This is a genomic window from Alloalcanivorax marinus, assembly GCF_016906305.1.
Lineage (GTDB): Bacteria > Pseudomonadota > Gammaproteobacteria > Pseudomonadales > Alcanivoracaceae > Alloalcanivorax > Alloalcanivorax marinus.
Genome location: NZ_JADDOL010000016.1, coordinates 55345 through 96181 on the forward strand (window position 1 = coordinate 55345; position 40837 = coordinate 96181).

The 40837-nt window shown below is 67.3% G+C and carries 38 protein-coding genes and 1 tRNA gene (1 of these 39 cut by a window edge); 21 read left to right on the top strand and 18 right to left on the bottom strand.

Features of this window, described 5'->3' with window-relative positions:
• Together IM760_RS13640 and IM760_RS13645 are read right to left on the bottom strand one after the other, a co-directional pair.
• Window positions 1-151, bottom strand: the start of a protein-coding gene (locus IM760_RS13640; RefSeq protein WP_204430255.1) for a flavin-containing monooxygenase. It extends 1304 nt beyond the left edge of the window; only the first 151 of its 1455 coding nucleotides appear in the window; the start codon lies at window positions 149-151; its stop codon lies off the left edge, out of view.
• 182 nt (window positions 152-333) lie between these two features.
• Window positions 334-804, bottom strand: coding sequence for an LEA/WHy family protein (locus tag IM760_RS13645; protein ID WP_204430257.1), 471 nt, complete (start codon window positions 802-804; stop codon window positions 334-336).
• 85 nt (window positions 805-889) lie between these two features.
• On the opposite strand from IM760_RS13645, the gene IM760_RS13650 reads away from it, so the two are divergent.
• Window positions 890-1411 carry a macro domain-containing protein gene (locus IM760_RS13650; protein WP_204430259.1) on the top strand — a complete coding sequence of 174 codons (522 nt, stop codon included), beginning with the start codon at window positions 890-892 and terminating at the stop codon, window positions 1409-1411.
• A gap of 82 nt (window positions 1412-1493) precedes the next feature.
• On the top strand, window positions 1494-2834 hold the full coding sequence (locus tag IM760_RS13655) for a nicotinate phosphoribosyltransferase (protein ID WP_204430261.1): 1341 nt from the start codon (window positions 1494-1496) through the stop codon (window positions 2832-2834).
• Between the two features lie 9 nt (window positions 2835-2843).
• On the opposite strand, the gene IM760_RS13660 is transcribed toward IM760_RS13655, so the two are convergent.
• The 3 genes from IM760_RS13660 to IM760_RS13670 are packed head-to-tail and all read right to left on the bottom strand — an operon-like array spanning window position 2844 to window position 5043.
• Window positions 2844-4172 carry a DASH family cryptochrome gene (locus IM760_RS13660; RefSeq protein WP_204430268.1) on the bottom strand — a complete coding sequence of 443 codons (1329 nt, stop codon included), beginning with the start codon at window positions 4170-4172 and terminating at the stop codon, window positions 2844-2846.
• Window positions 4169-4306, bottom strand: a complete 138-nt coding sequence (locus IM760_RS13665; RefSeq protein ID WP_204430269.1) for a DUF2256 domain-containing protein — start codon at window positions 4304-4306, stop codon at window positions 4169-4171. The genes IM760_RS13660 and IM760_RS13665 overlap by 4 nt, the downstream gene beginning before the upstream one ends.
• Window positions 4303-5043 (bottom strand): SDR family NAD(P)-dependent oxidoreductase, encoded by a 741-nt coding sequence (locus tag IM760_RS13670; RefSeq protein WP_204430272.1) that lies wholly within the window; start codon window positions 5041-5043, stop codon window positions 4303-4305. The genes IM760_RS13665 and IM760_RS13670 overlap by 4 nt, the downstream gene beginning before the upstream one ends.
• A gap of 186 nt (window positions 5044-5229) precedes the next feature.
• On the opposite strand from IM760_RS13670, the gene IM760_RS13675 reads away from it, so the two are divergent.
• From IM760_RS13675 to pdeM, 4 genes are read left to right on the top strand one after another with little or no spacing between them, the layout of a single operon-like run.
• The gene (locus tag IM760_RS13675) at window positions 5230-6240 is read left to right on the top strand and encodes a ligase-associated DNA damage response exonuclease (protein ID WP_204430273.1); all 1011 of its coding nucleotides are present in this window, start codon (window positions 5230-5232) and stop codon (window positions 6238-6240) included.
• Complete coding sequence (locus tag IM760_RS13680; protein ID WP_204430278.1) at window positions 6240-7850, top strand: ATP-dependent DNA ligase; 1611 nt, start codon at window positions 6240-6242, stop codon at window positions 7848-7850. The genes IM760_RS13675 and IM760_RS13680 overlap by 1 nt, the downstream gene beginning before the upstream one ends.
• Window positions 7834-10299, top strand: coding sequence for a ligase-associated DNA damage response DEXH box helicase (locus IM760_RS13685; protein ID WP_204430280.1), 2466 nt, complete (start codon window positions 7834-7836; stop codon window positions 10297-10299). Before IM760_RS13680 ends, IM760_RS13685 begins: the two co-directional genes overlap by 17 nt.
• Window positions 10296-10952, top strand: coding sequence for a ligase-associated DNA damage response endonuclease PdeM (gene pdeM / locus IM760_RS13690; protein WP_204430282.1), 657 nt, complete (start codon window positions 10296-10298; stop codon window positions 10950-10952). The genes IM760_RS13685 and pdeM overlap by 4 nt, the downstream gene beginning before the upstream one ends.
• On the opposite strand, the gene IM760_RS13695 is transcribed toward pdeM, so the two are convergent.
• Entirely contained in the window at window positions 10947-11978 is a 1032-nt protein-coding gene (locus IM760_RS13695; protein WP_204430284.1) for a phospholipase A, read from the bottom strand. The genes pdeM and IM760_RS13695 overlap by 6 nt on opposite strands.
• Before the next feature lie 23 nt (window positions 11979-12001).
• Entirely contained in the window at window positions 12002-12190 is a 189-nt protein-coding gene (locus IM760_RS13700) for a Trm112 family protein (RefSeq protein ID WP_204430286.1), read from the bottom strand.
• 252 nt (window positions 12191-12442) lie between these two features.
• On the opposite strand from IM760_RS13700, the gene IM760_RS13705 reads away from it, so the two are divergent.
• The 5 genes from IM760_RS13705 to IM760_RS13725 all read left to right on the top strand — a co-directional run bounded on the left by IM760_RS13705 (window position 12443) and on the right by IM760_RS13725 (window position 22013).
• On the top strand, window positions 12443-14239 hold the full coding sequence (locus tag IM760_RS13705) for an acyl-CoA dehydrogenase C-terminal domain-containing protein (RefSeq protein WP_204430288.1): 1797 nt from the start codon (window positions 12443-12445) through the stop codon (window positions 14237-14239).
• Window positions 14240-14311: 72 nt separating this feature from the next.
• The gene (locus IM760_RS13710) at window positions 14312-14728 is read left to right on the top strand and encodes a YbaN family protein (protein ID WP_204430290.1); all 417 of its coding nucleotides are present in this window, start codon (window positions 14312-14314) and stop codon (window positions 14726-14728) included.
• Window positions 14729-14767: 39 nt separating this feature from the next.
• Window positions 14768-16543 carry an acyl-CoA dehydrogenase C-terminal domain-containing protein gene (locus tag IM760_RS13715; protein WP_204430291.1) on the top strand — a complete coding sequence of 592 codons (1776 nt, stop codon included), beginning with the start codon at window positions 14768-14770 and terminating at the stop codon, window positions 16541-16543.
• Window positions 16544-16776: 233 nt separating this feature from the next.
• Window positions 16777-21264: a phosphodiester glycosidase family protein gene (locus IM760_RS13720; protein ID WP_204430295.1), complete on the top strand. Its 4488-nt coding sequence runs from the start codon at window positions 16777-16779 to the stop codon at window positions 21262-21264.
• An 11-nt stretch (window positions 21265-21275) separates the two neighbouring features.
• Entirely contained in the window at window positions 21276-22013 is a 738-nt protein-coding gene (locus IM760_RS13725; RefSeq protein ID WP_204430296.1) for a LamG domain-containing protein, read from the top strand.
• Between the two features lie 45 nt (window positions 22014-22058).
• Here IM760_RS13725 and IM760_RS13730 read toward each other — a convergent pair whose 3' ends face one another.
• Window positions 22059-22751: a 4'-phosphopantetheinyl transferase family protein gene (locus IM760_RS13730; protein ID WP_204430302.1), complete on the bottom strand. Its 693-nt coding sequence runs from the start codon at window positions 22749-22751 to the stop codon at window positions 22059-22061.
• 120 nt (window positions 22752-22871) lie between these two features.
• Here IM760_RS13730 and IM760_RS13735 point away from each other — a divergent pair, with 120 nt between their 5' ends.
• From IM760_RS13735 to IM760_RS13745, 3 genes are read left to right on the top strand one after another with little or no spacing between them, the layout of a single operon-like run.
• Entirely contained in the window at window positions 22872-23432 is a 561-nt protein-coding gene (locus IM760_RS13735; protein WP_204430303.1) for an NADPH-dependent FMN reductase, read from the top strand.
• A gap of 40 nt (window positions 23433-23472) precedes the next feature.
• A complete protein-coding gene (locus IM760_RS13740) occupies window positions 23473-24192 on the top strand; it encodes an SDR family oxidoreductase (protein WP_204430304.1) in 720 nt (239 codons plus the stop codon).
• A complete protein-coding gene (locus tag IM760_RS13745) occupies window positions 24189-25121 on the top strand; it encodes an acyl-CoA dehydrogenase family protein (protein ID WP_204430305.1) in 933 nt (310 codons plus the stop codon). Before IM760_RS13740 ends, IM760_RS13745 begins: the two co-directional genes overlap by 4 nt.
• A gap of 38 nt (window positions 25122-25159) precedes the next feature.
• On the opposite strand, the gene IM760_RS13750 is transcribed toward IM760_RS13745, so the two are convergent.
• Window positions 25160-26188, bottom strand: a complete 1029-nt coding sequence (locus tag IM760_RS13750) for a hypothetical protein (RefSeq protein ID WP_204430306.1) — start codon at window positions 26186-26188, stop codon at window positions 25160-25162.
• Window positions 26189-26328: 140 nt separating this feature from the next.
• Between IM760_RS13750 and IM760_RS13755 the strand changes: the two genes are divergently transcribed.
• The 4 genes from IM760_RS13755 to IM760_RS13770 all read left to right on the top strand — a co-directional run bounded on the left by IM760_RS13755 (window position 26329) and on the right by IM760_RS13770 (window position 29504).
• The gene (locus IM760_RS13755) at window positions 26329-26640 is read left to right on the top strand and encodes a DUF1330 domain-containing protein (RefSeq protein WP_204430307.1); all 312 of its coding nucleotides are present in this window, start codon (window positions 26329-26331) and stop codon (window positions 26638-26640) included.
• Window positions 26641-26697: 57 nt separating this feature from the next.
• On the top strand, window positions 26698-27453 hold the full coding sequence (locus IM760_RS13760) for a DUF4336 domain-containing protein (protein WP_204430308.1): 756 nt from the start codon (window positions 26698-26700) through the stop codon (window positions 27451-27453).
• 91 nt (window positions 27454-27544) lie between these two features.
• Window positions 27545-28897 (top strand): NADP-specific glutamate dehydrogenase, encoded by a 1353-nt coding sequence (gene gdhA / locus IM760_RS13765; RefSeq protein WP_204430310.1) that lies wholly within the window; start codon window positions 27545-27547, stop codon window positions 28895-28897.
• A gap of 361 nt (window positions 28898-29258) precedes the next feature.
• On the top strand, window positions 29259-29504 hold the full coding sequence (locus tag IM760_RS13770) for a GreA/GreB family elongation factor (protein ID WP_204430311.1): 246 nt from the start codon (window positions 29259-29261) through the stop codon (window positions 29502-29504).
• 111 nt (window positions 29505-29615) lie between these two features.
• Here IM760_RS13770 and IM760_RS13775 read toward each other — a convergent pair whose 3' ends face one another.
• From IM760_RS13775 to rpsU, 6 genes are all read right to left on the bottom strand, one after another.
• Window positions 29616-30722 (bottom strand): endonuclease NucS domain-containing protein, encoded by a 1107-nt coding sequence (locus IM760_RS13775; protein WP_204430314.1) that lies wholly within the window; start codon window positions 30720-30722, stop codon window positions 29616-29618.
• Window positions 30723-30784: 62 nt separating this feature from the next.
• Window positions 30785-30861: transfer RNA gene (locus tag IM760_RS13780), tRNA-Ile, on the bottom strand.
• Window positions 30862-31001: 140 nt separating this feature from the next.
• Window positions 31002-32906: an RNA polymerase sigma factor RpoD gene (gene rpoD / locus IM760_RS13785; RefSeq protein WP_204430315.1), complete on the bottom strand. Its 1905-nt coding sequence runs from the start codon at window positions 32904-32906 to the stop codon at window positions 31002-31004.
• Between the two features lie 133 nt (window positions 32907-33039).
• Entirely contained in the window at window positions 33040-34962 is a 1923-nt protein-coding gene (gene dnaG, locus IM760_RS13790; protein ID WP_204430316.1) for a DNA primase, read from the bottom strand.
• Window positions 34963-35018: 56 nt separating this feature from the next.
• On the bottom strand, window positions 35019-35465 hold the full coding sequence (locus tag IM760_RS13795) for a GatB/YqeY domain-containing protein (protein ID WP_204430352.1): 447 nt from the start codon (window positions 35463-35465) through the stop codon (window positions 35019-35021).
• Between the two features lie 42 nt (window positions 35466-35507).
• A complete protein-coding gene (rpsU, locus tag IM760_RS13800) occupies window positions 35508-35723 on the bottom strand; it encodes a 30S ribosomal protein S21 (protein WP_014993329.1) in 216 nt (71 codons plus the stop codon).
• Window positions 35724-35920: 197 nt separating this feature from the next.
• Between rpsU and tsaD the strand changes: the two genes are divergently transcribed.
• Window positions 35921-36952, top strand: coding sequence for a tRNA (adenosine(37)-N6)-threonylcarbamoyltransferase complex transferase subunit TsaD (tsaD, locus tag IM760_RS13805; RefSeq protein WP_204430318.1), 1032 nt, complete (start codon window positions 35921-35923; stop codon window positions 36950-36952).
• On the opposite strand, the gene plsY is transcribed toward tsaD, so the two are convergent.
• Entirely contained in the window at window positions 36936-37550 is a 615-nt protein-coding gene (gene plsY, locus IM760_RS13810; protein ID WP_204430321.1) for a glycerol-3-phosphate 1-O-acyltransferase PlsY, read from the bottom strand. The two genes, tsaD and plsY, sit on opposite strands and share 17 nt — an antisense overlap.
• A gap of 47 nt (window positions 37551-37597) precedes the next feature.
• On the opposite strand from plsY, the gene folB reads away from it, so the two are divergent.
• Both folB and folK read left to right on the top strand, forming a co-directional pair.
• On the top strand, window positions 37598-37954 hold the full coding sequence (folB, locus tag IM760_RS13815; protein WP_204430323.1) for a dihydroneopterin aldolase: 357 nt from the start codon (window positions 37598-37600) through the stop codon (window positions 37952-37954).
• A complete protein-coding gene (gene folK, locus IM760_RS13820; RefSeq protein ID WP_204430330.1) occupies window positions 37954-38445 on the top strand; it encodes a 2-amino-4-hydroxy-6-hydroxymethyldihydropteridine diphosphokinase in 492 nt (163 codons plus the stop codon). The genes folB and folK overlap by 1 nt, the downstream gene beginning before the upstream one ends.
• Before the next feature lie 19 nt (window positions 38446-38464).
• Here folK and IM760_RS13825 read toward each other — a convergent pair whose 3' ends face one another.
• Together IM760_RS13825 and IM760_RS13830 are read right to left on the bottom strand one after the other, a co-directional pair.
• On the bottom strand, window positions 38465-39397 hold the full coding sequence (locus tag IM760_RS13825; RefSeq protein ID WP_204430332.1) for a hypothetical protein: 933 nt from the start codon (window positions 39395-39397) through the stop codon (window positions 38465-38467).
• 81 nt (window positions 39398-39478) lie between these two features.
• Window positions 39479-40369, bottom strand: coding sequence for a hypothetical protein (locus IM760_RS13830; protein ID WP_204430335.1), 891 nt, complete (start codon window positions 40367-40369; stop codon window positions 39479-39481).
• Window positions 40370-40837 lie beyond the last annotated feature (468 nt).

Below are 40837 nucleotides of genomic sequence, written 5' to 3' on the forward strand. Positions count from 1 at the left end.
CGGGGTAGGTGTTGTCCCGCCAGGCGCCGCCCACGCCGTCGGCTTTTTCGAGAATCACCAGGGAATGGCGGCCGCGTTTTTTCAGTTCGATGGCCATGCCCAGCCCGCCAAAGCCGGCGCCGATGATGGCCACCTGAAAGTCCGGTTGCATAGAAAGGCCCCTGCCAGATAACCGGCTGCTGGAGAAACCTCACTGTAGCCCGCCCGCCGGCGCCGGGGCATGACCGGAACGCTCGGCGCGGGGGCCGCCCGGGTCAGGTTGGGTCGTTTGGGGTCAGCGCAGCGGCCCTGTATGCGCGCAGCGGCGTTATATCAGCGCAGCGGCCCTTTACCTCAGCGCAGCGGCACCGTGTCCGGCAGCCGGAATTCGCCGCGCTGATCGAAGTTCAGCGGAAAGGCCAGGCCCTTGACCCGGGCGGTGCCCTTGATGCGGTAGTCCAGCGGTGCGCCCGGCTCCTGCTGCAAGCCCTTCAGCTTGCCCAGGGTCTGCATCAGGCTGGTGGTGATGCGGGTGCTCACCAGGGCGTCGCCCATGGCCGGCAAGGTCACGTCGTCGCCGGTCAGGCCGCGGGCCAGCTTCTCACCGTTGACGAACAGCTCGTAATCCAGACTTTTTAGCGTCAGGTCGCGGTCGTTGGGGTTGCGCGCGCGCAGCACCACCTGCCACTGTTGCTCAAACACGCTGACCTGCTCCAGGCGGAGACTGGACAGGTTCACCTCCGGGGCTTCCAGCCCGGTGAGGGTCTGGCAGGCGCCGAGCAGGGCAAGCAGGCCCAGCACGCCGATTCGAGCCAGAGTTCGCATAGAGTTCTCCCATTCACGCTGTTTTAAACACACAGGCCCGCAGCGGATCATACCCGAGCCGGGCCGCGATGCCAGGAAGCCCGTCATGGCCCAGGTGAGCATAGAATGCCGGCAAGGCGACATTGCCGCGCAGACCGACATGGACGCGGTGGTCAACGCCGCCAACGCGCAATTGCGCACCGGCGGCGGCGTGGCCGGCGCCCTGCACCGGGCCGCCGGGCCGGGGCTGGCCGAGGAATGCGCGCCGATGGCGCCGATCCGCCCCGGCCAGGCCGTGATCAGCGGCGGCCATGGCCTGCCCAACCGTTATGTGATCCACTGCCTGGGGCCAGTGTACGGTCGGGACGAGCCCGCCGAGCGGTTGCTGGCGGACTGCTACCGCAACGCCCTGCGGCTGGCGGAGCGGGAGGGGCTGGAGAGCCTGGCCTTCCCGGCCCTGTCCACCGGTGCCTTCGGGTATCCGCTGGAGGACGCGGCGCGCTGCGCGGTGTCCACGGTGGTGGCGGAAAGCGCCGCCCTGACCCGGGTCAAACGGATCCGTTTCGTGCTGTTCGACGCCGCCGCCCTGGCGGCCCATCGTACCGTGCTCGATGCCCTGACCCGCTGAAACACGACGCCGGGCCTTGAAAAGCGCCCGCCGCAGTGCAATCCATAGCGGTGTTTGATACCACCAGCCGAAGGAAGCGCCGATGACCGCAGTCTGGCCCCGGGCGGACGAACTGGGTCTGCTCACCGATCTCTACGAACTGAACATGGCCCAGGCCTACCACCTGGACCACCGGCGGGGCGAGGCGGTGTTCAGCCTGTTCTACCGGGTGTTGCCCGGCCAGCGTAATTTCGCCGTGGCCTGTGGCCAGGAGCACGCCGCCCGGCTGATCAGCGAGTTGCGCTTTCCCGAGGAGCAGGTGCGCCGCCTGGCGCCGCTGGGTTTCCGCGATGAATTCCTGGACTGGCTGGCCGGCTTCCGCTTCAGCGGCGAGGTGCGCGCGCTGCCGGAGGGCTCCCTGGTGTTCCCCCAGGAGCCGCTGCTGGAACTGCGCGCCCCGGTGGCGGAAGGGCAGCTGCTGGAAAGCCTGCTGATGAATTACGTCAACCTGGAAACCCTGCTCGCCTCCAAGGCGGCGCGGGTGGTGCTGGCCGCCGGCGACGCCCCGGTGCTGGACTTCGGCATGCGCCGCATGCACGGCCTGGAGGCCGCCTGGCGCAGCGTGCGGGCTTACCGGGTGGCGGGCATCCAGGCCACCAGCAATGTGCTGGGCGGGCTCACCTTCGACCTGCCGCTGCGCGGCACCATGGCCCACTCCTACATCCAGTCGTTCGACGACGAGACCGAGGCGTTCCGGCGTTATGCCCGGGACTACCCGGGCACCACCCTGCTGATCGACACCTACGACGCCCTGGCCGCCACCGACAAGGTGATCGGGCTGGTGCGCGACGAGGGCCTGGACGTGGGCGCGCTGCGCATCGATTCCGGTGATCTGGCGGCGCTGGCCCGGGCGGTGCGCGACAAGCTGGACGGCGCCGGCCTGTCGCGTATCCGCGTGGTGGTCAGCGGCGGCCTGGACGAATGGAAGGTGGCCGATCTGGTGGCCGGCGGCGCCCCCATCGACGGCTTCGGCGTGGGCACCGAAATGGGTTCGGTGGCGGACGCGCCGTCCCTGGATTTCGCCTACAAACTCACCGAGTACGACGGCCGGCCGCGCCTCAAGGCGTCGCCGGGCAAGCCGGTCTATCCTGGCGCCAAGCAGGTCTGGCGGCAGTACGACGGCGAGGGTCGGCTGGTGGGTGACGAGATCACCGCCGCCGACGAGGAACGCCACGGCGAGCCGCTGCTGCGCACCGTGGTGGCCGACGGCGCGCCGGTGGTGCCGCCGCCGGACCCGGACGCCGCCCGCGAGCGCCTGCGCCGGGAACTGGCCTCCCTGCCGGCGGCGCTGCGCGGCACCGCCCGCGCCGACGCGCCCTACCCGGTGAGTTTCAGCGACGCCCTGGAAGACCTGCGCAAGCGCACCCTGGACCGGCTGCCCTGAGCGGCGCCCTCAGGGCCGCGTCCAGGGCGCCACCAGAGGGCGCTCCGGGCGGTGCCGCCGGTCCGCCGGCAGCGCCGCCCGCTCCGGCAGCCAGCGCGCCACGTAGTCACCGTGAGGGTCGTAGCGCTCCGCCTGGCTCAGCACATTGAACCAGCGGTGGCCGCGGGGATCGTTGCCGACCCCGGCCAGATAGGCCCAGTTGCCCCAATTGCTGGCCGGGTCGTAATCGATCAGGCAGGCCTCGAACCAGGCGGCGCCCAGCCGCCAGTCCTGGGCCAGTTCATGGACCAGAAAGCTGGCCAGATTCTGGCGCAGCCGGTTGGAGACGAAGCCGGTGGCGCTCAGCTCCCGCAGGCCGGCGTCGATCAGCGGCACCCCGGTACGGCCGTCGCGCCAGGCCCGCCAGCGCGCGTCGTCGGGCCGGCAGGCCGGCGGCTGGTCGCGCAGACCCCGCCGCCGGAACAGGGCCCCGCCGTGGCGGTACAGCACCCAGCGAAAATACTCCCGCCAGAGCAGCTCGAAGCGCAGCCAGTAGGTATTGTCGTCGCCGCCGTGCAGGGCCTCGAAGCGCAGGGTCTCGTGATAGACCCGGCGGGCGGACAGGGCGCCGCTGGCCAGCCACGGCGACAGCTTGCTGGAGTCGTCGGCGCGCAGCAGGCCGTTGCGGGTGGCTTTGTAGTGGCGCAGGGCGCGCCAGCGCCACAGATAGGTGTGCAGGTGGCGCTGGCCGGCGGCCTCGCCGCCACGGAACACCATCACCGCCCGGGGATCGTGCCCGGCGGGTCCCGGCGCCACCGCCGTGCCGCGCGCGCCGGCGGGCACCGGCGGCAGCCGTGACGGCGCCGGCCGGGGCGGCTCCACCCGGGCGTGGCTCTCCACCTGCCGGCGGAAGGCGCTGAAGGTGTCCGGCAGGGCGTCCACCGCGAACGGCAACGCCGCCGCGTCCAGCAGGCCGCCCTCCTCGATCTCCCGCAGCGGGCACGGCAGCAAGGTGGCCAGCCGCGCCACCTGGTCGCTTTCCTCGCTGCCCGGTTCCCGGCCCACCACCACCCGGTCCACCGCGAAGCACCGGCAAAGGTCCGGCAGCGCCTGCTCCGGCGCCGCCTCCACCACCAGCAGATCGCTGCCCCGGGCGCGCAGGGCGTCGCCCAGGGCGCGCAGGGTTTCGCGCAGAAACCGGTCCCGGTGCGGGCCCCGACGCGGCAGGCCCCCCGGACCGTCGGCCGGGTCCGGCGCCAGGCAGAACACCGGCAGCAGTCGCGGATCCCGGGCCGCCTCCGCCAGGGTGCGCTGATCGTCCAGACGCAGATCCCGGCGCAGCCACAGCAGCGTGGTCATCGGCGGCGCCTCCGGCAGCGTTCTGAGCAGTACACCACCCGGTCCCAGTCGCGGGCCCACTTGCGCCGCCAGCGGAACGGCCGGCCGCACACCGGGCAGGTCTTCTCGGGCAGGGTGGCTTTGTGGTGGCTCACCAGGGAATGTCCTTGCCGTCCCAGGCCAGGAAGCGGCCGCTGTCCGCCTCGCCGGCGCCGTCGATCAGGCCCAGCAGCCGCTCCGCGGCGAAGTCCGGGGTAAACAGCTTTCCCTCCGGCACATTGCGCTGAAACGGGCGTGACAGGGCGGTGTCCACGGTGCCCGGATGCAGCGCCAGCACGATCAGACCCGGCGCCCGGCGCCGCGCTTCCACCGCGAAGGTGCGGATAAACTGATTCTGGGCCGCCTTGGAGGCCCGGTAGGCGTACCAGCCGCCGAGCCGGTTGTCGGCGATGCTGCCGACCCGCGCGGACAGGGAGGCGAACACCGCCCGTTGGCCACCACGCAGCAGCGGCAGGCCGTGTTTGGCCAGCAGCATGGGCGCGCTGGCGTTGAGCGCGAAGGCGCGGGCCAGGGCGGCGCCGTCCAGATCCTCCAAACGCTTCTCCGGCGCCAGCCCGTGGGCCTCGTCGTGCAACACGCCGGCGCAGTGAATCAGACTGTCCAGCGGCTCGCCGGCCCCGGCCACCCGCTCCATCAACGCGGCGATGTCCTGTTCCCGGGTCAGATCCGCCGCCACCGGGATCAGCCGCTGCTCTCCATGAGCCACCGGCGCCCGGCCCTCGCCCGGCCGCCGGCTGACCGCGAACACGGTATCCCCGGCCTCCAGGCAGCGCCGCGTCAGCGCACCACCGATCCCGCCGCTGGCGCCGGTGATCAAACGGACTTTCCCCATACCGCCTTCCTCGCTCCATGGAAACCCGGCCAGCCTAACCACGCCCGCGCCCAGACCCCGTGAACACCCGCCCCACCCGCCCCAACCACGGAGCCGCGCGGCCTCTACCGAGGGTTCAACCTTTGTTTGCAAAGCACCCCCGAATTTTTCACGACGGAATCACCATTCTCCGGGCACACTGTCCCCATGACGAAGGACCAGTCCACGCCGCCGCTGATCGTGCCCACGGACCAGGGCCTGTACTGCGCCGCCGGCGACTTCCACATTGATCCCTGGCGCCCGGTCCCCCGGGCGGTGCTCACCCACGCCCACGCCGACCACGCGCGCACCGGCAGCCAGCGCTACTTCGCCCAGGCCGACGGCGTGCCCCTGCTGCGCCACCGGCTCGGCAACCAGGATTTCGAACCCCTCGACTACGGCGAGCGGCGCCGCTTCGGCGCGGTACGCGTCAGTCTGCATTCCGCCGGCCACGTGCTGGGTTCCTCCCAGGTGCGGGTGGAGCACGACGACGGCCGGGTCTGGGTGTTCACCGGCGACTTCAAACGGGACGCCGACCCCACCTGCGCGCCCTTCGAGGTGGTGCCCTGCGACACCCTGATCACCGAAGCCACCTTCGCGCTGCCCTGCTACCGCTGGCCGCCGGTGGAGCGGGTCGGCGAGCGCATCCACCACTGGTGGTCGGCGCACCCGGACCGGCCCTGCGTTCTGTTCACCTACGCCCTGGGCAAGGCCCAGCGGGTGCTGGCGGCGCTGACCGCGCACACCGATCGCACCGTCCACCTGCACGGCGCCATGGTGCCGTTGACCGAACTGTACCGGCGGGCCGGGGTGACCATGCTGCCCACCGAGCCGGTGTCCGCGCTGCCGCGCGGCCACGACTTCAGCGGCGCGCTGATCCTGGCGCCACCCTCCGCCGCCGGCAGCCCCTGGATGCGCCGCTTCAAGAATGCCAGCACCGGCTTCGCCTCCGGCTGGATGCGCATTCGCGGCAACCGTCGCCGGCGCGGCTACGATTACGGCTTCGAACTGAGCGACCATGCCGACTGGCCGGCGCTGCTGCGAACCGTCCGCGACTGCGGCGCGCGCACCGTGCTCACCACCCACGGCCGCAGCGACGAGCTGGTGCGTTACCTCCGCGAAGTGGAGGGCGTGGATGCCCGCGCCCTGAGCACCCTGTACGGCGGGGAGGACGACTGATGCAGGCCTTCGCCGCCCTGTTCGCCGAGCTGGACGCCACCACTCGCACCCGCGTCAAGCTGGACGCAATGAAAGACTACTTCGAGCAGGTCGGGCCCACGGACGGCGCCTGGGCGGTGTACGTGCTCACCGGCCGGCGCATGAAGCGCCTGATCGGCGCGCGCAAGCTGCGCGACTGGCTCGGCGAGGCCAGCGGCCTGCCGGACTGGCTGGTGGAGGAGACCTACCAGCACGTGGGCGATCTGGCGGAAACCGTCAGCCTGCTCATGGACGACGGCGAGGACCGCCCGGCGGTGGAAGGCAGTCTGGCCGAGTGGGTGGAAGAGGGCGTGCTGGCCCTGCGCGGCCTGGACGAGCAGGACCAGAAGGCCCGGGTGCTGGCCCATTGGCGGCGGCTGCCCCGGTCCGCCTGTTTTCTCTACAACAAGCTGCTCACCGGCAGCCTGCGGGTGGGCGTGTCCCGGGGTCTGGTGGAGCGCGCCCTGGCGGAGCTGAGCGACCGGCCCCGGGCGCTGATCGCCCGCCGGCTGATGGGCGAGTTCGAACCGTCCGCCGATTTCTACCGCCACCTGCTCAGCGAGGAACGGCGCGAGGAGCGTGACGGCCAGCCCTACCCGTTCTTCCTCGCCTCGCCGCTGGAAAGTGAGCCGCCCAGCCTGGGACCGCTCACCGACTGGCAGGCGGAATGGAAGTGGGACGGCATCCGCGCCCAGCTGATCGCCCGGCCGGCGGACGCCGAGCCCAATCAGGTGTGGCTGTGGTCGCGGGGCGAGGAACCCATGGCCGGGCGTTTCCCGGAGGTGGAGGCCGCCGCCGGGGCGCTGCCGGAGGTGGTGCTGGACGGCGAACTGGTGGCCTGGAAGGACGGCGTGCTGCCGTTCTCCGAGATGCAACGGCGTATCCAGCGCAAGAAGGTCGGCGACAAACTGCTGCGCGAGGTGCCGGTGGCGTTTCTGGCCTACGATCTGCTTGAGTACCAGGGCCGCGACTGGCGGGCACGGCCGCTCAGCGAACGGCGCGCCGCCCTGGAAACGCTGATCGCGGACACCGACGCGCCGGCCCTGAAGCTCAGCCCCACGGTAAGGGCGGACGACTGGGCGGCGCTGGCGGCCCTGCGCGAGAACAGCCGCGCACACCGCGTCGAGGGCCTGATGCTGAAGCGCGCCGACAGCCCCTACCGCAGCGGCCGGGTGCGCGGCGACTGGTGGAAGTGGAAGCTCGATCCGCTGACCCTGGACGCGGTGCTGCTCTATGCCCAGCCCGGCCACGGCCGCCGCGCCAACCTGTACACCGACTACACCCTGGCGGTGCCGGACGGCGACAGCTATGTACCCATCGCCAAGGCCTACTCCGGCCTCACCGACCAGGAAATCGGCCAGTTGGACCGCTGGATCCGCCGCAACACGGTGGAGAAGTTCGGCCCGGTGCGCTCCCTGCGCCCGCACCAGGTGTTCGAGATCGCCTTCGAGGGCATTCAGCCGTCGTCGCGGCACAAGTCCGGCATTGCCCTGCGCTTCCCGCGCATCGCCCGCTGGCGCCAGGATCTGACCCCGGACCAGGCGGACAGCCTGACCCAGGTGAAGGAGCTGCTGAATGCCTTCGGCAGCTGACGGCCTGGCCCGCGTCGACGCCTGGTTCGCGGAACAGGGCTGGACGCCGGCGCCGTTTCAGCGCCGCGCCTGGGCGGCGTTCCGTCAGGGCCGCTCCGGGCTGATCCACTCGCCCACCGGCTCCGGCAAATCCCTGGCCGCCTGGCTGGGACCGGTGTCCCGGGCGCTGGAGAGTGACGACGGCCAGGCCGGCCTGCGGGTGCTGTGGATCACGCCGCTGCGCGCCCTGGCCGCCGACACCGCCGAGAATCTGCGCGCCGCCTTGGACGGTGTGGGCCTGGACTGGAAAGTGGAAACCCGCACCGGCGACACCGGCGCCGCCGCCCGCGCCCGCCAGCGCAAACGCCTGCCGGAGGCGCTGATCACCACCCCGGAAAGCCTGTCGCTGCTGCTCTCCTACAAACAGGCGGCGGACCGCTTTCGTCACCTGGACGCGGTGATCGTGGACGAATGGCACGAACTGCTGGGCAGCAAGCGCGGTGTGCAGCTGGAGCTGTGCCTGGCCTGGCTGCGCGCCCGCCGGCCCGGCCTGCCGGTGTGGGGGCTGTCAGCCACCCTGGGCAATCTGGACGAAGCCCTGGCGGTGTTGCTGGGCCCGCACGCGGACGCCGGCGAACGCATCGCCGGCGACAGCGCCAAGACCCTCACCGTGCGTGGCCTGTGCCCGGAGCGGCTGGACCGCTTTCCCTGGGCCGGCCATTTGGGCCTGTCGCAGCTCCAGCCGGTGATTGACTATCTGGAGCAGGGGCGGAGCGCGCTGCTGTTCACCAACACCCGCTCCCAGGCGGAACTGTGGTTCGAGGCGCTGGCGAAAAACAAGCTGGAGTGGATCACCGAAATCGGCCTGCACCACGGCTCCATCGACCGGCCCCTGCGGCAGAAGCTGGAGCAGGGCCTGCGCGAGGGCGCCTTCCGCTGCGTGGTGTGCACCTCCAGCCTGGATCTGGGTGTGGATTTCTCGCCGGTGGACCGGGTGGTGCAGGTGGGCAGCCCCAAGGGCGTGGCGCGGCTGATGCAGCGCGCCGGCCGCTCCGGCCACAGGCCCGGGGCCGACAGCGAAATCCTCTGTGTGCCCAGCCACGCCTTTGAGCTGGTGGAAATCGCCGCCGCCCGCCGCGCCTGGGCCGCCGGCCGGGTGGAGGCGCGCCGCCCGCTGACCCTGTGTCTGGACGTGCTGGTCCAGCATCTGGTGACCCTGGCGGTGGGCGACGGCTTCGAGCCCGGCGCCGCCCTGGCCGAGGCCCGCGCCACCCACGCCTTCGCCGCGCTCACCGATGAACAGTTCCAGTGGTGCCTGGACTTCATCACCCGGGGCGGCCCGGTGCTGGAACATTACCCTCAGTTCCAGCGGGTGGTGGAAGAGGGCGGCCGCTACCGGGTCACCGACCAGGGGCTGGCCCGTCGCCACCGCATGTCCGTGGGCACCATCACCAGCGACTATCAGATGCGGGTGAAATTCCTGCGCGGCCCGGGCCTGGGCACCATCGAGGAAAGCTTTATCGCCCGCCTCAAACCCGGCGACGCCTTCCTGTTTTCCGGGCGCGCCCTGGAGCTGGTGAAAGTGCGCGACATGATCGCCTATGTGCGCGCCGCCAAGGGCCGCCGGTCCCTGGTGCCGCGCTGGCAGGGCGGGCGGCTGCCGCTGTCCACGGAGCTGGCGGACACGGTGCTGGAGATCCTCGAGGAGGTGGCCGGCGGTGACTACCGGGACCCGGAGGTGCAGGCGATCCGGTCGATCCTGGAAACCCAGCTGGACCAGTCGGCGCTGCCGTCCCGGCACCGGCTGCTGATCGAGCGCAGCCGCTCCCGGGAGGGCACCCACCTGTTCCTGTTTCCGTTCGCCGGGCGCCTGGCCCACGAGGGGCTGGCGGCGCTGCTGGCCTGGCGCCTCGGCCAGCGGCTGCCGGCCACCTTCTCGATCTCGGTGAACGATTACGGGCTGGAACTGCTCACCGCCAGCGCCCTGCCGGCGCTGACCGACGCGGACTGGCGCGCCCTGCTGTCGCCGGAGCGGCTGGTGGAGGACGTGCTGGCCGCGCTCAACGCCAGCGAACTGGCCCGGCGCCGGTTCCGCGATATCGCCCGCATCAGCGGCCTGGTGTTCCAGGGCTACCCGGGCAAGGGCAAAACCGGCAAGCAGCTGCAGGCCTCCAGCGGCCTGCTCTACGACACCCTGGACCGCTACGACCCGGGCCACCGTCTGCTCGATCAGGCGCGCCGGGAAGTGCTGGAAAGCCAGCTGGAACTGGGCCGCCTGCGCGCCGTGCTGGAGCGGGTGGCGGACCAGGCTCTGTGCCTCACCGAGCCGGAGCGCTTCACGCCGCTGGCGTTTCCACTGTGGGTGGAGCGCCTGCGCAACCGGCTCAGCACGGAAAGCTGGCGGGACCGGGTGGCGCGCATGACCGAGCGCTTGGAGAAACACGCCGACCGGCGCGCGGGGGGCGGATGAGCGACGTTCTGACGCTGCCCCTGGCCGGCGAAACCGTGCTGCTGCATGGCGACCGGGCACTGTATTACCCGGCGGAGCGGGCGCTGCTGGTGGCCGACACTCACTTCGGCAAGGGCGCTTTTCTGCGCCGCCAGGGGCTGGCGGTGCCCGGCGGCGGCAGCGCCGCCGATCTGGACCGGCTGAGCGCCCTGATCGGCCATTTCCGGCCAGAGCGGCTGATCGTGCTGGGGGATTTCTTCCATCACCGGCCGCGGCCCGGCGAACCGTTTCTGGCGGCCTGGCCGCGCTGGCGGGCGGCGCACCCGACGCTGACGCCGGAGGTGGTGATCGGCAACCACGACCGGCACGCGGAGGGGTTGGACCTGGATTTGATCTGGCATGACGAGCTGGATCTGGGGCCGTTCCGATTGCGCCACGACCCGGAGCCGGTGGCCGGCCGTCACGTGCTGGGCGGCCACCTGCACCCGGCCTACCGGCTGCGCGGCGCCGGCGACGGGGTGCGCGCGCCGGTGTTCTGGCTGCGCGAGGCGGTCACCGTGCTGCCCGCCTTCGGCGGCCTCACCGGCGGCTGGGCGGTGCGCCCCGGCCGGGGTGAGCGGGTGGTGCTGGCCCTGGACGGCGGGCTCTACCCGCTGCCCGCCGCGCCCCTATAGGGTGTCGGTAAGCAGAATGCCCAGGCTGAAGCGGGTCTCGTAGTCGTCGTAGTTGATCAGGGAGTCGCCGTAGCCGGTGAACACCTGCACCAGCCCCTTGAAGCGCTCGTTGATGGGGAAGGAGTAATTGACGCGGCCGGCGCCCTTGTTGTCCGAGCGCAGGTTGTTACGCACCATCAGCTCGACCACATGGTTGCCGAAGGCCCGCGCCACTTCCAGCTCGAAGTGCCCCATGTACTTTTCGATGTCCGGGTTGTTGTCGCCGCGTGGGTCCAGCGGATAGTCCTTGTCGTCCTCGGGAATCCGGTACCAGGGCATCAGCGACACATAGTACGGGCCGATCTGGGAGATATGCCGCAGGTAGAGCCGGTTCCAGCTGCGCGAGGTGGGCTCGTCCTCACCGTTGGAATCGTGGCGGAAGCCGAACGCCAGCAGTTCGCTCTGCACCGGGCCCAGTTTCCAGTCCACCGGTTTGGCCAGGAAGATTTCCGGGGTGAAATTGATTTCCCGGAACGGGCTCGACTCGCTCTTGTTGTAGGCCTGCCAGAAGAACACCCCGGTAAACGCCATGTACAGGGTGCTGCCGTCCCAGAAATCGCTGTACAGAGGTGCCTTCAGGGAAATCTGGAATTTGACCTCCTTGGAATCCAGCTCCTGGCCCCGGCGGTCCGGGTCGTTCCACTTGGGGTTGGACCAGTGGCTGTAGGGCAGCAGGTAATTGCGCCGGTGCGGCGTGATCACGAAGGGGTTGTCCTGGCTGGAGCGTTCCAGGGCCAGCCGGGTGCGCAGGGCGTCCTCGTGGGGCGAGCGTTGCTCGGGCCGGGGCGCGTCATCCAGGCACCAGGCGCGCAATTGTTCGGCGGTGACGTCGTCGCCCACGGTGCGCGCGGCGCGCAGCAGGCATTCGTTCTGTTCCTGCAGGCGGGCGGTGGCCGGATCCTCCGCCGGGGAGACCGGGGCGCTGCTCTCGGCGGCGAAGGCCGGCGCCGCCAGGCAACACAGCAAAGCGAGAAGCGGGCGGGGCATAGGGGGCATCCTTGGCAAGGGGGTCAGAGCGCGCGCAGTTCGTCGTCGTCCAGGGGGCGCGCTTCTTCTTCCAGCATCACCGGAATGCCGTCGCGCACCGGGTAGGCCAGCCCGCTGGCCTTGCATTTCAATTCGGCGCGTTGCTCGTCGTAGATCAACGGCGCCTTGCTCACCGGACAGACCAGAATGTCCAGCAGATTGGGGTCGATCATGGGGCGGTACTCCTGTCGGGAGCCCGAGAATAACGGGGCTCTGGGGGCGGACTATACCAGTGTTGTCGGACAAAAGTGATTTCAAACGCTTGTTTGACTTACGGGTCACAAATAGTTGTGGGCAGCGGCTCGGGGGCACGGCTAACATTTCCGTCCTGACGATGGACCCGCCCCCGCCCGCTGCCTCTGTCACAGCCCGTTCCGGGGCCGGTTTTCCCACTTAACGACGACTCATTCCCGGGAGACCAGATCATGCCCGAGTACAAAGCTCCCCTGCGCGATATGCGCTTCGTGCTCAACGAAGTGCTGGACCTGGATGGCCATTACGCCAAGCTGGGTCTGGAAGAGGTGAACAGCGAACTGCTCAATGCCTTTCTCGAGGAAGGCGCCAAATTCTCCGAGAACGAACTGGCTCCCCTGAACCGGTCCGGCGACGAGGAAGGCTGCCACTTCGAGGACGGCGTGGTGACCACGCCGAAGGGCTTCAAGGAGGCCTACGCCAAGTACGTGGAAGGCGGCTGGCCGGCCATCAACGGCGATCCGGAATTCGGCGGCCAGGGCCTGCCGGGCTCCGCCAGCATCGCCATTTCCGAAATGACCGGCACCGCCAACTGGTCCTGGAGCATGTATCCGGGCCTGTCCCACGGCGCCGTGGCCACCATCGAGGAGCACGGCACCGACGAGCAGAAGAACGCCTATCTGCCCAAGCTGACCAGCGGTGAATGGACCGGCACCATGTGTCTGACCGAGCCGCACTGCGGTTCCGACCTGGGCATCCTGAAAACCAAGGCCGAGCCCAACGCCGACGGCAGCTACAGCATCACCGGCACCAAGATCTTCATCTCCGCCGGCGAGCACGACATGGCCGAGAACATCGTGCACATCGTGCTGGCGCGTCTTCCCGATGCGCCCAAAGGCACCAAGGGCATTTCCCTGTTCATCGTGCCCAAGTTCCTCACCGACGGCAGCGGCGCCGTGGGCGAGCGCAACGCCGTGGCCTGCGGCTCCATCGAGCACAAGATGGGCATCAAGGCCTCCGCCACCTGCGTGATGAACTTCGACGGCGCCACCGGTTACCTGATCGGCCCGGAAAATAAAGGCCTGAACTGCATGTTCACCTTTATGAACTTCGCCCGCCTGGGCACCGCCATCCAGGGCGTGGCCCACGCCGAGCTGGGCTTCCAGGGCGGTCTGGCCTACGCGAAGGAGCGGCTCGCCATGCGCAGCCTGTCCGGCCCGAAAAACCCGGACGGCCCGGCGGACCCGATCATCGTGCATCCGGACGTGCGCCGCATGCTGCTCACCTCCAAGGCCTTCGCCGAAGGCGGCCGCGCGCTGGTCTACCTGTGCGCCCAGCTCGGTGACCAGGTGAAACTGGCCCGGGACGACGCCGAGCGTGAGCAGGCCCACGACCTGATGGCGCTGCTCACCCCGATCGCCAAGGCGTTCGTTACCGAGGTGGGCCTGGAAGCGGCCAACCATGGCGTGCAGATCTACGGCGGCCACGGTTTCATCCGCGAGTGGGGCATGGAGCAGAACGTGCGCGACGCGCGCATCTCCACCCTCTACGAAGGCACCACCGGCATCCAGGCGCTGGACCTGCTGGGCCGCAAGGTGATGATGACCCAGGGCCAGGCCCTGCGGAACTTCACCAAGATCGTGCACAAGTTCTGCGAAGCCCACGCCGACAACGGTGAGCTCAAGGAGCTGATCGACCCGGTGGCCCACTACAACCGCGAGTGGGGCGAGCTGACCCAGGCGATCGCCATGCAGGCCATGCAGAACCCGGACTACGTGGGCGCCGCCTCGGTGGACTACCTGATGTACTCCGGCTACGTGACCCTCGCCTACCTGTGGGCGCGGATGGCCGCCAAGGCCCAGGAGCAACTGGCCGCCGGTACCGGCGACGAGGACTTCTACAAGGCCAAGATCAGCACCGCCCGCTTCTACATGAAGCGCATCCTGCCGCGCGCGGCGGGTCACAAGGGCGCCATCGAAGGCGGTCTCGACTGCCTGATGGAACTGGACCAGGAACACTTCGCGTTCTGATCCGGCCTGCTTCGGCATGACCCTGAAAAAGCCCCGCTTCGGCGGGGCTTTTTTGTGGCTTATACTGCGTTCATGTTGCGTACTTTTCTCTGGCGCGGTCTGGCACTGCTTTGCGTGGCCCTGGGGCTGATCGGCGTGGTGGTGCCGGGCATGCCGACCACCGTGTTCATGTTGATCGCCGCCTGGGCGGGCACCCGGGGCTGGCCGCGTCTGGAACACTGGCTGCTCAATCACCCCCGCTTCGGCCCGCCCATCGTGCTGTGGCGGGAGCAGGGCGCCATGTCGCGCCGCGCCAAATGCGCCGCTTCCACGGTGATGCTGATCAGCGTGGTGCTGATCGCCCTTTCCGGCGCGCCGAACAGCGTGAAAATCGGCGTGCCGCTGTTTCTTTGCGGGCTGCTGCTGTGGATGTGGCGCCGCCCGGAACCCACCGTTGAGGATGAACGGCGGGTCACAAATAAACGTTTACGCCCCGTTCGCCGCGACTAAACTAGGCTCCCGCAACCGCCACGTTTCGGGAGATTGTTCATGGCTACCTACAAAGCGCCGTTGGAAGACATGCGTTTCATTTTGAACGATGTATTTCAGGCTGACCGTTTGTGGGCGTCCATGCCCGCCACCGCCGAGGTCACCCGCGATCTGTCCGACGCGATTCTGGATGAAGCGGGCAAAATGGTGGAAAACCTGCTCTTTCCGTTGAACCGCGACGGCGATGAAGAAGGCTGTCACTTCGACAACGGGCAGGTCACCACGCCGAAAGGTTTCAAGGAAGCGTTCAAAACCTACGCCGAAAACGGCTGGACCGCGTTCTCCGGCAATCCGGAATTCGGTGGCCAGGGCATGCCCAAATCCCTGGCGGTGCTGTTCGAGGAAATGATGCACAGCGCCAACTCCTCATTCGCGCTTTATCCGGCGCTGACCAACGGCGCCACCCTGTGTCTGGATGCCCACGCCAGCGACGAACTCAAACAGGCCTACCTGCCCAAGCTGTACAGCGGCGAGTGGAGCGGCACCATGTGCCTCACCGAACCGCACAGCGGCACCGACCTGGGCATCATGCGCACCAAGGCCGTGCCCAACGACGACGGCTCCTACAATATTTCCGGCACCAAGATTTTTATCACCGGCGGTGAACACGACCTGGTGGACAACATCATCCACCTGGTGCTCGCCAAACTGCCCGATGCCCCCGCCGGTTCCAAGGGCATTTCCCTGTTCCTGGTGCCCAAGTTCCTGCCCGACGCGGACGGCAACCCGGGTGAACGCAACGGCGTGGCCGCCGGCTCCATCGAACACAAGATGGGCATCAAGGGTTCCGCCACCTGCGTAATGAACTTCGACGACGCCAAAGGCTGGATCATCGGCGAGCCCAACCAGGGGCTGGCCGCCATGTTCACCATGATGAACTACGAGCGTCTGTCCATCGGCATTCAGGGCCTGGGCCTGGGCGAGGTGAGCTACCAGAGCGCCGCCGATTACGCCCGCGAGCGCCTGCAGGGCCGCGCCGCCACCGGTGTCCAGAACGAAGGCGGCAACGCCGACCCGATCATCGTGCACGGCGACGTGCGCCGCATGCTGCTGACCATGCGCGCCCTGAACGAGGGCGGCCGCGCCCTGTCCACCTACGTGGGCATGGAACTGGACAAGGCCAAGTTCTCCGAAAACGACGCCGAGCAGAAAGCGGCCCAGGACCGGGTGGCGCTGCTCACCCCCATCGCCAAGGCGTTTTTCACCGACCGCGGCTTCGACACCACGGTGATCGGCCAGCAGGTGTTCGGCGGCCACGGTTACGTGCGCGAGTGGGGCATGGAACAGTTCGTGCGCGACTGCCGCATCTCGCAAATCTACGAAGGCACCAACGGCATTCAGGCGCTGGATCTGGCGGGCCGCAAGGTGACCCGCAACGGCGGCAAGTACGTGGACGCCTTCCTGGCCGACGTGCGCGGCTGGATCGATGACAACGCCAACGAGCAGGGGCTGGACAGCATCCGCGAACGGCTGGTGGCCGCCGTGGACCTGCTGGAAAGCACCACCGCCGAACTGTTGCGCCAGGCCGGCGACGACCCGGACATGGTCAACGCCAGCGCGGTGGAGTATCTCGACCTGTTCGGCTATGTCACCTACGCCTGGCTGTGGGCGCGCATGATGGTCACCGCCGCGCAACGGGACGACGACTTCGGCCGCGCCAAGCTCACCGTGGGGCGTTTCTACTTCGAGCGTCTGCTGCCCCGCGCCGGCGCCCTGGCGGAACAGATCAAGGCCGGCCCGGCCACCCTGATGAGCCTGGACCAGGACCTGTTCTGAACCGACAACTCCGACCCTCTGAAGAAGCGGCCTCCGGGCCGCTTTTTTTGTTCTTTATCCCGCCCCATGGGACGAAATCACTGACATAAACCCTGTCATCCCCGGGTCACCGCTCTGCAACAGGCGGCCACTACCGTACCGGCTTCGTTTGGTCCCTTTACCGATAATGACCGGGAGAAAAAACGGTGAGCAGTCGTCCCAGGTGGCGCCACGCAGGCGTGGCCCCGTTAAGCTTGTTGGCCGTCGCCGCGCTGAGCGGCTGCGGCGGTGATACCGATACCGTCTATCGTGATCGGGCAGTGGATGTGCCCTATGTGGAGGATCTGTCCGGCGCGGAATCGTTCACCGCCAACGTGATCGCGCCACCGGAGGACGCCGAGGCGCAGTTCGCGCCGGCCACCCCGCCCACCGTGTCCGGCACCACCGCCCGGGAAACCGTGCCCACCGAGATCACCGACTTCCACCGCTACGCGGTGAACCGGGATCTGACGATCACCCGGGGCCGGCTCAACCACACCCGCGACGAAGCCATTATCAGCGCCGAGTTCAATCTCGGCGACAGCCTGTCGCTGGTGCCGGTGACCCGCTCGCGGGGGCAGTTCTCCTTCGAGCGCACCACCACCTCGGCCAATCACGCCATCGACAACGGCGACAACCTGATCCTGGCGGTGAACGCGGATCCCTACAGCATGACCCAGGGCTGGAACAGCGGCCTGATCAAGAAGGATGGGGTTACCTACACCGGCTTCTCCGATCGCAACGAAGATCTGATCGTGGTCTACCAGGACGGCCGCGCCGATATTCTGCGGGACGTACCCACCTTCACACTCAACCTCTATCAGGACGGCAGCGCCCTGGGTGAGCTGGGCACGGTGCACTACTTCGACAACGCCACCCAGGTGAACACCGGCTTCAGCCGGGGCAACGGCGAGGTGGAACTGTACCTGGCGGAAAGTTACCGGGGCACCGTGGACCTGACCGGTCGCTCCGCCGCGCTGGTGAAGGCGGAAGCCAACGGCATCAGCGTGGTGACCCTGGAACACGGCGGCATCAGTGCCCAGCTGCCGCCGCTGAGTGGCACCGTGGTGGGCCGCGTCGAGGACCGCGACGGCTATGTGATCCCCGCCGGCCACGCCCTGCTGGTGGACGACGGCGCTCTGAACAGCGGCGCCCGGGTGGACATCCGCTATGAAACCGACGACCCGGACTGGGCCGAGGTGAAAAGCGCCCTGGGCGCCGGCTTTGGTCGGGGCCTGCTGGTGGAGAACGGCCAGCTTGGCGACAACCAGAACGAGAACGCGATCAGCGGCCGCACCGCCTTCGGCGTGCGCGCCGACGGCAGCTATTTCTTCCTGGTGGTGGACAAGCCGGTGGGCTCGCTCACCGACGGCATCACCGAAACCAAGCTGGGCCAGTTGATGATCGCCTACGGCGCCGACCGCGCCATCAATCTGGACGGCGGCGGCTCCACCACGCTGGCGGCGCGCCTGCCCGGCGAACGCTACACCTATCTGCTCAATACCCCGTCCGATGGCGGCGAGCGCGTCACCGCCACCAAGTGGGGGCTGGCGCTCAACACCGAGCGGGCCCGCGCGGCCAGCGACGCGGTGGCGGTCTACCCGCGCACCATTACCCTGATGGCCGGTTCCACCTACCGGCGCTTCAAGGGCGTGGGCTATGACGCCGGGTCCTGGGAGCGCGGCGGCGAGGTGCCGGAATACGGCATCAGCGACGCCGGCCTGGGTCTGATCGACGCCCGCACCGGTGCCTTCCGGGCCGGTGACGGTAACCACGAAGGCTATGTGGTGGTGCAAGTCGGGGACCGTAAAGGCGTGGCCCGGGTCCGCGTCACCGCGGAACTGGACGAGATCCGTTTCGCCAGCGCCGCCATCGCCGTGGACAGTGGCGCCACCGTGGCGCTGCAACCGCAACTGATCAGCCAGGGCGAGGCGGTGACCTTCTCCGCCGAGGCGCTGGCGTATCAGGTGGACGACGCCGCCCTGTGCCAGGTGAACGCCGACACCGGCGAGGTCACCACCGCCCCGGTGCAGGGCCGCCAGTGCACGGTCACCGTCAGCGCCGCTGGCAAGAGCGCCGCGCTCACCATCAATATCGGCGTGGCGCCGGAGATCGTCGCCGATTTCGAGGGCGACGTGAGCATGTTCCAGGCCGCCGGCGCGCGCCATCGCCGGGTGGAGATCGAGCGCGTCCAGGACCAGGTGTTCGACGGCGCCCATTCCATGGCGTTGCGCTGGGAGGCCAACCCGGACCAGCCCGGCACCTTCGGTGCCTACCTCACCGACCCCGGCGGTGTCACCGAACTGCCGGGCTATCCGAAATACCTGGGCGTGAACGTGTACATTCCCGATGAACTGGCCGGCAAGGTCTGGTGGGTGCGGGGCAGCCTCAAGGACGCGGACGGCAAGACCGTCACCATCAACTACAACAACGACGGCGAGCAGCTGCCGGAGCGCGGCTGGCACTTTATGAAGGCCAGCATCGGCAGCGGCTACCGCGAGCCGCTGACCTTTTATCAGCCGTTCCGCTTCCTGGTGTTGAAAACCGCCGAGCGCATCGATTCCCAGGTGGTGCTCGATAACTTCACCGCCATCTACAGCGACGACACCGACCTGGCCGGCCCGGGCGTCACCGCCACGCCGGCGTCCGGCGATACCGTGGACAGCGCCGACCCGCTGATCGCCCTGCAGGTGAACGACGCGTCCGGCGTGGACTTCGCGGCCAGCCAACTGACCCTGGACGGTCGTGACGTGTCCGCCGACCTGACCAACAACGGCAGCGACCGGATCCGCTATCAGGCCGCCGGCCTGGATGACGGCTGGCACCGGGTGGACTACCGCCTGTTCGACATCAACGGCAACGTCACCGCCGGCAATTACCTGTTCAATGTGGTCACCGGCGCGCCCCGTCTCTATATCGACAGCGACAACGTCCAGCTCTACCCGGGCGGCACGTTCAGCATCCCGATCCGCGCGGTGGGTGCCGGGGCGTTCAATGACCTGTCCCTGACTCTGGACTACGACAGCACCAAAGCCACCATGACCGTGGAAGACGGGGACCTCACCGCCACCGGCGTCAGCGAGACCAGTGGCCGCTGGCAGGGCCGGTTCACCGGCTTCAGCGACGCCACCGGCGTGGTCGCCTACCTGAACCTGCGGGTACGCGATTACATTCAGAACACCTTCGTGTCGGTGGTGGTGAACGGCACCCTGGACGGTGACACCTTCCATCACCCGGTGGTGCGCAAGGAAGTGGGCAGCCGTTACCGCCTGCTCACCGACTGGGGCATCGAAGGGGAAAGCACGCGGATGCTGGTGGTGGATCAGGCCGGCAATCCGGCGCCCGGCGTGACCCTGGAAACCTTCCGCTATAACAGCGGCACCGATCAGATCAGCGATGTCACGGTGCTCGGCGACACCGATGCGGAGGGCCGGCTGAACGTCACCCTGCCGGCCGCCGCCGGCACCCAATCGCTGCTGTTCCGCGCCTACAACGGCCAGGGTTCCTCGCTGATGACCGACGTGCGGGCGCTGGTCGAGCGGCTCGGCGAGACGCCGCGCTACGTGTTCCTCACCCCCGGCCGGGACGCCACCGCCATGAACGTGGCCTGGTTCACCGCCAGCACCGTGACCGACTCCCGGGTGCGCTTCGGCGTTGGCGGCCTGGATCGCGAGATCACCGGCGAATCGCGCATCGTGCCGTTCTTCTACGGCAGCGAAGCCGGCGTGGTGCGCGTGCACCGGGCCACCCTGGACGGCTTGCGGGCCGGTACCGACTATCAGTATCGGGTGGGCGCCGACGGGGCCATGAGTGAGACTTTCCGGTTCGCCACTGACGACGGCGACGACCGGGTGCGCATCCATCTGTTCGGCGACACCCAGACGGTGTCCAACGACAACCTGTTCAACGGCAGTGGTCTGGTCACCGAGCTGTACCGGAAGATGCAGGCCCAGTTGCCGGACGGCGACCTGATTCTGCACGTGGGCGACTTCACCGAGGACCTGACCGACTACCGGCTGGTGCGGCTGTTCTTCGAGGCGCTGGAAGGCGACGACATGCTGGCCTCCCATCCGTTCGTGCCGGCCCAGGGCAACCACGAGGTCTACAACGAAGGCGCCGAGAAGTTCGCCGACCTGATCCCGCTACCGGGCAATGACAGCGGTCTGCCGGCGCCCTATGACGACGCGGTCTACAGCTTCGATCGCGGCCCGGCGCACATCGCCGTGATCACCTCGGAGCTGCAAAGCGAGGCGGACTGGCCGGTGATGATGGACTGGCTGCGCCGCGACATGAACGCCAGCGACGCCACCTGGAAGATCCTGATGGTGCACCGCCCGCCGTACAACGGCAACGCCGCCTCCGGCAACGGCCGTTCCCAGGCCTATATTCCGGCGGTGGTGGATGAAACCGGCATCGACCTGGTGCTCTCCGGCCACGACCACATGTACTCGCGCAGTCTGCCGCTGACCGCCGGCAAGCCGGCACCGGGCGGCGCCACCTATCTGATCGCCGGCTCCGACTCCGCCAAGTACTACGACAACAACGGCGGCGGCATCGCCCTGCTCGCCGACGTGCTGTTCGACGACAACGTCAATACCTACACCACCCTGGACATTCAGGGCGAGGCCATGCATGTGCTGACCCGCACCCTGGACGGCACCGTGGTGGACGACGTCACCCTGCACCCGCGCACCGACCGCTGAGGAGAGCCGCGATGAAACTGAGAAACGCTTTGCCGATCACGCTGCTCGCCGCCGCCCTGGCGGCCTGCGGTGGCGACGACGACACCCGCTATGTGGACCGGGACGACCCGACGCCGGTGGAGTACATGCCGGTGGACGGCTACGTGCTGGGCTTCTGGGTGATGGACGCCCAGGACGACTGCGACGGCCCCTGCATCAATGACCATTCGCCCTACGGCGATCCGCTGTACGGACTGGACGCCGACGATCAGCCGGCGGCGCCGACCCTGGCCGACGGCGGTGAGGTGGCGCGCGTGGCGGTGTTCGCCGACGACTACCGCCTGGCCACCCGCGACACCGGCTCGCTGAACAACAGCGTGATCGGCGAACGGTTCACCCTGCACCTGCGCGCCCGCACCGATCAGGCCGATGCGGTACCGGTGCTGGCGCTGGCCGGCGAGGGCGGCACCGCGCTGCGCATCAGCCTGGCCCGCGACCGCCTGCTGGTGGAGCTGCCGTCGCAGAACCGCCGGCTGCTCACCGCTCTGGACGCGGGCGACGGCTGGCGGGAAATCCAGCTGGCCGCCGACGGCCAGCGGGTGACGCTGGCGGTGGACTGCGACACCGTGGAAGGGTTCGACGTGGCGCCGGGCCAGCCGGTGCTGAGCAGTGGCACGCTGGGCGCCGTGGTCGGCGCGGGCTTTACCGGCGCGGTGGATCTGGTGCGGATCAGCCGGCGGGACGAGGGCAATCTGTTCTGCGCGGAATAATCGCCCGCCCCGGCAACAACAACGCGGCCTCCGGGCCGCGTTTTTTTATGCGGGCACGGTGATCCAGCTGAGCAGGCCCGCCGGGTCTTCTTCCACCCCGAACGCCAGGCTGTCACCGGCGCGCCAGTCCGCGGACAGTCCGGTGAGCAGCCGGATCCGGTCGCCTTCCAGGGCGGCGTCCTGAAAATAGAAACGCCGGCCGGTGAGCGGGTAGAGCGCCTTGAACAGGCTCTCCTTCACCGAAAACGTGAGGGTGACGCGGCGGGCCAGGTCCTGCCCGGACAGGCCGGTCAGGGTGTCGCGCTCCGCCGGGGTCAGCAGCTCGTCGCGCAGCCGCGCCGCCCGCGCCGGCGCCAGCCAGCGCTCCCGGTCCAGGCCCAGGCCCCGCCACTGGCGGGCGTCGCCGGTGAGCGCGGCGGCCTCGCCGTGGGAATGGGTGATGGCGCCCACCGCCCCGGCCGGCCAGCGCGGCGCCCGGTCATCGCCGGTGCCGGGCACCGCGTCCAGGCCCGGTGCCCGGCGCAGGGCGGCGCGGGCGCATACCCGGCCGGCCAGGTACTCGGCGCGGCGTTTGGCCACCGCCCGCCCCAGCCCGGCGGGCAGCGGAATGCCGGCCTGCTCGAAGGCCTGCTCGGCGAACGCCTCGGGGTGGTAGCGGCAGCGCGCCAGCACCAGGCCGGGGCCCCGGGCAAGGGTTTCCAGATCGTGCAGGCAAGGGGGCAGAGCGATGTCGGACATGGCGCCTAGAATAGTGCGCCCGTGGCGTGGCGGCCAGCGGCCCCCGTTGCGCCCGGTGCCTGGATAGTGCTAAACCCGGTGTTCCGTTTTTCTTCGCCGTTATCGCACAAGGAGTCCAACATGCTGCGCCTCAACGTGATCATCGCCAGTACCCGCCCCGGCCGGGTGGGGTCCGCCGTGGGCACCTGGTTCTATGAGCTGGCCCGCCACCACGGCAATTTCGACGCCCGCTGGGTGGACCTGGCGGACTTCAACCTGCCGGTGTTCGACGAGCCCTATCACCCCCGCCAGCAGAACTACCAGCACGAACACACCAAGCGCTGGGCGGCCAGTGTGGCCGAGGCGGACGCCTATGTGCTGGTGGTGCCGGAGTACAATTTCGGGCCCACCCCGGCGCTGCTGAACGCGCTCAACTACGTCTACCACGAGTGGAACTACAAGCCGGCGGCCTTCGTCAGCTACGGCGGCATCTCCGGCGGCATGCGTTCCGTGGAGGCCACCAAACCGACCCTGACGACCTTGAAAATGATGCCGCTGATCGAGCAGGTGGCGGTGCCCATGGTCCAGGAGCAGCTGGAGGACGGCACCTTCAAGGCCAAGGACGTCCAGGAGAAGTCCGCCATCGCCATGCTTGACGAGCTGAAGCGCTGGGCCGACGCCCTCAGGCCGATGCGCGGCTGAATCAACAACAGCTGAATCAATAAAAAAACGGGAGAGCTTCATGAAACGCACCTACCTGATTACCGGTGCCACCAAGGGCATCGGCCGCGCCACCGCCGAGCGGCTGGCCGCCGCCGGCCACGGCGTGGTGGGCATTGCCCGCCAGGGCGACGACCCGGACTTTCCGGGCACCCTGGTCAGCGCCGACCTGGGTGACCGGGACCAGGCCGAGGCGGTGTTCAGCGACCTGGCCGGTCGCTTCGACTTCGACGGCCTGGTCAACAACGTGGGCATGATCAAGCCCCAGGCCCTGGGCGAGATCGATCTGGACACCTTCGACGCCATCCACGCCCTGCATCTGCACCCGGCCATCCAGGCCAGCCAGGCGCTGCTGCCGGGCATGAAAGAACGGGGCTGGGGCCGCATCGTCAATGTCTCCAGCCTGACCATCTTCGGCCTGCCCGGGCGCACCGCCTACGGCAGCGCCAAGGCGGCCATGGTCAACTTCACCCGCACCTGGGCCCTGGAGCTGGCGCGCACCGGCATCACCGTCAACGCCATCGCCCCGGGCCCCATCGAGACCGAACTGTTCCGCGCCAACAACCCCGAGGGCAGCGACCGGGAAGCCGCCTACCTGGCCATGGTGCCCATGGACCGACTCGGCGAGCCCCGCGAAATCGCCGCCACCCTGGAATTCATGCTCGGCGAGGACAGCGGCTACATGACCGGCCAGACGATCTGCGTGGACGGCGGCGCTTCCGTCGGGCGGGCCGCGTTTTGAGCGGGCGTTGGGCGGCATTGCGTGACCTGCTGAGCGCGCCGGCCACGGTCACCGCGCCCCACGATCTGACGGCCTGGACCCGGGGCTGGGCGGCGCTGTCGGCGGAGCAGGACGACCCGGTGGCCCTGGCCCTGCACGGCGGCTTCGCCGCCGACCGGGTGGGCTGGGCGTTCGCCGCCGGCTACCAGGCGGCCCTGCGCCGGCTGCTGGCGAACTTCGGCCTGGCGCCCGACCACGGCGCCCGCCTGGCCCTGTGCGCCACCGAGGAGGGCGGCAACCGGCCCCGGGACATCGCCACCACCCTGCGCGCGGACGGCGACGGCTGGCGGCTGGACGGCGCCAAAAGCTGGATCACCCTGGGGCCGGTGTGCGATGAACTGCTGGTGGTGGCGCGGCTAGCGCGGGAGGACGACCGCCCGGCGTTGAAAGTGGCGCGGGTGCCCGCCGGCGCCGACGGCGTACGCCTGCAGGACAAACCGCCGCTGGCCTTCGTGCCGGAGATTCCCCACACCGCCGCCACCTTCGAGGCGGTGGCCGTGCCCGGGGACGCGCTGCTGGACGGTGACGGCTACGACACCGTGGTGAAACCCTTCCGCACCGTGGAGGACACCTTTATCGCCCTGGCGGTGCAGAGCTGGCTGCTGCGCGAAGCCCGGGCGCGCGGCTGGCCGGCGGACTTCGCGGAAGCGCTGACCGCCAGCCTGGTGACCCTGGCCACCCTCAGCGATCGGCCCGCCGACGACCCGATCACCCATCTGGCCCTGGCCGGTGCCCTGGCCCGCACCCAGAGTCTCTACCAGCAAGCGGACGGCCTCTGGGACGGCGAGACCGACGCCGCCGCCGACCGCTGGCGCCGCGACCGGCCCCTGTTCCAGGTGGCCGGCAAGGCTCGCGCGCTGCGCGCCCAACGGGCCTGGGAACGGCTCTGACCGCCAGGAACGGCGGTTCGACCGCGCGTGGGTGGGTGTTAGCGCAACGGCGTGGCTTGAAAGAAACCGGCGTTTTGAGGGGCGGTGATGTCCAGTACCCGGCCTTCCTGGTCCTGGTGGACCGCCTGGTCGGCGCCTACCGGCGTGCCATCATCTCGCCGCGCCGCGCGGTCCCCGACCGGGTTGAACCACCAGGACACCGGCCGGCCCGCCTTGAAGCGCACCCGCAGCCGGGTGCCTTCGGGATACGACAGCGTGCCCAGGGCAAAGGCTTCGTCCAGGGTGCCTTCGGCGCGCACCGGTCGATGTTCCGCATCCAGGTAGACGCGCCCCTGGAGCACGGCGCCGGCCACCGGCACCGCCTCGCCCTTGGGCATGTCCACCAGCCAACGATCCGGGTCCCGGTGGCCGTTGGCGTACATCGTGCCTTGCGAGGCCCGCAGGGCACTGGCCGCGGGTAATGGTGCGCCGTCCAGCCGGTTGCCGGCGGCCAGCACGCAACCGCTGACCCACTCCGGGGTGCCGTCACGATCCAGGTCCGCGGTCAGCGGTTGGTCGCCGGCGCAGTGCCAGCCACCCCACGCCTGATCACCGGCCAGCGTCATGCGTAGCCGTTGCGGGTAGTAGTGCCGGCCCTCCTCGCCCAGGTACAGAAAACGCCGCACCGCCGACGCCTGGAATCCGTAGGCCGACACCGGTGTAGGGAAGGCCGCCCGCTCAAAACTCTCCAGCCGGTCTTTTTCCTTCAACACCAGCTTGCTGCCGGCGGGCATGTCGATGCCGGCCACCCGCGCCGGCGCTTCCAGAGTCACCTGCAGGGCCGCCTGCTGCCGTACCCCGGAGACCAGCGCCCACAGGCCCAACGCCTGCCAGGCCACATAGGGCACGAACAAAACGCCCAGCCCCGCCGACAGCCACATCGCGGCGCGCCGGTGCCGCTGGCGCCAGCGCCGCGCCCGCGGGTGGAGCCGCACCGTCAGCCAGAACAACGCCAGCGCCGCCCCGGCCAGCATCGACAGCGTCAGCAGGCCGAGAAAAAGCGGAGAAAAAGAGGCGACCGGAATCACAGCGTCCATCCATCGACGAAGGGGCGCCCGTTATAACAGGGGTGCCGCCGGCGCCGCCAGGAACCGCCGGGCAAAACGGTCATTGCCGGCACCGGTGGTGCGAGGGATAGTCAGGTTTTCGCTTCGACGAGGATCAATCGATGACTTGCTATGCCGTGGCCCTGATCGACTTCACCGACCCGGGCTGGATCAAGGACTACGTGGCCGGGGTCACGCCCATGGTGGAACGGGCCGGCGGCCGCTATCTGGCGCGCACCGGCGCGGTGGACCAACTGGAAGGGGAGGGCACGCCGCCGCAGACCTTTCTGATCATCGAGTTCCCGTCCCGGGAAGTGGCCGAAGGCTTTTACCGGAGCGAACAATACGCGCCGTTCAAGGCGGCCCGGCAACAGGGGTCGGTGGGCCCCTTCTTCCTGGTGGAGGGTATTGACGGTTCCACCGCGCCGGCCTGATGCACGGCGGGCTCCGGTCCCGTTCCGGCCTGGTCATTTTCTGGTAAGGAGCGATCAATGAAACGATCGGCGAAGCCGGCCCCCGCGGCCCGGCAGGAGTGCCGCCATGACACCCCGGTGCAGGTCGGCGAGGACCTGTGGCTGGTGGATGGCCCGGTGGTGGACTTCTACCGGCTCTCCTATCCCACCCGCGCGGTGATCGTGCGTCTGCCCGACGGCGGGCTCTGGGTGTGGTCGCCGGTGCCCCTGACCGACGCGCTGCGGGCCTTCGTCGACGGACTCGGGCCAGTGCGCTATCTGGTCAGCCCCAACAAGCTGCACCATCTGTACCTGGCGCAATGGCAGCGGGCCTGGCCGGACGCCGAGCTCTGGGGCCCGGCCTCCACCCGCCGTAAGCGGCCCGATCTGACCTTCACCGGTACCCTGGACGACACTCCGCCGGCGGCCTGGGCCGGCACCCTGGATCAGATCTGGCTGCGCGAGGCCCTGTTTCTCGACGAAGTGGTGTTCTTCCACCGCCCGTCGCGCACGGCGATTCTGGCGGACTTCAGCGAGGCGTTCAGCGACGATTTCCTGCGCCGTCACTGGAAGCCCTGGCAGCGTTGGATCGCGCGGCTCTGGGGCATCACCGAACGGCCCGGCAAGGCGCCCCTGGAAGTACGGCTGAGTATCCTGCGCCGCCGACGTGCCCGCGCCCGGGTGCGGCAAATGCTTGCCTGGCGGCCGGAAAAGGTGATCATGGCGCACGGCGTTTGGCGCGCCGACAACGGCACCGCCTATCTGCGCCAGGTTTTCTCCTGGTTGGGGGTTTAGGGCCGGACCCGCTTGGGCGGTGACGCCCGTTTTCTTCGTCTTTTGTTTTTGAGCCGCCTTATTGTTCGGCTCGTGGCTACAGGGAGTTTTTATGAGCCAGGTTTCCAGCATCATGGCCGGTCTGCGACAAAGCAGCCCGGGGCAGAATGAGTTTTATCAGGCCGTGGAAGAGGTACTGGAGGTATTGACCCCGGTGCTGGACGCCGAGCCGCGCTACCACAACGAGGGCGTGCTGGAGCGCCTGGTGGAGCCGGAGCGCCAGATTCTGTTCCGGGTGGCCTGGGTCGATGACGCCGGCGTGGTGCGGGTCAACAAAGGCTACCGCGTCCAGTTCAACTCGGCGCTGGGCCCCTATAAGGGTGGCCTGCGTTTTCACCCCAGCGTGAACAGCGGCATCATCAAATTCCTCGGCTTCGAGCAGATCTTCAAGAACGCCCTCACCGGCCTGCCCCTGGGCGGCGGCAAAGGCGGCTCGGACTTCAACCCGAAAGGCCACTCCCCGCGCGAAATCATGGCGTTCTGCCAGGCCTTCATGACCGCGCTGCACCGCCACATCGGCGCCACCCTGGATGTGCCCGCCGGGGATATCGGTGTGGGCCAACGGGAAATCGGCTACCTCTATGGCCAGTACCGGCGGCTGAGTGGCCGCTTCGAGGGCGTGCTCACCGGCAAGTCGCCGGGCTGGGGCGGTTCCCTGGGTCGCAAGGAAGCCACCGGTTACGGCTGCGTGTATTTCGCCGAGAACATGCTCGCGGAGAAAGGGGAGACGCTGAAAGGCAAGCGCTGCCTGGTGTCCGGCGCCGGCAATGTGGCGCTCTATACCCTGGAGAAACTGACGGAACTGGGCGCCCGGCCGATCACCTGCTCCGACTCCAGCGGCACCCTGATCCACCCCGCCGGGCTCGATGTGCCGCTGCTGAAGACCCTCAAGGAACAGCAGCGCGCGCCGCTGGCGACCTACCTGGACAGCCACGGGGACGCCCGCTTTGTTCCGGCGGAGGCCTACGAAAACGGTGGCTCGGCGGTCTGGCAACAGCCCGGCGATCTGGCCTTCCCCTGCGCCACCCAGAACGAACTGACCGGCGCCGACGCGGAGGGCCTGCTCGCCAACGGCGTGCGCGGCGTGTGCGAAGGCGCCAATATGCCCTGCACCCGCGAAGCGATTTCCCTGTTTCTTCGCGCCGGCATTCAGTACGGCCCCGGCAAGGCCGCCAACGCCGGCGGCGTCGCCGTCAGTCAGCTGGAAATGCAGCAGAACGCCGCCATGGCCCGCTGGCCCGCGGAGCAGGTGGACCGTACCCTGCGCGCCATCATGAGCGACATCCACCGCCGCGCCAGCGACACCGCCCGGGAATTCGACGCGCCGGGCAACCTGGTCCTGGGCGCCAACATCGCCGGCTTCCGCCGTGTCGCCGACGCCATGATCGACCAGGGCGTGTTCTGAACGGCGACGCTATCAGGCTGGCTTGCTTTATCTTTTTATTGGGCTATGGTCGAGCGTTGAGTTCATTCATGGTTCGAGGCACGCCGTGATTATCCGCCGCATTTTTCTGACTGTTTCCCCCACCTTCCTCCCCTAAGCCGGACGGGTCCGCCCGTCCGGCGTTTCGTGCTTTATCCATATCGTTAATTTCCAATCAGGAGATGTGCTGATGGCGCCCCTGTGTGCGCGACGCCGCCTGCCCGGTTTATCGGCGAAGGCGCGCGGCTACCTGTCCGTTCGCGGATGGTGGATGTTGTCCCCGTCGTTGCTCGGCGGTTTGTTGGCAAGAATGGAACAAAGAAGGGACCGGCGGGACCGCGCGATGATCGCGGACATCGACACCCGGGTCTGGATCATCGACCTGGACCACGGCGGCGAGATGGACTTCGTCCTGGTGGAACCCGCCCGCGCGAAGCCCAACCGCCGCCTGATCTCCATCCTCTCGCCCTTCGGCGAGGCGCTGTTTGGCGCCCGCGTGGGCGACATGGTGCACCCCAGATTTCTCGGCCACGAATACAGTGTCCTGATCAAACGAGTGGAACCCTGGCGGGAGTCGGATCATGAGTAAGGAAAGAGAAAAGAAAAAAGCGAAGAAAACGCTGAAGGAAAAACGCAGAGATAAGAAGGAGAGAAAGTAGCGGGATGAAGGATGAGCTTGGCGCCAGGGAGGGCGGCCGGCTTATTTCAAACCGTACCGCCAAACCTGTTTAAGTCGCTCAACCGTGTGAGACCACTTGGCGGTCGTAGGCTTGCAAACGGAATTCTGGTTGCCGAACAGCCCGGTTTCCGTAAACGCCTGGCTGGCGGGAACGGCCAGCTCCCATCGGATCGGCACGACGTACTCGGTGGTCTCCTCGGGTTCAGAAGCCAGAGCCTTGTAATCAACGGTGCTCTGAAGCTCCGTCAGGGGCGTCCCCTCTACAATAAACTCGGCCAAAGGCATGCGCTCACCGGTAACGATACCCACGCCAACATAGCCTGTTTTGGGGATGTTGACCCAGACACGGTCGCCTTCCGACAGCATACAGAGCGTATTGGAATACCAGGTGCCACCGCCAGCGCTGATGAAGCCGTAGCGGCGAGCATCGTCCCAGTCCCGGCGAAAGTCGGTACCGAACGAGACGTAGAACTCCCCGTTCCAAGGCTGGCGCACCCCTCGCGTATTAGCGAGATGCTGCGTCTCCTGCGGGTCGATCATCCAGGCACGGGACAAATAGCGCTGGTCGCCGTCACTGAAGGCGGAGAAAAAGACCGCGTTGATACCGACACCATGGCGGTTGTTCAGGTAATTGATGATCCGCTCCGAACTGGCATCCAGCTCGGACGCCACGATCACCATCTGGTGGGATTCATTCAGGCTCACCTCGGAAAGCGGCAGACCAAAGCGCGCCTGGAAAGCGGCATCGAGACTGGAGTTCGGCAACTGGTGACGGTGGGCGAAATCCACATAGCAATCCACCAGATCCGAATCTTCCAGGGTCTCCACCCAGGAGGCATAGTCGATGGCCTGGGCCACCACATCGCGGGGTGTCTTGTCCCGCTTCAGCTCAATGATGATCACGCTGCCATTGGCATCCAGGGCCAGCAGGTCGATGCGCTTGTCGAAGGCGGTGCGGACCTGACGACCGATCAGAAGCCAGTCGGCATTGAGAATGGAAACATCCCGGACGATCAACTCTTCCAGCTGGTTCTCATCATCCAGCCGAGCGGTGCTGAGGCGTCGTGGTGCGGCGATCTCATTTCCCGTAGCCGGGTTGACGCGCCAAATACCCTGTTGGATGGCCATGTTTCCTCCCCTGACTCTTTGATGAAGGGTGTGTAATGGCTTCTGGTAGTCGCTATCGAATGTGGTGGGCCCACCAGGACTTGAACCTGGAACCAACGGATTATGAGTCCGCTGCTCTAACCAATTGAGCTATAGGCCCGCTGAGCGGTCTGGCTGTCTTTAAAAGGAGGGCGTGTGTCTTTTGTGTGTCTGTCTCTACGTCCTTGTGGCGCCTTTCCGGCGCTTCTTATAAAACGGCCCGGGCGGGGTTGCCGTCCGGGCCGGTAGTTATAAACCAGCTTACATGTCCGCGTCCAGGAAACTGCGGAGGTGCTCGCTGCGCGAGGGGTGGCGCAGCTTGCGCAGGGCCTTGGCCTCGATCTGACGGATCCGCTCCCGGGTCACGTCGAACTGCTTGCCGACTTCTTCCAGGGTGTGGTCCGTGTTCATGTCGATGCCGAAGCGCATGCGCAGCACCTTGGCTTCCCGGGCGGTGAGGTTGGCCAGCACTTCCCGGGTGGCTTCTTCCAGGCCCAGGGAGGTGGCGGAGTCCACCGGGGAGTCCATGTTGCCGTCCTCGATAAAGTCGCCCAGGCTGGAGTCCTCGTCGTCGCCGATGGGGGTCTCCATGGAGATCGGTTCCTTGGCGATCTTGAGCACCTTGCGCACTTTGTCTTCCGGCATTTCCAGGCGCTGGCCCAGTTCTTCCGGGGTCGGTTCGCGGCCCATTTCCTGGAGCATCTGGCGCTGCACGCGGTTGATCTTGTTGATCGTCTCTATCATGTGCACCGGAATCCGGATGGTGCGGGCCTGGTCCGCGATGGAGCGGGTGATGGCCTGCCGGATCCACCAGGTGGCATAGGTGGAGAACTTGTAACCGCGACGGTATTCGAACTTGTCCACCGCCTTCATCAGGCCGATGTTGCCTTCCTGGATCAGGTCCAGGAACTGCAGGCCCCGGTTGGTGTACTTCTTGGCAATGGAGATCACCAGACGCAGGTTGGCCTCGACCATTTCCTTCTTGGCGCGGCGGGCCTTGGCTTCACCGATGGAGATGCGGCGGTTGATCTCCTTGATGTCCGCCACCGGCAGGCCGACGATCTCTTCCAGCGTGCTGATCTTGCGCTGGTTGCGCTGGATGTCTTCCTTCATCAGCGACAGCTTGTCGCCGTAGTCCTTGGCTTTCTTGCCCTTGAGCTGGCTGTCCACCCAGTCGGTGTTGGTTTCGTTGCCCGGGAACACCTTGATGAAGTCGCGGCGCGGCATGCCGGCGCGGCGGATCGCCAGGGTCATGATCTGGCGCTCGAACTTGCGGGTGGTGTCCAGGTGGTTACGGGCGGCGTTGAGCAGCTCGTCGTAAATGCGCGGCACCAGCTTGAACAGGGTGAAGTGCTCGGCCAGGGCTTCCTGGGCCTTGGCGGTGCTGGCGTGGTCGCGGCCGTTGCGCTTCAGTGAGCGCAGGGCTTTTTCCTGGCGCTTGCGCAGTTCCGCGAAGCGCTCGGCGGCCAGTACCGGATCCAGACCACCCTCGTCTTCCTCGGAGTCGTCGTCGGATTCCTTGTCGTCGGACTCCTCGTCGTCGTCCTCGTCTTCCTTCTCTTTTTCCTTGGCGGCGGCCTCTTCATCCTTTTTCTTCTGGCTGAAGCGGGGTTCCTTGTTGGCGTTGGTCGCCGCGGCGCCGTCGTCGTCCGGGTCCAGGTAGCCGGCGATCACGTCGGTGAGCTTGCGCTCCTCGTCGACGATGCGCTGGTATTCATCGAGCACCATGTCCACCGCGCCGGGCCAGTAGGCCAGGGCGTGCATGACTTCGCGGGTGCCTTCCTCGATGCGCTTGGCGATCTCGATTTCGCCTTCGCGGGTGAGCAGCTCCACGGTGCCCATTTCGCGCATGTACATGCGCACCGGGTCGGTGGTGCGGCCGGGCTCGTTCTCCACCGAGGCGAGCACGGCGGCGGCTTCCTCGGCGGCCATCTCGTCGGTGCTTTCGGCACTCTCGTCCATCATGATCTGATCGGCATCGGTGGCTTTCTCGACCACGGAAATGCCCATGTCGTTGATCATCTGGATGATGTCTTCCACCTGATCCGTGTCCGTGATGGACTCGGGCAGATGGTCGTTCACCTCGGCGTAGGTCAGGTAACCCTGTTCCTTGCCCAGCGCGATCAACTGCTTCAGCTGTGATTGCTGCTGTTTTTGAGTGCTCATGCGTAAAGCCCGTAGGTTGACGAGGTGTCTTGGGGAAACGGCGTATTATACGTGGATATGGGGGTCGGAGCCAGTTTGTACAAGGTGGTGTGCGTGTCCCGGCATGGCCCCGGCGGCGCGCCGGGGGGCCGGCTCAGCGGTCCCGGGCCGAGGCTTCGCGGGCCCGGTGCCGGGCGTCGGCCAGGGCGCGGATCAGCTCCGCCAGCCGCGCCACGTCTGGATCGGGGCGGCGCTGCTCTTCTTCAAGGGCCTGCTCCAGGGCCAGGGTGTGCAGGTGCTGCAGGGCGTCTTCCCAGTAGAGGCGCGCCACCCGGGCGTCCATGGGCGGTTTGAGCGCCTCGCGGAGCAGCGTGGACAGGTCCTCGCCCTGGTCCAGGGCCATCGCCGCGCCCAGCAGGGCGGCCGGCGCGCCGCCCTGGTCCCGGGCGGTGTGGGCCACCTGGATCAGCAGGTCCTTCTGTGCCAGTTGCAGCCGGTCGAGCCCTTCCGGCAGCGGGTGCTCTTCCAGCACCTGGGGGTGCGAGAGCAGCACCAGCACCAGCCGTTCCACCAGGGTCAGGCCGCCGCCGGCGGGGCGCGCCGGGCGGCGGGGCCGGGCGGCCGGGGCCGGCTGGCCGTAGTCGTCCGGCGGGCCGTCCCAGTCCGGTGGCGGGCCCGGGTCGTGATCCGGGGGCGGCGCGTCCCAGGGGGCCGCCTCCGGCTCCCGGCGCGGTGCCGGTGCTTCGGCGGCGGTGCGCCGGCCGGGCAGGCTCTCGCGCAGCTTTTCCAGGGACGCCCGCTCCAGGCGGGTGAGCCGGGCCAGCTCTTCCTCGAGCAGCGCCCGGTACACCGGCCCCGCCGGCTTGTCCAGGAAGGGCAGAGCCAGCCGGGCCAGACGCGCGCGGCCGTCCACGGTATTCAGATCCAGTCCCTCGGACAGGTGCCGGAACAGGTAGGTGGCCAGGGTATCCGCCTTGTCAGTAAGCGCTAACAACGCCTCCGGGCCCTGGGCGCGCACCAGGGTGTCCGGGTCCTCCCCTTCCGGCAGGAACAGGAAGCGGGCCTGTTTGCCGTCGTCCAGGGCCGGCAGGGCGGATTCCAGGGCCCGCCAGGCGGCGCGCCGGCCGGCGTTGTCGCCGTCGAAGCAGAACACCACCTCGTTGACCTGCCGGAACAGGGTGTGGCAATGGTCCTCGCTGGTGGCGGTACCCAGGGTGGCCACCGCGTTGGGCACGCCGTGCTGGGCCAGGGCGATCACGTCCATATAGCCTTCCACCACATACAGGCGGTCGGTCTTGTCCCGGCTCTGGCGCCACTCCCACAGGCCGTACAGCTCCTTGCCCTTGTGGAACACCGGGGTTTCCGGGCTGTTCAGGTATTTCGGCTTGCCGTCGCCGAGCACCCGGCCGCCGAAACCGATGGTGCGGCCTCGGCTGTCGCGGATCGGAAACTGGATGCGGTCGCGGAACTTGTCGTAGGTGCGGCCACTGTCTTCCTTGCGCACCAGCAGGCCGGCGGTGAGGGCCTGTTCGATGCCCTCGTTGTCCAGGCTCAGACCCTGGCTCAGGTTGTCGTAGCCCGGCGGCGCGAAGCCCAGGCCGTAGCGGGCGGCGATCTCGCCGGTGAGGCCACGGCCCTTCAGGTACTGCACCGCCTTCTGCCGGTCCGGGGCGCTCTTGAGCTGCTGGCGGTAGAAGCGTTCCGCCCGGGTGAGCAGGTCGTAGAGGGTCTGCAGCCGGTCCCGTTTGGCCCTTTCCTTGCGCGCGTCGTGGCCTTCCTCGCGGGGAATCTCCATGCCGGCGCGGGTGGCCAGCTGCTCCACCGCCTCGGGAAAGTTGAGGTGGTCGTACTCCATCAGGAAGCCCACCGCGTTGCCGGAGGCGCCGCAGCCGAAGCAGTAGTAGAATTGCTTGTCCGGGGCCACCGTGAAGGACGGCGTTTTTTCCTGGTGGAAGGGGCAACAGGCGGAATAGTTGCGGCCGGTCTTCTTCAGCGGCACACGGGCGTCGATCAACGCCACCAGATCGGTGCGAGCGAGAAGATCCTGGATGAAGTGTTCGGGAATGCGGCCGGCCATGGAAGGAAATCTTCCTCGCAGTGTCGCGCCGGATCAAGCAATGGCGCGGGCCAGCGCTAGCTCAGGCGTTGTTTGACCTTGCCGCTGACGGCACCGATGTCGGCGCGGCCCTGCAGTCGCGGCTTGAGCTCGCCCATCACCTTGCCCATGTCCTGCATGCCGGCGGCGCCGGTGCTGGCGATGGCGTCGTCGATCAGGGCATCGATTTCGGCGTCGGTGAGCGGGGTGGGCAGAAATTCCTGGAGCACCGCCATTTCCGCTTCCTCGGTCTCGGCCAGATCGTTCCGGCCGGCGTCGCGGTATTGCTGGGCGGCGTCCTTGCGCTGCTTGATCTGCTTATCGAGCAGCGCAAGGATGCGCGCGTCGTCCAACTCGATGCGTTCGTCCACCTCGACCTGCTTGATCGCGGCGGTGGCCATCCGCAGGGTGCCCAGACGGGCTTTGTCCCGGGCGCGCATGGCGTCCTTGACGGCGGCGTTGAGTTGGTCCTTGAGCGCGCTCATTACGGCAGCGGTCACACGCCGGGCGGGCGCCCGGCGACAACCTTAGTACAGGCGCTTACGCGCCAGCTGTTCGCGCTGGAGCTTCTTCAGGTGACGCTTTACAGCGGCGGCACGCTTGCGCTTACGCTCCTGAGTGGGCTTCTCGTAGTTCTCGCGACGACGGACTTCGGAGAGCACACCGGCTTTTTCGCAGGAACGCTTGAAACGGCGCAGGGCCACGTCGAAGGGTTCGCCTTCTTTCACTTTCACCTGAGGCATGAAGTATCACCTACCTTGAATATTGCGGTTAATTGGAGCTGCCGGGGCTCAGGTGTCCCTCGGGCAACCGGTCGGCCACCCGGGCAGCAGGGCGCGAATTCTACCTGAGCGCGGAGCAAATGCAAAGCCGGGGCCGGAGCGGTATCATGCGCGCCCCGGCCGGGCATCGCGTCCGGACCGGTGAAACGGGAGCAAAAATGCGCGTATTGGGCATCGAATCCAGCTGCGACGAGACCGGCGTGGCCCTCTATGACACCGAGCGCGGCCTGCTCGGCCAGGCCCTGTTCAGCCAGATCGACATGCACGCCGCCTACGGGGGCGTGGTGCCGGAACTGGCCAGCCGCGACCATGTGCGCCGCCTGCTGCCGCTGATTCGCCAGGTGCTGAGCGAGGCGGGTTGCGGCCCGGAGCAGGTGGACGGTGTCGCCTTCACCGCCGGCCCGGGGCTGGCCGGCGCGCTGCTGGTGGGCGCCGGCGTGGGCCGGGCCCTGGCCTATGGCTGGGGCGTGCCGGCGGTGCCGGTGCATCATATGGAAGGCCACCTGCTGGCGCCGTTGTTGGAAGACGATGGCCCGGAGTTCCCGTTCGTGGCGCTGCTGGTCAGCGGCGGCCACTCGCTGCTGCTGGACGCCCGTGCCCTGGGCGACTACCGGCCCCTGGGTGAGTCCGTGGACGACGCCGCCGGCGAGGCCTTCGACAAGGTCGCCAAGATGATGGGCCTGGGCTACCCCGGCGGGCCGCGGGTGGCCGCCCTGGCGGAGAAGGGCCAGCCTGGCCGTTTCCGCTTCCCCCGGCCGATGACCGACCGGCCCGGCCTGGATATGAGCTTTTCGGGGCTCAAGACCTTCACCCTGAACACCATCAACGACCTGGGCGGCGCCGAGGCGCTGTCCGATCAGGACCGGGCTGACATCGCCCTGGCGTTCCAGGACGCGGCGGTGGATACCCTAGTGATCAAATGCCGGCGGGCCATGGAGCAGACCGGCGGCGAACGGTTGGTGGTGGCCGGCGGTGTCAGCGCCAACCGCGCCCTGCGCGAGAAGCTGGACGCGGCCATGGCCAAACGGGGCGTGCGGGTGTTCTATCCGGGGCTGGCCTACTGCACCGACAATGGCGCCATGATCGCCTACGCCGGCGCCCTGCGCCTGGCCGCCGGCGAGCGCAGCGGCCTGCCCATCGCCGTGCGCCCGCGCTGGCCGCTGGCGGAGCTGGCTAGCCTTTCTTCCTGAACCCCAGCTCTTCGCCGCTGAGCAGCTTGGCCAGATTGGTGCGGTGGCGGAAGATCATGATCGCGGTCAGCGCCACCATCGGCCAGAACGCCGCCGGCAGCCAGAACCACAGGCTGATGGGCGCCGCCACGAAGGCGCTCAGCGACGCCACCGAGGAAATCCGCGTCACCGCGAACACCGCCAGCCAGACGGCGCCGGCCACCAGACCGGTGGGCCAGTGCAGCGGAAACAGCAGGCCGAAGGCGGTGGCCACGCCCTTGCCGCCGCGGAACTGGAAGAACACCGGGAACAGATGGCCGAGGAAGGCGCAGAAGCCCACCAGGGCGGCGCCGAAGGCGTTCATGCCGAGGCCGTAGGCCACCGCCACCGGAACCGTACCCTTCAGCACATCGCCCAGCAGCGTCAGCGCGGCGGCGGGCTTGCCGCCGATGCGCAGCACATTGGTGGCGCCCGGGTTGCTGGAGCCCTGGGTGCGCGGATCCGGATAGCCGAACAGCCGGCACACCAGAATGGCGCTGGAAATCGAACCCAGCAGATAAGCGGCCGCGCACAAAGGCAGCAGCCAGACTCCGCTTTCCTGTAATGCTAAGGTGTCCACCGGCTATAATCCCGCTACGAAATCCCGGGGCATTATCAAGGACCAGCATGGACATCGTCTATATCAGCGACCTGAAGGTCGACACGGTGATCGGCATCTACGACTGGGAACGCCGCATCCGCCAGACCGTCAGTCTCGACCTGGAAATGGCCACCGACATCCGTCGCGCCGCCGCCAGCGATCACATCGACGACGCGCTCAACTACAAGGCCATCGGCAAACGCATCATCCAGTATATCGGCGACAGCGACTTCCAACTGGTGGAGACCCTGGCGGAACGGGTGGCGGAACTGGTGCGCGACGAGTTCGGCGTCAGCTGGCTGAAGCTGCGCCTGAGCAAGCCCGGCGCCCTGCGCGGTTCCCGGGACGTGGGCGTGATCATCGAGCGGGGGGAGCGGTCCTGATGCCCACGGTCTATCTGAGCCTCGGTTCCAACATCGACCGCGACCACAATATCCACTCCGGCCTGGACCAGCTGGCCGCCGAATTCGGCGCCCTGGGCCTCAGCCCGGTGTACGAAAGCGAAGCGGTGGGGTTCAGCGGCGACGCCTTCTACAATCTGGTGGCGTCCCTGGACACGGACCTGCCGGTGGGCGAGTTGGCTGAGCGCCTGCGCGCCATCGAACGGGCCCACGGCCGGGTGCGCGGCGAAAAGAAATTCGCCAGCCGCACCCTGGACATCGACATCCTTACCTATGGCGACCTCACCGGCGATATCGACGGTGTGGAGCTGCCCCGCGGCGAGATCCTCAAGCACGCCTTCGTGCTGCGCCCGCTGGCCGACCTGGCCCCCACCGCCGAGCACCCGGTGCTGAAGCGCACCTACGCGGCGCTGCTCGAGGACTATCGCTTCCCCGAACAGCGCCTGTGGCAGGTGCCGTTCGTCTGGCCTTGAGCGGGCTCGGCAGACCGGCTCAGAAGGGCGCGAATATCGGGCCGATGGCCTCCGTGACCCACTGCTCGAATTCCTCGCAGGTGTAATGGGTGCCCACGCCGTTCAGGGTGATCAGAATGTCATCGGGCTCCACCACGGTCAGGTTCAGGCTGGTGCCCTCGCCGCCTTGCAAGGTGAGGTCGCCCTGGGTCGGGCAGAGCTGGAAGAAAAACGGGGTGATCGGTGCGTGGGTGGTCAGGGTGATGGAGCCCCCGGTCAGACCCACCTGGCCGGAAAGCTCCATGACCGGGCCCGTGCCTTGGTCAGACAGTCGCTGGGTGTAGTCTTTCAGCACCCAGTTAAAATCTCCGCCTTGCAGTTCGCTGTTTTCATCGATATCAACCAAATAGCCCAGGGTGCCGTTCACGTTCTCGAAATTCGGGCTTTCCAGGCCGCTCTCAAAATTGACCGGCATAGCACCGTCGAAGTGAAAGACGATGCGGCCATTCAGTTCACTCTGAGGGTTCTCGTCCACGATTGAGACACGATAGTCGTCGGCCTCGATCAGGCTGGGTGGGGACTCCCGGTCATCGCTGGAATATTCGATACTCAGCGCGCCGTCCACGATGATGCGATTGTTCGGGCCGTTTTCCTCCACAACGCAGTCGTTCGCCGTCAATCGCACCGGGCGTCCTTGTTCATCCTTGACCACCGAGCCTTGTCCGCTCAGACAGTCGCTCCCGTCCATTAGATAATTCACCGGCGAGAAAAACGTCTCCGGGCCAAAAACCAGAAAACCATTCAGCACCAGAATGTCACCGGTGACCCGGGCCGCATTGTTTTCGGTGAAAACCAGTGCGCCGGCGGACGCCTCCGGTTCCGGGTCGGGTCGATAGTTGTCGTCCTCGCAGGCGGACAGCAGTGCGGACGCGGCGAGCAGCGCCGCCATGGCGTGGTGTTTTTTGAGTTTCATTTCGAGTCGCCCCCCTAAGAGCGTGGACCCGACCGGACCTTGCCACCCTGGCTCGGTCCTGACCGGGTTTGGTGGTGGTGATCAGTGATTGATAAAGGCCAGGTATTCGTCGCAGGTGCGTTCCGGCTGGGCCACGCCGTTAACGGACACCACGATGTGGTCCTCGCCATTGAAGGTGGCGCTGGTGTAGCTGCCGTCGGCGGCGGTGAGCGTCAACGTGCCGGACACCGCGCAGGACGAACCGGACGGACGGCGCAGGCCGTCGCTGCCGGTGTCCACGGTCAGGTAGCGGTCGCTGTCCGGCAGACTGATGCCGCCGTTCATGATCTGGATGATGTCGGTGCCGCTCACCGAGCTCTGGACCTGGAAGTCCTGGAAGGACAACTCCACGATTTTGTCGCTGGAAAGAAGTGCCTGGAATTTGTAGCGCCCGTTGGCCAAATAGCTCGGTGGCGATGAGATGGGACCGGGAAAATCAATGGTGCCGTCGAATTCGACAATTTGGTGAACATTGCCAAAGGAAAGCTCTTCAGAGAATTCTTCCATGGAGAGCTTTACCAAATTCCCAGCATCATCGTATCCGTAGTTCACTACGCCGGTGTTAAGCGAGTAGGCGCCCGGGCCATAACTGAGTTTGCAATCGTTGTAGGCCGTGCTGACAGCTCGATCATTGCTATCGGTTTGCACCAGCATGTCGCCGCTGCCCTCGTCGTTGCCGAAATGGCACGAGCCGGTAAAGGCTTGATCAGCAAGCTGAGGCCAATAGTTAATGATCTTTGGCGCGGCGAAATAGCTTTCGGTGGATTGGTTAAGCGCCACCGGGGCGCTAGTTTCGGTAACGGTGGGTTCGCCCGGTTCCGGATCCGGGCGGTAGTTGTCCTCTTCACAGGCGGTGAGCAATACGGACGCGCACAGCACGACGGGCACGCCCCAGCGGATCGCCGGAGCGCGGCGGTAAGAATAAAGTCTCATTTTTCCCTATCCCAAGGCAATTTTTTCTTAAATTTAAAGCAATGGAGGCAATTAAAATTGCCAGGAAGAGCTTATAGAAGCGGAAAAGCGAAGGGAAAGAAATTTCGAGAGAATACACAACAATTTGTGTATTGAAAGAAGTTGTGAAGTTGATCTTGCTGCGAACCCCCTAAATCGTGCGAGCGCGTCGACAACAAATGTGCAGCGTGCGTACTTATGTGGCGCTGCGCCCGCACTTTGATCTTATAGCAATTTTTTTTGCTAAAACAAGTAGGAAGTAAGGGTCTAAAAGTTAATTTATTCAACAGGTTGGAGGTGGCGTCTGGCACTTTGAGTTTGATCGTGTTGAACTTTTTGCGCTGGGCTGTAAGTATCATTTGTCTTTCGCTTACCTGAAGCGAGCCATAATTTATAAAGGGTATCCGGATTATCTGGTTGGTATGCGAGAGAGAAAGGTGGCCGACAAAC

Excerpts from the sequence above, each read along its gene's own strand:
- IM760_RS13685 (WP_204430280.1), top strand. The coding sequence starts at position 7,834 with ATGCCTTCGGCAGCTGACGGCCTGGCCCGCGTCGACGCCTGGTTCGCG.
- IM760_RS13680 (WP_204430278.1), top strand. The coding sequence starts at position 6,240 with ATGCAGGCCTTCGCCGCCCTGTTCGCCGAGCTGGACGCCACCACTCGC.
- IM760_RS13650 (WP_204430259.1), top strand. The coding sequence starts at position 890 with ATGGCCCAGGTGAGCATAGAATGCCGGCAAGGCGACATTGCCGCGCAG.
- IM760_RS13760 (WP_204430308.1), top strand. The coding sequence starts at position 26,698 with ATGAAACGATCGGCGAAGCCGGCCCCCGCGGCCCGGCAGGAGTGCCGC.
- IM760_RS13795 (WP_204430352.1), bottom strand. The coding sequence starts at position 35,465 with ATGAGCGCGCTCAAGGACCAACTCAACGCCGCCGTCAAGGACGCCATG.
- folK (WP_204430330.1), top strand. The coding sequence starts at position 37,954 with ATGCCCACGGTCTATCTGAGCCTCGGTTCCAACATCGACCGCGACCAC.
- tsaD (WP_204430318.1), top strand. The coding sequence starts at position 35,921 with ATGCGCGTATTGGGCATCGAATCCAGCTGCGACGAGACCGGCGTGGCC.
- IM760_RS13710 (WP_204430290.1), top strand. The coding sequence starts at position 14,312 with ATGTTGCGTACTTTTCTCTGGCGCGGTCTGGCACTGCTTTGCGTGGCC.
- IM760_RS13775 (WP_204430314.1), bottom strand. The coding sequence starts at position 30,722 with ATGGCCATCCAACAGGGTATTTGGCGCGTCAACCCGGCTACGGGAAAT.
- IM760_RS13700 (WP_204430286.1), bottom strand. The coding sequence starts at position 12,190 with ATGATCGACCCCAATCTGCTGGACATTCTGGTCTGTCCGGTGAGCAAG.
- IM760_RS13675 (WP_204430273.1), top strand. The coding sequence starts at position 5,230 with ATGACGAAGGACCAGTCCACGCCGCCGCTGATCGTGCCCACGGACCAG.
- rpsU (WP_014993329.1), bottom strand. The coding sequence starts at position 35,723 with ATGCCTCAGGTGAAAGTGAAAGAAGGCGAACCCTTCGACGTGGCCCTG.
- IM760_RS13755 (WP_204430307.1), top strand. The coding sequence starts at position 26,329 with ATGACTTGCTATGCCGTGGCCCTGATCGACTTCACCGACCCGGGCTGG.
- IM760_RS13670 (WP_204430272.1), bottom strand. The coding sequence starts at position 5,043 with ATGGGGAAAGTCCGTTTGATCACCGGCGCCAGCGGCGGGATCGGTGGT.
- IM760_RS13645 (WP_204430257.1), bottom strand. The coding sequence starts at position 804 with ATGCGAACTCTGGCTCGAATCGGCGTGCTGGGCCTGCTTGCCCTGCTC.
- IM760_RS13655 (WP_204430261.1), top strand. The coding sequence starts at position 1,494 with ATGACCGCAGTCTGGCCCCGGGCGGACGAACTGGGTCTGCTCACCGAT.
- IM760_RS13740 (WP_204430304.1), top strand. The coding sequence starts at position 23,473 with ATGAAACGCACCTACCTGATTACCGGTGCCACCAAGGGCATCGGCCGC.
- rpoD (WP_204430315.1), bottom strand. The coding sequence starts at position 32,906 with ATGAGCACTCAAAAACAGCAGCAATCACAGCTGAAGCAGTTGATCGCG.
- IM760_RS13770 (WP_204430311.1), top strand. The coding sequence starts at position 29,259 with ATGATCGCGGACATCGACACCCGGGTCTGGATCATCGACCTGGACCAC.
- IM760_RS13730 (WP_204430302.1), bottom strand. The coding sequence starts at position 22,751 with ATGTCCGACATCGCTCTGCCCCCTTGCCTGCACGATCTGGAAACCCTT.
- IM760_RS13715 (WP_204430291.1), top strand. The coding sequence starts at position 14,768 with ATGGCTACCTACAAAGCGCCGTTGGAAGACATGCGTTTCATTTTGAAC.
- IM760_RS13660 (WP_204430268.1), bottom strand. The coding sequence starts at position 4,172 with ATGACCACGCTGCTGTGGCTGCGCCGGGATCTGCGTCTGGACGATCAG.
- IM760_RS13830 (WP_204430335.1), bottom strand. The coding sequence starts at position 40,369 with ATGAGACTTTATTCTTACCGCCGCGCTCCGGCGATCCGCTGGGGCGTG.
- IM760_RS13735 (WP_204430303.1), top strand. The coding sequence starts at position 22,872 with ATGCTGCGCCTCAACGTGATCATCGCCAGTACCCGCCCCGGCCGGGTG.
- pdeM (WP_204430282.1), top strand. The coding sequence starts at position 10,296 with ATGAGCGACGTTCTGACGCTGCCCCTGGCCGGCGAAACCGTGCTGCTG.
- IM760_RS13725 (WP_204430296.1), top strand. The coding sequence starts at position 21,276 with ATGAAACTGAGAAACGCTTTGCCGATCACGCTGCTCGCCGCCGCCCTG.
- gdhA (WP_204430310.1), top strand. The coding sequence starts at position 27,545 with ATGAGCCAGGTTTCCAGCATCATGGCCGGTCTGCGACAAAGCAGCCCG.
- folB (WP_204430323.1), top strand. The coding sequence starts at position 37,598 with ATGGACATCGTCTATATCAGCGACCTGAAGGTCGACACGGTGATCGGC.
- IM760_RS13705 (WP_204430288.1), top strand. The coding sequence starts at position 12,443 with ATGCCCGAGTACAAAGCTCCCCTGCGCGATATGCGCTTCGTGCTCAAC.
- IM760_RS13825 (WP_204430332.1), bottom strand. The coding sequence starts at position 39,397 with ATGAAACTCAAAAAACACCACGCCATGGCGGCGCTGCTCGCCGCGTCC.
- dnaG (WP_204430316.1), bottom strand. The coding sequence starts at position 34,962 with ATGGCCGGCCGCATTCCCGAACACTTCATCCAGGATCTTCTCGCTCGC.
- IM760_RS13695 (WP_204430284.1), bottom strand. The coding sequence starts at position 11,978 with ATGCCCCGCCCGCTTCTCGCTTTGCTGTGTTGCCTGGCGGCGCCGGCC.